Source organism: Kitasatospora sp. NPDC043950 (genome assembly GCF_056435345.1).
This window is the reverse complement of sequence record NZ_JBWKER010000047.1, coordinates 27384-72378: the sequence shown is the minus strand read 5'-3', so window position 1 is coordinate 72378 and position 44995 is coordinate 27384. Positions and strand designations below refer to the sequence as shown.

The 44995-nt window shown below is 72.8% G+C and carries 40 protein-coding genes, 1 pseudogene and 1 riboswitch; of the genes and pseudogenes, 21 read left to right on the top strand and 20 right to left on the bottom strand.

Annotated elements, in window-relative coordinates; translation table 11 throughout:
• Positions 1-116: 116 nt before the first annotated feature.
• From hisN to AC07BF_RS28005, 5 genes are all read right to left on the bottom strand, one after another.
• Positions 117-914 (bottom strand): histidinol-phosphatase, encoded by a 798-nt coding sequence (gene hisN / locus AC07BF_RS28025; RefSeq protein WP_363586982.1) that lies wholly within the window; start codon positions 912-914, stop codon positions 117-119.
• A 102-nt stretch (positions 915-1016) separates the two neighbouring features.
• Entirely contained in the window at positions 1017-1340 is a 324-nt protein-coding gene (locus tag AC07BF_RS28020) for a DMT family transporter (protein ID WP_063347889.1), read from the bottom strand.
• A 130-nt stretch (positions 1341-1470) separates the two neighbouring features.
• Positions 1471-2526, bottom strand: coding sequence for a ribosome small subunit-dependent GTPase A (gene rsgA / locus AC07BF_RS28015; protein ID WP_400988590.1), 1056 nt, complete (start codon positions 2524-2526; stop codon positions 1471-1473).
• A 15-nt stretch (positions 2527-2541) separates the two neighbouring features.
• Positions 2542-3873, bottom strand: coding sequence for a 3-phosphoshikimate 1-carboxyvinyltransferase (gene aroA, locus AC07BF_RS28010; protein ID WP_063347887.1), 1332 nt, complete (start codon positions 3871-3873; stop codon positions 2542-2544).
• A 198-nt stretch (positions 3874-4071) separates the two neighbouring features.
• Complete coding sequence (locus AC07BF_RS28005; protein ID WP_350879695.1) at positions 4072-4803, bottom strand: M50 family metallopeptidase; 732 nt, start codon at positions 4801-4803, stop codon at positions 4072-4074.
• 138 nt (positions 4804-4941) lie between these two features.
• Between AC07BF_RS28005 and AC07BF_RS28000 the strand changes: the two genes are divergently transcribed.
• The 15 genes from AC07BF_RS28000 to AC07BF_RS27930 all read left to right on the top strand — a co-directional run bounded on the left by AC07BF_RS28000 (position 4942) and on the right by AC07BF_RS27930 (position 22526).
• Positions 4942-5694, top strand: coding sequence for an SOS response-associated peptidase (locus AC07BF_RS28000; protein WP_363586980.1), 753 nt, complete (start codon positions 4942-4944; stop codon positions 5692-5694).
• A gap of 103 nt (positions 5695-5797) precedes the next feature.
• A complete protein-coding gene (locus AC07BF_RS27995; protein ID WP_400988587.1) occupies positions 5798-6433 on the top strand; it encodes an alpha/beta hydrolase family protein in 636 nt (211 codons plus the stop codon).
• A gap of 310 nt (positions 6434-6743) precedes the next feature.
• On the top strand, positions 6744-7487 hold the full coding sequence (locus tag AC07BF_RS27990; protein ID WP_063351149.1) for a sigma-70 family RNA polymerase sigma factor: 744 nt from the start codon (positions 6744-6746) through the stop codon (positions 7485-7487).
• Positions 7484-7891: a mycothiol system anti-sigma-R factor gene (rsrA, locus tag AC07BF_RS27985; protein ID WP_363586978.1), complete on the top strand. Its 408-nt coding sequence runs from the start codon at positions 7484-7486 to the stop codon at positions 7889-7891. The genes AC07BF_RS27990 and rsrA overlap by 4 nt, the downstream gene beginning before the upstream one ends.
• A 337-nt stretch (positions 7892-8228) precedes the next feature.
• Positions 8229-9677: an HD-GYP domain-containing protein gene (locus tag AC07BF_RS27980; RefSeq protein WP_363586977.1), complete on the top strand. Its 1449-nt coding sequence runs from the start codon at positions 8229-8231 to the stop codon at positions 9675-9677.
• 23 nt (positions 9678-9700) lie between these two features.
• A complete protein-coding gene (locus AC07BF_RS27975; RefSeq protein ID WP_400806452.1) occupies positions 9701-11032 on the top strand; it encodes an HD-GYP domain-containing protein in 1332 nt (443 codons plus the stop codon).
• Between the two features lie 313 nt (positions 11033-11345).
• Positions 11346-12338, top strand: a complete 993-nt coding sequence (locus AC07BF_RS27970) for a tetratricopeptide repeat protein (protein WP_363586975.1) — start codon at positions 11346-11348, stop codon at positions 12336-12338.
• Positions 12339-12421: 83 nt separating this feature from the next.
• On the top strand, positions 12422-13066 hold the full coding sequence (def, locus tag AC07BF_RS27965; RefSeq protein ID WP_363586974.1) for a peptide deformylase: 645 nt from the start codon (positions 12422-12424) through the stop codon (positions 13064-13066).
• 182 nt (positions 13067-13248) lie between these two features.
• Positions 13249-14463: an alpha-amylase family glycosyl hydrolase gene (locus tag AC07BF_RS27960; protein WP_478334077.1), complete on the top strand. Its 1215-nt coding sequence runs from the start codon at positions 13249-13251 to the stop codon at positions 14461-14463.
• Positions 14460-16004, top strand: a complete 1545-nt coding sequence (locus AC07BF_RS27955; protein WP_478334076.1) for an ABC transporter permease subunit — start codon at positions 14460-14462, stop codon at positions 16002-16004. The genes AC07BF_RS27960 and AC07BF_RS27955 overlap by 4 nt, the downstream gene beginning before the upstream one ends.
• Positions 16001-16903, top strand: a complete 903-nt coding sequence (locus AC07BF_RS27950; protein WP_478334075.1) for a sugar ABC transporter permease — start codon at positions 16001-16003, stop codon at positions 16901-16903. Before AC07BF_RS27955 ends, AC07BF_RS27950 begins: the two co-directional genes overlap by 4 nt.
• 206 nt (positions 16904-17109) lie before the next feature.
• The gene (gene cseB / locus AC07BF_RS27945; protein WP_478334074.1) at positions 17110-17826 is read left to right on the top strand and encodes a two-component system response regulator CseB; all 717 of its coding nucleotides are present in this window, start codon (positions 17110-17112) and stop codon (positions 17824-17826) included.
• Between the two features lie 5 nt (positions 17827-17831).
• Positions 17832-19070 carry a sensor histidine kinase gene (locus tag AC07BF_RS27940; protein ID WP_478334073.1) on the top strand — a complete coding sequence of 413 codons (1239 nt, stop codon included), beginning with the start codon at positions 17832-17834 and terminating at the stop codon, positions 19068-19070.
• Between the two features lie 132 nt (positions 19071-19202).
• Positions 19203-19958, top strand: a complete 756-nt coding sequence (locus tag AC07BF_RS27935; protein WP_478334078.1) for an ABC transporter ATP-binding protein — start codon at positions 19203-19205, stop codon at positions 19956-19958.
• 30 nt (positions 19959-19988) lie between these two features.
• The gene (locus AC07BF_RS27930; RefSeq protein WP_478334072.1) at positions 19989-22526 is read left to right on the top strand and encodes an ABC transporter permease; all 2538 of its coding nucleotides are present in this window, start codon (positions 19989-19991) and stop codon (positions 22524-22526) included.
• A gap of 876 nt (positions 22527-23402) precedes the next feature.
• Here the strand turns inward: AC07BF_RS27930 and AC07BF_RS27925 are convergent.
• The 10 genes and pseudogenes from AC07BF_RS27925 to AC07BF_RS27880 all read right to left on the bottom strand — a co-directional run bounded on the left by AC07BF_RS27925 (position 23403) and on the right by AC07BF_RS27880 (position 30276).
• Positions 23403-23822, bottom strand: coding sequence for a hypothetical protein (locus AC07BF_RS27925; protein ID WP_478334071.1), 420 nt, complete (start codon positions 23820-23822; stop codon positions 23403-23405).
• Between the two features lie 76 nt (positions 23823-23898).
• Positions 23899-24135, bottom strand: a complete 237-nt coding sequence (locus tag AC07BF_RS27920; RefSeq protein ID WP_400806436.1) for a DUF397 domain-containing protein — start codon at positions 24133-24135, stop codon at positions 23899-23901.
• 84 nt (positions 24136-24219) lie between these two features.
• Positions 24220-24456: a hypothetical protein gene (locus AC07BF_RS27915; RefSeq protein WP_400806433.1), complete on the bottom strand. Its 237-nt coding sequence runs from the start codon at positions 24454-24456 to the stop codon at positions 24220-24222.
• Between the two features lie 61 nt (positions 24457-24517).
• Entirely contained in the window at positions 24518-25351 is an 834-nt protein-coding gene (locus tag AC07BF_RS27910; RefSeq protein WP_363628661.1) for a helix-turn-helix domain-containing protein, read from the bottom strand.
• A complete protein-coding gene (locus AC07BF_RS27905; protein WP_478334070.1) occupies positions 25348-25869 on the bottom strand; it encodes a DUF6879 family protein in 522 nt (173 codons plus the stop codon). The genes AC07BF_RS27910 and AC07BF_RS27905 overlap by 4 nt, the downstream gene beginning before the upstream one ends.
• Positions 25853-26056: a hypothetical protein gene (locus AC07BF_RS27900; RefSeq protein ID WP_363628665.1), complete on the bottom strand. Its 204-nt coding sequence runs from the start codon at positions 26054-26056 to the stop codon at positions 25853-25855. The genes AC07BF_RS27905 and AC07BF_RS27900 overlap by 17 nt, the downstream gene beginning before the upstream one ends.
• Positions 26057-26202: 146 nt before the next feature.
• Positions 26203-26499, bottom strand: a complete 297-nt coding sequence (locus AC07BF_RS27895) for a hypothetical protein (protein WP_478334079.1) — start codon at positions 26497-26499, stop codon at positions 26203-26205.
• A gap of 61 nt (positions 26500-26560) precedes the next feature.
• Positions 26561-26752, bottom strand: a pseudogene (locus AC07BF_RS27890) (ATP-binding protein); the annotation flags it as partial.
• A gap of 78 nt (positions 26753-26830) precedes the next feature.
• Positions 26831-27826: a ribonucleotide-diphosphate reductase subunit beta gene (locus AC07BF_RS27885; RefSeq protein WP_079136257.1), complete on the bottom strand. Its 996-nt coding sequence runs from the start codon at positions 27824-27826 to the stop codon at positions 26831-26833.
• A gap of 20 nt (positions 27827-27846) precedes the next feature.
• Complete coding sequence (locus AC07BF_RS27880; protein WP_363586989.1) at positions 27847-30276, bottom strand: ribonucleoside-diphosphate reductase subunit alpha; 2430 nt, start codon at positions 30274-30276, stop codon at positions 27847-27849.
• Between the two features lie 192 nt (positions 30277-30468).
• Positions 30469-30594, bottom strand: a riboswitch (cobalamin riboswitch).
• Positions 30595-31054: 460 nt separating this feature from the next.
• Between AC07BF_RS27880 and AC07BF_RS27875 the strand changes: the two genes are divergently transcribed.
• The 5 genes from AC07BF_RS27875 (at position 31055) to AC07BF_RS27855 (ending at position 37547) form a co-directional block, all read left to right on the top strand.
• Complete coding sequence (locus AC07BF_RS27875) at positions 31055-32092, top strand: hypothetical protein (protein ID WP_363586961.1); 1038 nt, start codon at positions 31055-31057, stop codon at positions 32090-32092.
• Between the two features lie 140 nt (positions 32093-32232).
• Complete coding sequence (locus tag AC07BF_RS27870) at positions 32233-33687, top strand: glycoside hydrolase family 26 protein (RefSeq protein ID WP_478319224.1); 1455 nt, start codon at positions 32233-32235, stop codon at positions 33685-33687.
• A gap of 183 nt (positions 33688-33870) precedes the next feature.
• Positions 33871-34800, top strand: a complete 930-nt coding sequence (locus tag AC07BF_RS27865) for a hypothetical protein (RefSeq protein ID WP_478334069.1) — start codon at positions 33871-33873, stop codon at positions 34798-34800.
• A gap of 83 nt (positions 34801-34883) precedes the next feature.
• A complete protein-coding gene (locus AC07BF_RS27860) occupies positions 34884-36335 on the top strand; it encodes a glycosyltransferase family 2 protein (RefSeq protein WP_363586958.1) in 1452 nt (483 codons plus the stop codon).
• A gap of 15 nt (positions 36336-36350) precedes the next feature.
• Positions 36351-37547, top strand: coding sequence for a glycoside hydrolase family 113 (locus tag AC07BF_RS27855; RefSeq protein WP_363586957.1), 1197 nt, complete (start codon positions 36351-36353; stop codon positions 37545-37547).
• Positions 37548-37554: 7 nt separating this feature from the next.
• Here the strand turns inward: AC07BF_RS27855 and AC07BF_RS27850 are convergent, their stop codons facing one another.
• Both AC07BF_RS27850 and AC07BF_RS27845 read right to left on the bottom strand, forming a co-directional pair.
• On the bottom strand, positions 37555-39720 hold the full coding sequence (locus tag AC07BF_RS27850; protein WP_363628678.1) for an SGNH/GDSL hydrolase family protein: 2166 nt from the start codon (positions 39718-39720) through the stop codon (positions 37555-37557).
• Positions 39721-39855: 135 nt separating this feature from the next.
• Positions 39856-40350, bottom strand: a complete 495-nt coding sequence (locus AC07BF_RS27845; RefSeq protein WP_363586955.1) for a GNAT family N-acetyltransferase — start codon at positions 40348-40350, stop codon at positions 39856-39858.
• A gap of 397 nt (positions 40351-40747) precedes the next feature.
• Here AC07BF_RS27845 and AC07BF_RS27840 point away from each other — a divergent pair, with 397 nt between their 5' ends.
• The gene (locus tag AC07BF_RS27840; protein WP_363628680.1) at positions 40748-41707 is read left to right on the top strand and encodes a helix-turn-helix domain-containing protein; all 960 of its coding nucleotides are present in this window, start codon (positions 40748-40750) and stop codon (positions 41705-41707) included.
• 97 nt (positions 41708-41804) lie between these two features.
• On the opposite strand, the gene AC07BF_RS27835 is transcribed toward AC07BF_RS27840, so the two are convergent.
• From AC07BF_RS27835 to AC07BF_RS27825, 3 genes are all read right to left on the bottom strand, one after another.
• On the bottom strand, positions 41805-42593 hold the full coding sequence (locus AC07BF_RS27835) for a histidine phosphatase family protein (RefSeq protein WP_478334068.1): 789 nt from the start codon (positions 42591-42593) through the stop codon (positions 41805-41807).
• A gap of 155 nt (positions 42594-42748) precedes the next feature.
• Complete coding sequence (gene mctP / locus AC07BF_RS27830; RefSeq protein ID WP_363586952.1) at positions 42749-44362, bottom strand: monocarboxylate uptake permease MctP; 1614 nt, start codon at positions 44360-44362, stop codon at positions 42749-42751.
• Entirely contained in the window at positions 44359-44625 is a 267-nt protein-coding gene (locus AC07BF_RS27825) for a DUF3311 domain-containing protein (protein WP_363586951.1), read from the bottom strand. Before AC07BF_RS27825 ends, mctP begins: the two co-directional genes overlap by 4 nt.
• Positions 44626-44995: the final 370 nt, after the last annotated feature.

Here is a 44995-nt window from a genome sequence, read left to right as displayed (position 1 = left end):
GAGCTCTCTGGGGGACGGGACACCAGCGGGCTCGCCCCTTCCCCCCGAGCATCGCCCCCCCCCCCCCCCGCCCCCCCCCCCCCCCCGGCCCCGCACCATGTTCGGCCGGGGAGGACCTAGACGCTCAGGCGGCGCAGGGTCTCCTCGTGGAGGATGCCGTTGCTGGCGACGGCGTCGGCGCCGCCGGGGCCGGACACGCCGTCCAGACCGGTGAAGCGGCCGCCGGCCTCCTCGACGATGACGCAGTTGGCGGCCATGTCCCAGAGCGACAGCTCGGGCTCGGCGGCGATGTCGACCGCGCCCTCGGCCACCATCATGTAGGACCAGAAGTCGCCGTAGGCGCGGGTGCGCCAGCAGGCGCGGGTGAGGTCCAGGAAGGGGTCGAGGCGGCCGCGCTCCTCCCAGCCGGAGAGCGAGGAGTAGGAGAAGGAGGCGTCCTCGATCCGGGAGACCCCGGAGACGTGGATCCGGGAGGCCTTGGTGAGGCTGCGGCCGGCGTAGGCGCCGAGGTCCTTGGCCGCCCACCAGCGGCGCTGCAGCGCGGGGGCGGAGACGATGCCGACCACCGGGCGCTCGACGCCGTCCGGGCCGTCCTCCAGCAGCGCGATCAGGGTGGCCCAGACCGGGACGCCGCGGATGTAGTTCTTGGTGCCGTCGATCGGGTCGATCACCCAGCGGCGCGGGCCGGAGCCCTGGAGGCCGAACTCCTCGCCGAGCACTGCGTCGCGCGGGCGGGCGCGCTGCAGCACGCTGCGGACGAGTTCCTCGGCGGCCTTGTCGGCGTCGCTCACGGGGGTGAGGTCGGGCTTGGTCTCGACCTTCAGGTCGAGGGCGCGGAAGCGCTCCAGGGTGACCGAGTCGGCCGAGTCGGCGAGGACGTGGGCGAGTCGGAGATCGTCGTGGTAATCGGCCATGTCCGAAACCCTAGCGATCCCGCCCGGATCGGGACAGCCGGGCTCGCGGACCGGGACGGGCCCGCCGGAGGCGATTGGGCTCGCGGACCGGGACGGGCCTGCTCAGTGCGCTGAACCGCTGAGCTGGAGGCCGATCACGCCGGCGATCACCAGGGAGATGGACACCAGCTTCAGCACCGAGGTGGTCTCGTCCAGGAAGACCATGCCGTAGATGGCGGTGCCGGCCGCGCCGATGCCGGTCCACACCGCGTAGGCGGGGCCGACCGGCAGGCTCTTCAGGGACAGTGTGAGCAGGCCGAAGCTGCCCAGGGCGAACACGCAGAAGCTGATGGTGGGCCAGAGCTTGGTGAAGCCCTCGCTGAGCTTGAGGTTGATCGCGAAGCCGGTCTCCAGCAGGCCGGCCAGGACCACCAAGGCCCATGCCATCGCGTGCCCTCCCTGTCGATCGACGGGTCGGACCGCGCTGTGGCCCGACCTTCCTATGATCGCCAGGCCGGCGCAGTCCGACACCTCGAACGGTCGGGAAACCCATGGGACGGTAAAACCGCCGCCCGGGTCAGTCGCCCTCGCGGGCCTCCTTGCTGGCCAGCAGGCGGCGCAGCGAGTAGAGCCGGGTGCCCTCGGCGTGGCCGCCGGCGACCCAGGCGTCCAGCGCGCAGTCCGGCTCGTCGTGGCTGCAGGCGCGCGGGCAGTCGACGGTGCCGGGCTCCAGGTCGGGGAAGGCGTGGATGACCCGGGACGGGTCGATGTGCGAGAGGCCGAAGGAGCGGAAGCCCGGGGTGTCGATCACCCAGCCCGGGTCCAGCGCCTTCTTGGAGCCCGGCTTGGCGCCCGGCGGCGGGGGCAGCCGCAGCGCCAGGGCGGACACGGTGGTGTGCCGGCCGCGCCCGGTGACCGCGTTGACCCGGCCGGTCTGCCGCTGGTGGTCCGGGACGAGGGCGTTGACCAGGGTGGTCTTGCCGACGCCGGAGTGGCCGATGAACACCGTGGAGAGGCCGCGCAGGTGCGCGCGGACGGCCTCGGCGCCGGCCGTCTCCAGTTCGTCCCGACGGGTGACCACGTAGTCGATGCCGAGCGGCGCGTACGACTCCAGCAGCGGCCCGGCCGGGGCGAGGTCGGCCTTGGTGAGCACCAGCAGCGGCTCCATGCCCGCGTCGTACGCGGCCACCAGGCAGCGGTCGATCAGCCGGGGCCGGGGCTCCGGGTCGGCCAGCGCCGTGACGATGGCCAGCTGCTGGGCGTTGGCGACGACGATCCGCTCGTACGGGTCGTCGTCGTCCGCGGTGCGCCGCAGCACCGAGCTGCGCTCCTCGACCCGGACGATCCGGGCGAGCGTGTCGGTGTCCCCGGAGAGGTCGCCGACGATGTTGACCACGTCGCCCACGACGACGCCCTTGCGGCCCAGCTCGCGGGCCTTCATGGCGACGATCTCGCGTTCCTGCTTGGTGCCCGGGTCGATCAGGCAGGTCAGCCGGCCGCGGTCGATGGTCAGCACCATCGCCTCGGCGGCGTCCTCGTGTTTGGGCCGGATCCGGGTCCGCGGCCGGGAGCCCCGGCGGGCGGGGCGGTTGCGGATGTCGTCCTCGTCGGCGTCCTTGCCGTAGCGGCGCATGTGCTCAGTCTCCGCTCAGGCGTCCGCCACCGCTTCGCCGAGCAGTTCCGCCCACATCTTCGGGAAGTCCGGCAGGGTCTTGGCGGTGGTGGCCACGTTCTCCACCTCGACGCCGGGCACGGCCAGGCCGACCACGGCGGCGGCGGTGGCCAGGCGGTGGTCCTCGTAGGTGTGGAAGACGCCGCCGTGCAGCGGGCGCGGGCGGATCCGCAGGCCGTCCTCGGTCTCGGTGACGTCGCCGCCGAGGTCGTTGATCTCCTTGGCGAGCGCGGCGAGCCGGTCGGTCTCGTGCAGCCGCAGGTGGGCGATGCCGTACAGGTGGGACTCGGAGTCGGCCAGTGCGGCGACGGCGGCGATCACCGGGGTGAGCTCGCCGACGTCGTGCAGGTCCGCCTCGATGCCGTGGATCCGGCCGGTGCCGGTGAACTGCAGGCCCTCGTCGGTGAACTCGCAGGCGCCGCCCATCCGGGTGTAGATCTCGCGCAGCTGGTCGCCGGGCTGGCTGGTGTGCTTGGGCCAGTCGCGCACGGTGACCCGGCCGCCGGTGACCAGGGCGGCGGCGAAGAACGGCGCGGCGTTGGAGAGGTCCGGCTCGACCACCAGGTCGCGGCCGATCAGGGCGCCGGGGGTGACCCGCCAGACGTCCTTCTCGCCGCCGTCCTCGGGGGCGTCGACCTGGACGCCGGCCAGGCGCAGCATCTCGACGGTCATCCGGATGTGCGGCAGCGACGGCACCGGGCCGCCGACGTGCCGGACCTCGACGCCCTGGTTGTAGCGGGCGCCGGAGAGCAGCAGGGCGGAGACGAACTGGGACGAGGAGGAGGCGTCGAGCTCGACCGGGCCGCCGTCGAGCGCGCCGGTGCCGTGCACGGTCAGCGGGAAGGCGCCGCGGCCGCCGTCGTCGATCCGGGCGCCGAGCGCGCGCAGGGCGTTGATCACGCCGTGCTGGGGGCGCTCGTAGCTGCGCGGGTCGCCGTCGAAGTGCACCGGGCCGTCGGCGAGGACGGCGAGCGGGGGCAGGAAGCGCATCACGGTGCCGGCGTTGCCGACGTCGATCGAGGCGGGGCCGCGCAGCGCGGGGGTCGGGATGACCCGCCAGGCCTCGCCGCCACCGGTGCCGCCGGAGTCGTTGTTGACCTTCTCCTCGATGCCGACGCCGAGGGCGCGCAGGCCGTCGGCCATCAGCTGGGAGTCGCGGCTGCGCAGCGGCCGGCGCACCCAGCCGGGCTCGTCGGCGAGCGCCGCCAGCACCAGGGCTCGGTTGGTGACCGACTTGGAGCCGGGGATGGTGACGGTGGCGTCAACGGGGGTGGTCGCGACGGGGGCGGGCCACAGGGTCTCGGTCATGGGGCCAAGTTTAGGGGCCGTACCGGAACGGCCCCTGCGCCAACCGCATGGCGGGACGGGGGAGGCCCGGTGCAGGGGTTGTGGCAGCCGGCCCGTGCCGCGGGGGCGGCCCGGTGCGGGGCCCGGAGCAGCCGGCCCGTGCCGCGGGGGCGGCCCGGTGCGGGGCCCGGAGCAGCCGGCCCGTGCCGCGGGCGAGGTTCAGTACAGGGGCTGGAGCAGCCAGCTCGCGCTCAGGGCGAGGCAGGCGAGGGCGGTGAGCAGGAAGACGGTGATCCAGGCGAGGCCGGGGATGTGGGTGAGGCGGGCCAGTTGGTCGGCGTCGGAGTCGCGGGCCCAGCCGATGCGGCGCTGGTGCTGGAGTTCGAGGACCGGGCGGACGGCGCCGAACAGCAGGAACCAGCAGCCGAGGTAGGCGAAGCCGGCCTGGACCTCGGCGCTGCCGAACCAGGAGACCAGGAAGAAGGCGCCGCCGGCGACCAGCACGGTGAACAGGCCGAAGGCGTTGCGGATGCGCACCAGGAGGGCGAGCAGCAGGACGACGGCCAGCCAGAGCAGCAGGGTGATCCGGCCGGTGGAGAGCAGTGCGGCGCAGCCGAGGCCGAGCAGGGCGGGGGCGGTGTAGCCGGCGGCGGCGGTGAGGATCATGCCGGGGCCGGTGGGGCGGCCGTAGGAGAGGGTGAGGCCGGAGGTGTCGGAGTGCAGCCGGATGCCGGCGAGCCGGCGGCCGGTGACGAGGGCGATCAGGCCGTGGCCGCCTTCGTGGGCGATGGTCACGGCGTTGCGGGTGACGTGCCAGAGCGGGCGGGCGAGGACGGCGAGCAGGGCGGCGCCGGCGGTGGCCAGCACCAGCCAGCCGGGCGGCGCGGGCTGGGTGCCGGTGACCTGGTTCCACAGTTCGCCGAGGTTCTGGTCGGTGGGTTGTGCGCTCATCGTCTCGTCTCCGCCTCCGTCCGCTGCGTTGGGCCGTTCGGGGCAGCCTCCCATGCGGGGACGGGCGGGCGGGAGCGGACGGTTCTCCTGGCGGGATGAAGAAGTGGTGAGCGGGGCCGGCATGGCAAGCTGGCCCGCATGTGCGGTCGCTTCGCAGCCAGTGGCAAGCCCGAGGACATCGTCGAGCTGTTCGGCGTCGAGCAGTGGGATCCGGCGGAGACGCTGGCCCCCAACTGGAACGTCGCCCCGACCACCAGCGCCTTCGTGGTGCTGGAGCGGGTGCCGAAGGGCCGGGCGCGGCCGGTGCGCCAGCTGAGGGTGCTGCGCTGGGGTCTGGTGCCGCAGTGGTCGCGGTCGGCCGAGACGGCGGTGAAGATGATCAACGCCCGTTCGGACACGGTGCACGAGAAGCCCTCGTACCGGCAGGCGTTCGCCTCGCGTCGGTGCATCCTGCCGGTGGACGGCTACTACGAGTGGCAGACGGTGCCGGGCGAGCGCGGCAAGGCGCGCAAGAAGCCGTTCTTCGTCTCCCGGGCGGACGGCACCCCGCTGGCGCTGGCCGGGCTGTACGAGTTCTGGCGCGACCGGACGGTGCCGGCCGACCATCCGGCGGCCTGGCTGGTGACCTTCACCATCGTCACCACCGACGCCGAGGAGTCGCTGGCGCCGATCCACGAGCGGATGCCGCTGTTCCTCGACCCGGCCTCCTACGACGAGTGGCTGGACCCGGGGCTGGACGACCCGGACGAGCTGCGCCGGCTGCTGATACCGCCGCCGCCCGGTGCGCTGCTGGCCACCCCGGTCTCGCCGGCGGTCGGCAGCATCCGCAACAACGGGCCGGAGCTCAAGGAGCCGTGGGCCGAGGCGGAGTACGAGACCACCCTGTTCTGACGTCTGACGTCTGACGTCTGACGTCTTCTGACGTCCGATGTTTGAAGTTCGACGATCGAGTCCTGACAGCTGAGGGAGCCTGAGCCGGTTGGAGCGACCGACGATGACCACCGAACTCGTCCCCACCGAGGTGGGGGACGCCCGGATCAGCTACCACCGGGCCGGTGCGCCGAAGGCGCTGCTGGCGCTCGGTCACGGCGCGGGCGGCGGGATCGAGGCCCGGGACCTGGTGGCGCTGGCCGTGGCGCTGCCGGCGCGCGGGATCACCGTGGCGCTGGTGGAGCAGCCCTGGCGGGTGGCGGGCAAGCGGCTCGCCCCGGCGCCGCGCACGCTGGACCGCGGCTGGACCCCGGTCGCCGGGCGGCTGGCCGGTCAGGGGCTGCCGCTGGTGGTCGGCGGGCGCAGCGCCGGGGCGCGGGTGGCCTGCCGGACCGGGGCGGCGAGCGGGGCGGTGGGGGTGGTGGCGCTGGCGTTCCCGCTGCACCCGCCGGGCCGGCCGGAGAAGAGCCGGGCGCAGGAACTGTTGGAGTCGGGGACGGCGACGCTGGTGGTGCAGGGTACAGCGGATCCGTTCGGCGGGCCGCAGGAGTTCCCGGAGCTGCCGCCCGGGCATGAGCTGGTGGCGGTGCCGTACGGCGGGCACGGTTTCGACGTGCCCAAGCGGGCGCCGGTGGGGCAGGACGAGGTGCTGGAGGCGATCTGCCGGGCGGTCGGGGACTGGGTGCTGCGGGTCGTCTGAGGCGGCGGGGGCGGTGGGGGCGGCCGTGAGCGGGGGGTTTCCACTCGATCACCCGTACGAGCGATTTCGGGGCGGGCGCGGGAATGCGGGCGGGGCCGGGGTGGTTGGCACTCTCGTCAGCACGATTCCCGGTTGAGAGGCAGGGCAGATGGGTTCGATCGCGTGCCCCGAGCGGTCAGAGCAGCGCGAGGCCGCCGCGGCGTTCGGCCCCGCCTGGTCCGACTGGATTGTCGCGGGCGAGAAGCCCGTCAGCCCGATATCCTCCATTTCGGGGCGGCCCGCCGTGGGTCGTGCCCGCCATGCCGAGGAGGTGGGTCCGGTCGTCGGGACCGAGCACGAGGCCGAGCCGGGCCGGGGCCCGGAGGAGGGCCAGCCCACGGGCGAGGCGCTCACCGGTGAGGAGCTGGCCGAGGCGATCGGTGAGGACACCTTCCGGGTGTCGGCACAGGAGAGCGAGGAGGCCCGGCGGGAGCGCTTCGAGCGCGACGCCCTGGGCTACCTGGATCCGATGTACTCGGCGGCGCTGCGCATGACGCGCAACCCCGCGGACGCGGAGGACCTGCTCCAGGAGGCGTTCGCCAAGGCGTACGCGTCCTTCCACCAGTTCCGCGAGGGCACGAACCTCAAGGCCTGGCTGTACCGCATCCTCACCAACACGTTCATCAACTCGTACCGCAAGAAGCAGCGCGAGCCCCAGCGCACGGCGGCGGAGGAGATCGAGGACTGGCAGCTGGCCCGCGCCGAGTCGCACATGTCGACCGGTCTGCGCTCGGCCGAGACCCAGGCGCTCGACCACCTCCCCGACAGCGATGTGAAGGACGCGCTCCAGGCCATTCCGGAGGAATTCCGGATCGCCGTGTACCTCGCGGACGTAGAAGGCTTTGCGTACAAGGAGATCGCGGACATCATGGGTACTCCCATCGGTACGGTGATGTCCCGGCTGCACCGCGGCCGCCGTCAGCTGCGCGGCATGCTGGAGGATTACGCCCGTGAGCGCGGGCTCGTCCCGGCCGGCAGCGGGGCAGGGCAGGAAGCGAAGGGCTCGGGCTCATGAGCTGCGGCGATCCGCACGACACGGAGTGTGGCGAGGTCCTCGACCACCTCTACGAATTCCTCGACAACGAGATGGCCGAGGGCGACTGCGCCAAGCTGCGGGTGCACTTCGAGGAGTGCTCGCCCTGCCTGAAGCAGTACGGGCTGGAGCAGGCGATCAAGGCGCTGATCAAGCGCTCCTGCGGCTGCGACGACACCCCGGCTGACCTGCGCAGCAAGGTGCTGGCCAGGATCGACTCGATCCGGGCGGGGCAGCGTTCGGGCGAGCAGGTGGTGGTCGCCGTCGACACCACGGTCGAGTTGCACGTCGAGGCGGACCGGCCGGCGCCGGGCGCCGGCGAGGCCCCGGAGGAGTCGACGGTCCGGCCCGGTGCCACCGTCGAGGCGGGCGCCCCGGCGGAGTAGCCGCCCGGCCGTTCAACGGCCGGGCGGAGCAAGCGGACAGGCCTGCCGGCGAGGGCGGGCCGAGCGGTCCGGACACGGAGTCAGACGGCCCCGGGAGCGTGCGCTCCCGGGGCCGCTCCCTTTGTGCTTGCATGCGCCCCTCACTCGTTCGAGTGAGTTGGCGGTGCGCCAGCAGCGTCGTCGCGCCATCATGCGTCCTTACGCCCGGGTGGCGGCCTATCCTCCTGACGGACGCTCACCGCCGGTCCGCCCGGCGAGCTGAGGCAACGCGGGCCCGGACGTCGGGGAGGTCGAGATCGCTATCGACGGCGAAGACGCGGCCCTGCCGGAGGGGGCGATGCGCTACCTGGTGGCCGTCCCGGTGGCGGCGCTGTGCTGCCTGCTGCCGCTGCTGCCGACCGGCGTGCCGCCCGGGGTCCCGCGCTGGCTCGGCGCCCCGGTGGACTGGCCCAAGGTCGGGCTGCTGGCCTTCCTGCACGGCTGCTGGGAGTCACTGGCCCAGGGCCTGCCGACACCCTGCCTGCGACTGGTCCGCCGACTGCTGCGCCGCCCGCCGCCGCCCGAGCGGGCGCTCTCCCGCCCCGGGGTCAACGCCTTCTTCCCGGTGCTGTTCGCCGGCGTGCTGATGCTGCCGCCGGCCGCCGCAGCGCTGGTCGCGGTGCCCACCGCGGTGCTCGGCGGCCCGGCCGGGCACGGCTGCCGGACCCGCCAGCTGTGGAACGGCTCCCAGCTCGCGCTGTGCGCCTTCGCCTCCGCGGCCGCCTTCCACCTGCTGCACGGGCCGCAACTGCTGCTCGGCTCCCGCTTCCCGGCCGCGTTGCTGCCCGGCTTCGCCGCCGTCGTCACGTTCTGCCTGGTCAACGGGGTGCTGGTGGGCGCGATGCTGATGCTCGCGGAGGACCGCCGGCCCGTCGTGCTGCTGCGCGGGGCGGTCGCGGTGTGCGGGCTGCCGGTGCTGGTGCACGCGGCCGGCGGCCTGATGGTGGCCGTGCTCTGGCAGGGCCCGTACGGGGCGTTCGCGGCGCTGCTGGCGCTGCTGCCGCTGTCGATCTCGGCCTGGGTGTTCGCTCAGGGGCAGCGCGAGCGGGACGCCCACCAGGCCACCGTGCAGTCGCTGGTGCAGGCCGTGGAGATCAAGGACTCGTACACCCGCGGGCACAGCGAACGGGTCGGCCGGGCCTCGGTGCTGATCGCCGGTCAGCTCGGCATGGAGGCCGAGCGGCTGCGCACCCTGCGCTTCGCGGGGATCCTGCACGACGTCGGCAAGCTGGGCGTGGCCACCGAGTTGCTGCGCAGAAACGGTCCCCTCAGCGAGGCGGAGCGGCGGGCCGTCGAGGTCCACCCCGTGTACGGGTACGAGCTGGTGCGCGGGATCGCCTTCCTCGGCGAGGCGCACGCCGGGATCCTGCACCACCACGAGCGGATGGACGGCCGGGGTTACCCGAGCGGGCTGGTCGGCGAGCAGATCCCCGAGTTCGCCCGGATCATCTCGGTCGCCGACGCCTTCGACTCGATGACCTCCACCCGCTCCTACCGGCGCGGCCGCCCGGTCGCCGAGGCCGTGGCGGAGCTGGAGCGCTGCTCGGGCAGCCAGTTCGACCCGGTGATGGTCCGGGCGCTGATCGACGCGCTGGCCGGGCACGACTGGCAGCCGGTGCTGCCGCCGCCCGGGGACGGCATCCGGGCCGTCCCCGACATTCCGCTCGGAGTGCCCGAGCCGGCCCGGGCGGCGCCGGGCCGGGTGCCCGCGCAGGGCGGGAGCGTCCCCACGGCCGGGCAGCCGTGACCGCGGCCGGCCGGGAGGCCCGCGTGGTGCACGCGGCGGCGGCCGCGCTGCTGGTGTTCGCGGTGGGCGCGGTCGCGCTGCGCGGGGTGGCCGGGGCGCGGGTCGCGCTGGCGTTCACGGCGCTGATCGCGCTCGGCGAGTGCGTCCGGATCACTCTTCCGGGCGACCGCGAGCAGGCGCCGATCGGCGCGGCCGGCGCGCTGGCGTACTCCCTGCTCGGGCCGCTGCGCGGGGTGCCCACCGCGCCCGGGATGCTCCAGGTCGTCGCGGTGACCGGCGTCGGCCTGCTGCTGTCCTGGCTGCCCGGCCTCGCGTTGCCCCGGCTCAGGGCGTGCCGCCCGGGCCGGGGCCGACCGGGCCTGATCCAGCGGGCTCGCCCCGGCCGCCCGCACCGGCGCCCGCCCTGGGCCGACCCGGCTCGGCGGGACAGCGCCGCCCGTCGGCTGCTCGGGGTCGGCTTCGCCGCCGCCGTCTTCCAGCCGCTCTACAACGGCGGACTGGTCGACCGCTTCTCGCCCGAGGGCCCGGCGTACGGGGCGTTCCTGACCGCCGTCGCCGCGCTGGCCGCGCTCTGCGACGCGACCCTGGCGGCGCTGCTGCGCCGGTCGGCGGCGGGTCTGGAGGGCGGGCTGCGGTTCCCGGCGGCGCTGGAGGACGAACTGCGCTCGCTGTTCGGGATCGGCTCGGCGATCGTCGCCACCGGGATGCTGGTCAGCCTGGCGGCCGGCGAGGTCGGGCTGTGGGCGCTGCCGCTGTTCTGCACCCCGCTGCTGCTCGCCCAGGTGTCCTTCCGGCGGGCCGCGGCCGTGCGGGCCACCACCGGGCAGACCATCGCCAGCCTGGCCCGGGCCACCGAGGTGGCCGGCTACACCCCGCACGGGCACGCCCGCCGGGTCGCGGACACGGCGTGCGCGCTGGGGCGCGAGCTGGGGCTGGGCACCCGGGAACTCGCCCTGCTGGAGTACGCGGCGCTGATGCACGACGTGGGCCAGCTGTCGCTGGTCGAGCCGGTGCCGGACGGCGCGACCGCGCTGCTGCCCTGCGCCGAGCAGCAGCGGATCGCCCGGCTGGGCAGCGAGGTGATCCGCCGCACCGGGGTGCCCCGGCAGGTCGCCGAGCAGGTCGCCCGGCTGGCCGATCCGGTGCTCGGCACGGCCGGCGGGGACGGCGCGGTGCCGCTGGCGGCCCGGATCATCCGGGTGGCCAACGCCCACGACGACCTGCTGACGGCGGCCCGCGGCCGCGGGGTCGGCGAGGCGGTGGGCCGGCTGGAGGCGCTGGAGGTGCTGCGGCTGGGGCGCGGCCGGGTGTACGACGCCCGGGTGGTGGACGCACTGGCCCGGGTGGGCGGCTAGGCCCTGTCCGGTGGATCAGGCCCGGGCTCGGGCGGGCTCGGGCGCGGGCCTGAGTTCGGCGGCTGACCCGGGCTCCGGCGGAGCGCCGCGGACCGGCGGGCCTCCGTCGGGGTTGAGGCGGGGCGGCCAGGCGGGCAGGCTGGGTAGGGGCGGCCCCAACCTCGGCGGTGGGGAGCGCGGGCGGGGGCGGGCGTGGTTGGATGCGGTCGTAGCGTGGAACACCGACCCGGGGCACCGTGCCCCGGACCCCCGCGGAAGTGGATCCGGACGCGGCGGTACGGGACTTGAGCGGACGACGACGGCAGGGACGAACGTGAGGATCTTCCACCGGGCACGGCACCGGCCGTCCGCCACCTGGCGGCAGACGACCGACCGGGCCTTCACGCTGATCGGCGACGGCCGCTACGAGGACGCCGGCGCGCTGCTGGTGATGGCCGCCGACCTGGAGCCCTGGCTGTCCGACTCCTGGTTCAACCTCGCCCTGCTGCACAAGTTCCGCCGGGACTGGGAGCAGGCCCGCTCGGCCGGGCTGCGGGCCGTCGCCCTGCTGGACCGCGAGCACGGCGCCCCCGACTGGTGGAACCTCGGCATCACCGCGACCGCCTTGCAGGACTGGCCGCTGGCCCGCCGCGCCTGGCAGGCGTACGGGCTGAAGCTGCCCGGCGGCCCGGGCGGGCAGCAGGACGGCCCGGTCAGCCTGGACCTCGGCACCACCCCGGTGCGGCTCTCCCCGGACGGCGAGTCCGAGGTGGTGTGGGGCCGCCGGCTGGACCCGGCCCGGATCGAGGTGCTGTCCATCCCGCTGCCGTCCTCCGGCCGCCGCTGGGGCGAGGTGGTGCTGCACGACGGCGCCCCGCACGGTGAGCGGGTCACGGACGGGGTCGCCTACCCGGTGTTCGACGAGATCGAGCTGTGGGCGCCGTCCCCGGTGCCGACCTACGTGGTGCTGCTCCAGGCCGCCACGGCGGGGGACCGGGACGCGCTGGAGCGGGTGGTCGCGGACGCCGGCTACGCGGCGGAGGACTGGACGTCCTCGGTGCGGCTGCTCTGCCGGGCCTGTTCGGAGAGCCGGATGGCCGCGGACGACGGGAACACCGCCCACCACGACCCGCACGACGACGGCGACGCCGCGCACCCCGGACACCTCAGCCACCTCAGCCAGGGCGGGGAGGCCGGAATGTCCTGGCTGGTGGAGCGCGAGTGCGGGATCGCCGCGCCCGCCCTGCTGGTCCGCTCGCTGCTGGACCGCTGGGCCGCGTCCTCGCCCGGCACGCGGGCGTACCGCGATCTGGAAGAAGTCTGTTGAGCGCGCCGCTTACCCTTGAGCGGTGTACCCGGCGAGAGCCGAATACCTGGACCATTCTCGGAAGCGGAAGCGGATAAGCAGCGATGGCGGAGCAGCAGGACCACCAGCACGACCACGACCATGACCAGGAGTCGGCGGCCGACGAGGCCCCGCTGAAGGTGGTCGGCGAGCAGCCGGACCTCTCCAAGGGCACCGCGCGCCCGATCACCGTGGTGGGCAACCCGGTCCTGCACCGCGAGGTCAAGGACGTCACCGCGTTCGACGGTGAGCTGTCCGCGTTGATCGACGACATGTTCCAGTCGATGTACGCGGCCGAGGGCGTGGGCCTGGCGGCCAATCAGATCGGCGTGGACCTGAAGGTCTTCGTCTACGACTGCCCGGACGACGAGGGCGTGCGCCACGTCGGCCACGTGATCAACCCGAAGCTGGAGGAGTACCCGGCGGACCGCCGGCGGGTGCTGGACGACAGCAACGAGGGCTGCCTGTCGGTGCCGGGCGCGTACGCCGAGCTGCCCCGCCCGGAGTACGCGGCGGTGACCGGCGTGGACAAGGACGGCCGGCCGATCCGAGTCGAGGGCACCGGCTTCTTCGCCCGCTGCCTGCAGCACGAGACCGACCACCTGTTCGGCACCCTCTACATCGACAAGCTGTCGAAGCGGGACCGCAAGGACGCGCTGAAGCAGATGGCCGAGGGCACCCCGCGGTACGCGACCGTGGCGAACGACTGACGAACCGCCGAGGGCCGGGGCGCGACGGGCGTCCCGGCCCTCGGCGTTCCCGCACGTGACGCTCCCGCTCCTGACGCTGCCGGTCGCGCTCTGCCGGTCGCGTCCCGTCAGCCGGGTGCCCGGCCGGTGGACTCGCGGGCGACCAGCTCCGGCGTGAACAGGTAGTCCCGGGCCTGCCCGCCGTGTCCCTCCAGCTGGCGCCACAGGGTCGCTCCAACCACCGCTACGACGCCGTCTCCTTCGACCGCGTCGACCCCGCGCTCGGCGGCGACGAGGCGCTCATCGCGCTCACCGCCGAGGCCCACCGGCGCGGCATCAAGGTCATCGGCGACATCACGCTCAACCACTCCGGCAGCGACCACGACTGGTTCCGCGCCGCGCAGCAGGACCCGCACAGCCCCGAGGCCGGCTTCTACTTCTTCGGCGAAGGCGGCCCGGACGACTACGCCACCTTCCTCGGCGTGCGCACCCTGCCGACCTTCGACCACCGCTCGCCCGAACTGCGCCGCCGCCTCTACGAGGGCCCCGACTCGGTGATCGCCAAGTACCTCAAGGCGCCGTTCCACCTGGACGGCTGGCGGGTCGACGTGGCGCAGATGGCCGGCCGGCGCGGCGAGGTGGAGCTCAACCAGCGGGTCGCCACCACCACCGCGGCCACCGTCCGGGCCGCCAACCCCGACGCCGTCCTGCTCGCCGAGCACCAGCACGACGCCTCGCTCACCCTCAAGGGCGACGGCTGGCAGGGCACCATGAGCTACGCGGGCTTCACCCGCCCGGTGTGGTCCTGGCTCGCCGAGCGGCACGACCAGAAGGACTTCTGGGCGGTGCCCGGGCCGATCCCCGACTACGGCGGCGCCCAGGTGCGGGCCGTGATGACGGCGTTCGGCGCCGCCCTGCCCTGGCGCAGCCGGGTGCACAACCTCACCCTGCTGGACTCGCACGACACCGCCAGGTTCCGCAGCTTCGCCGGCCCCGAGCGCCAACTGCTGGGCGCGGCCCTGCTGTTCACCCTGCCCGGCACCCCGATGGTGTTCTCCGGCGACGAGGTCGGCGTCGAGGGCGAGGGCCTGGAGGAGGGCCGCAAGCCGTTCCCCTGGGACGAATCCGCCTGGGACCAGCACACCTACCGCACCTACCGCGAGCTGATCCGGCTGCGCCGGAGCCACAGCGCGCTCAGCGGCGGCGGGCTGCGCTGGCTGCTCGCCGAGCGCGACGTCCTGCTGTTCGAGCGCGAGGACGAGCGGGAGCGGATCCTGGTGCAGATCAGCCGGGCCGACCACCCGCCGGTGGCCGGCGAGTGGCACGCCACCCACCTGCTCGGCGGGCCCCAGCTCGTCCCCGGCCGCGACCTGCCCGCCGAGGGCCCGGCCGTGCACGTCTGGTCGGTGGCCCGATGAGCGCCGTGCGCACCACGGGGACTGCCGGGGCCGGCACCCGCCGCGGCCGGATCGAGCGCATCCCCGGCTTCCGCTCCGAACTGCTCGGCAACGAGCGCGAGTTGCTCGTCCACCTGCGGCCCGGCTACGACGACGACCCGGGCGCCGACTACCCCGTGCTCTACCTCCAGGACGGCCAGCAGGTCTTCGACCGGGGGCAGCGGCCCACCTGGGCGCTGGACCGGACGCTGGAGCAGCTGTACGCCGAGGGCCTGATCCCCGAGCTGATCGCGGTCGGCGTGCCCAACGCCGTCCTCTCGCCGTTCCTCACCCACGTCGACCCGGCCGACCTCGGCGAGAAGGTGGTCCACGAGCGCTACCGGCGACGCGGCCCGCGCCGGCTCTGGCTGGACATCGGCGGCCGGGCGGGCCTGATCATGGCCAGGCCCGCCCGCGAGCTGGCCGTCCAACTGCTCGACGAGGCCGGCTACACCTCCGGCGCGGACCTCCTCTACTACGAGGACCCGGCCGCGCCGCACCACGAGGACGCCTGGCGACCCCGCTCCCGGCACGCGCTGCTGCACCTCTTCGGCGCCCCCTCGCCGGTCGTCTCGCTCAGCGCCGCCGAGCGGCTGCGGCTCGCCCCCGGCGAGACCTGGAGCGCCGTCAACCCGGTCGCCGTCCGGGCCGACGGCGTGCGGTACACCGCCCTGGAGGCCGAATACCGGGTGGAGCGGCCCGAGGTCGCGGCCGTCTCGCCGCACGGGCTGCTGCGCCCGCTGGCCACCGGGCGCACCGCGCTGACCGTCGGCTTCGCCAACTTCACCGCCGTGCTCACCAGCCCCGCCATCCGCGGGCCCTTCCTCGGCGTCCTCGCCTGGACCTTCGGCTTCGCCCTGCTCTCCACCGGCGCGTCCTTCGCCCTCGGCCTGGCGCTCACCCTGCACCACCCGCGGCTGCGCGGGCAGCGGGTCTACCGCTCGCTGATGCTGCTGCCGTACGCGATGCCCGCGTTCATCGGCATCCTGATCTGGCAGAGCATGTACTACCGGGACTTCGGGCTGCTCAACCAACTGCTGCACGCCAGGGTCGACTGGCTGGGCGACGCCTGGAACGCCCGGTTCGCGGTGGTGCTCACCAGCCTCTGGCTCGGGTTCCCCAACATGCTGCTGATCTGTACGGGCGTGCTGCAGGCGATGCCCGCCGAACTCGACGAGGCCGCCCGGATCGACGGCGCCGGGCCGTGGACGGCGTTCCGGGCGGTCACCTGCCCGCTGCTGCTGGTCGCCGCCGCGCCGGTGCTGATCTCGTCCTTCGCCTTCAACTTCAACAACTTCAACGCGATCCAACTGCTCACCGGCGGCGGGCCGTTCGACGGCGCGGGCGGCACGGCCGGATCCACCGACATCCTGATCAGCTACACCTACCGGCTGGCCTTCGGCGGGCAGGGCGCGCAGTACGGCTTCGCCGCCGCGCTGTCCATCGTCATCTTCCTGCTGGTCGGGCTGATCACGCTGGTGGGCTTCCGCCGCACCCGCGCCCTGGAGGAGTTGAACGCATGACCGCCACCCCTGCCCCTGCCCCCGCCCCTGCCCCCGCCGTCTCCACTGCCGCCCGCTGGCTGCGCCGCTTCGGCTGGCGGCACCTGATCGCCGTGCTCGCCGTCTGCTTCGCGCTGTTCCCGCTGCTGTTCGTGCTGTCCGCGGCGCTGAACCCGCTGGGCACGCTCCAGTCGTCCACGCTGCTGCCCCGGCACGCCTCGCTCGCCAACTTCACCGCGCTGTTCACCAGCGGGCAGTACCCCTTCGCCCGGTGGCTGGGGAACACGGCGCTGGTCTGCGGCACCTTCGCGGTGCTGAACGTGCTGCTCGGCGTGCTGGCCGCGTACGCCTTCTCGCGGTTCCGCTTCCGGGGCCGGCGGATCGGGCTGATGGCGGTCTTCCTGGTGCAGATGTTCCCGCAGTTCCTCACGGTGATCTCGCTCTACCTGATGTTCGCCAAGATCGGGGACGTCCTGCCGGCGATCGGCCTGGACACCCCGTGGGGCCTGGTGCTGGTCTACCTCGGCGGCGCGATGGGAGTGAACACCTGGCTGATGAAGGGCTACCTGGACACCATCCCGCGCGAGATCGACGAGGCCGCCAAGGTGGACGGCGCCGGGCACGCGCAGATCTTCTTCCGGCTGATCCTGCCGCTCGCCACGCCGATGCTGGTGGTCATCTCGATCCTGTCGCTGACCGCCGCGCTCAACGACGTGATCCTGGCGAACATCTTCCTGACCTCGAACGACTCCAAGACCGTCGCGGTCGGCCTCTACGGGATCATCTCCGGCCAACAGGACCAGAACTACGGGCTGTTCGCGGCCGGGGCGTTGGTGACCTCGCTGCCGGTGATCGTCGTCTACCAGTTCCTCCAGCGCTACCTGGCCCAGGGCCTGACCGCCGGGTCGGTCAAGGGGTGACCGGTGGCGGGTGCGGCGGGGGGTTCGTCGGCGGGTTCGTCGGCGGGTTTGTATCCGCCGGGTATCAGGGAGCGCGCGGCCTGACGTCGATGCGGGCGAGGAGGCCGATGCGTCCGGTATCTGCCGTATCGTGCCCTTGTCCGCCGCCGACCGCCGACCGCCCACCGCCCACCGCCCGCAGCCGTCCGAGCAGGAGCCGTCCGCCCGTGTCCTCGCCCGCGCCGCCCTCGCACCCCGTCCGCGTGCTGCTGGTCGAGGACGACGAGCTGATGCGCCGCTCCTTCACCGTCGCGTTGGAACGCTACGGCTACGGGATGTCCGCCGCGGCGGACGGCCTCACGGCGCTGGAACTGTTCCGGGACGAGCAGTTCGACCTGCTGATCCTGGACGTGATGCTGCCCGGCCTGGACGGGATCGGCCTGTGCCGCAAGGTCCGGGAGACCAGCCTGGTGCCCGTCCTGATGATGTCCGCGCGCGGCGACGGCCTCGACGTCGTCGCCGGCCTGGAGGCCGGGGCGGACGACTACGTGGTCAAGCCCGTGGACACGTACGTGCTGGTGGCGCGCATCCGCTCGCTGCTGCGGCGGGCGACGTACGCGCCACCCGCCCCGGCGCCCTCGCCCGGAGCCGCCGACGGGGACGTCCTGGTGTTCGGGGACCTCACCGTCGACACCGCCGGAATGGAGGTGTCCGTCGGCGGGGCGCCGGTGGCGCTGACCCCGACCGAGCTGAAGCTGCTGCTGGAGTTCGCCGCCCACCCCGGCGTCGTGCTGGAGCGGCACACCCTGCTGCGCAACGTCTGGGAGTACGGCTGGGACGGCGACAGCCGGGTCGTGGACCTGTGCGTGCAGCGGCTGCGCCGCAAGCTCGGCCGGGAGCGGATCGAGACGGTCCGCGGCTTCGGCTACAAGCTCAGGCGCTGAGAGCGGTGCACACGATTCCCCGGCCGGCCCGCGCCCCCCTGCGCTGGAAGATCGCCGCGCTGGCCGCCGCCACCGCCTGCCTCGTCGCGGCGGCGGTCGGAGTGCTGGTGCACCTGTGGACGGCGCACGACATCCGCAGCCGGGCCGAGGCGCAGGCCTTCAACGCCGTCTACTCGGCCATGGACGTCTACCGGCGCACCGGATCGCTGGCGGACGGCGCCGAACTCGACCCCGTCGACCTGCCCGCCGCCCTGCGCCACCCGGTCGACGGCGAACGGCACACGGCCTACGACGGGCACGCCGAAGGGAACTCGGGCCCGAGCTACTGGGCCGCCCAGCGCACCGGCGGGCCCGGCAGCCCCGTCCTCGCCATCCGGGTCAACCTGGGACCGCAGCTCTCCGACCTGCCCCGGCTGGACGTGGCGATGGCGGTGGCCTCGCTGGTCGCGCTCGCGGCGGCCACACCGGCCGCGGTCTACGGGGCCGGGCTGCTCGCCCGCCGGCTGCGGCGGGTCGCCGAGACGGCCGGCCGGATCTCCGCCGGGGACCTCGACGCCCGGACCGGGCCCACCAAGGGCGGCGACGAAGTCGCCGACATCGCGGCGACGGTGGACCTGATGGCCGACAGCCTCGGCCGACGACTGCGCTCCGAACGGCAGTTCACCGCGGACGTGGCGCACGAGCTGCGCACGCCGGTCGGCGGACTGCTGGCCGCCGTCGACCTGCTGCCGGCGGGCGAGACCGAGGACCTGATCCGGGCGCGGGTGCGGGACCTGCGCGCTCTGGTCGAGGACCTGCTGGAGATCTCGCGGCTGGACGCCGGGGCGGAGGAGGTGGCGCGGGCCCGGGTGCCGCTCGCGGCCGTCGTCCGGGAGGCCGTGCTGCGCACCGGGTACGAGGCCGAGATCGCCGTGGCGGCGGAGCTGACGGTGGAGACCGATCCGCGGCGGCTGGAGCGGATCGTCGGCAACCTCGTCGTCAACGCGCACCGGCACGGGGCCGCCCCCGTCCTGGTCACCGTCCAGGACCGTACGGTCGTCGTGCGCGACCACGGCCCCGGCTTCCCGCCGGACCTGCTGCGCCACGGCCCGCGGCGCTTCCACACCGGCGCCGCCGAGCGCGGCACGGGCCACGGACTGGGGCTGACCATCGCGTTGGGGCAGGCCCGGCTGCTCGGCGCGGAGCTGCGCCTCGACAACGCGGAGGACGGCGGCGCGGTGGCGACTCTGCGGCTGCCGGGCTGACCGCCTCGGTTGCTACCGGACTGCTGCCGAGCGGAGCGGTCGTCGATACACGGCGGCGCAGGGGCCTGATACGTGCTCCGGACACCCTTCGAAGTGCACCGACTCGCACCTCGGACAGGAGCCCCTCCCGTGATCGCCAACCCCCTTGCCCTGCACGCGACCCCCGGGGTCGCGGCCGCCGTCGCCGACCTGACGAAGACCTACGGCGGCGGCGACACCCGGGTGACCGCCCTGGACCGGGTCAGCGTGGCCTTCCGGGAGGGCGAGTTCACCGCGATCATGGGCCCGTCCGGTTGCGGCAAGTCCACCCTGATGCACTGCGCGGCCGGGCTCGACACCCCCACGTCGGGGTCGGTGCGGATCGGCACGACGGAGCTGGGCGGCCTGGGCGACCGGCAGCTCACCCGGCTGCGGCGGGACCGGGTCGGCTTCATCTTCCAGGCGTTCAACCTGCTGCCCACCCTGACCGCGCTGGAGAACATCACGCTCCCGCTGTCGTTGGCCGGGCGGACGCCGGACCGGCAGTGGCTGGACCGCGTGGTGTCGATGGTCGGGCTCTCCCGGCGCCTCGACCACCGGCCGGCCGAGCTGTCCGGCGGGCAGCAGCAGCGCGTCGCGGTCGCCCGGGCGCTGGTCGCGCGGCCCTCGATCGTGTTCGGCGACGAGCCGACCGGCAACCTCGACTCGCAGTCCGGGGCCGAGGTGCTCGGCTTCCTGCGGGACTCCGTCAGGGAGCTGGGGCAGACGGTGGTCATGGTGACCCACGACCCGGTGGCCGCCGGGTACGCGGACCGGGTGGTGTTCCTGGCCGACGGGCGGCTGGTCGACGAGATGGCGCACCCGACGCCGGACCGGGTGCTGGACATCATGAAGTCCTTCGCGGGCTGACCCGCACCCCCCGACTCTCGAAAGCTGATCATGCTGACCACAGCCCTGCGCAACGTCCTGGCGCACAAGGCCCGGCTGCTCATGACCGTCCTCGCGGTCTGCCTCGGCGTCGCCTTCGCCTCCGGCACCCTCGTCTTCGCGGACTCGACCGCCGCCGCCCACCGGGCGGCCGCGTCCCGCACCTTCGCCGACATCGCGGTCAGCGTCACCGCGAAGGAGTCCCCTGCCGCCCCCGACCAGCCGAACGTGTTGACGGACGAGTTGGCGCGCCGGATCGCGGACGTGCCCGGCGTCGCGGCGGTACGGTCGTCGGTCGACGGGAGCGCCACGTTGAACGCGGCCGACGGCAGGCCGCTGCGGGTCAAGCGGGGGACGAACCTCGCGGACGCCTACGTCCCGGGGCGCGACGGCGAGGACGCCCGCTACCCCGTGGTCGAGGGGCGTGCCCCGGCCGGTGCCGACGAGATCGCCGTCGACCGGGGCACCGCGGCGGCGGGCCGGTACCGGGTGGGCGACCCGGTCACGCTCGCCACGGACGGCCCGGCCCTCACCGCGCGGCTGGTCGGCATCGTGACCACCACGGACACCCGGGTCACGGCCGGCGGTACGCTCACCCTGTTCGACCGGGCCACCGCGCAGCGGCTGTTCGCAACTCCCGGGCACTACACCAGCCTTGAGGTCTCCGCCGGGCCGGGCGCCGGCCAGTACGAGCTGGCGGAGCGGATCGCCGCCGTCCTGCCGCCCGGCCGGGCCGAAGTCACCACCGGACAGGCGCAGGCGAACCAACAAGCCATCTACGTCGGCACGTTGACCCGGGGCTACCAGAAGCTGCCGATGGTCTTCGCCGGGGTGTCGCTGTTCATCGGCTCGTTCCTCGTGGTCAACACCTTCACCATGCTCGTCGCCCGGCGCACCCGGGAGATCGCCCTGCTGCGGGCGGTCGGCGCGACCCGGCGCCAGGTGGTGCGCTCGCTGCTGGCCGAGGCGGTGCTGGTCGGGGTCGTCGCGTCGGTGGTGGGGTTCGTCCTCGGGCTCGGCATCGCGGCCGTGCTGCCCGGGCTGTTGAGTGGCGAGGGCGGTCGGCTGCCGGAGGGGCCCTTGGTCATCGGGCCCCGGCCGGTGGCGGCAGCCCTGTTCGTCGGGGTCGGCGTGACGGTGTCGGCCGCCTGGCTGCCCGCGCGCAGGGCGGCGCGGATCGCGCCGATCGAGGCGCTGCGGGCGGCGGCCGCGCAGCCGGGCGGGCGCTCGCGGCTGCGTCCGATCGTGGGGGTGGGGCTGCTCGTCCTCGGCGTCGGCTGGCTGGTCGCGCTCGCGGGTGCGGCGAAGGACGCCTCCGAGGCGAATCTGCGGAGTGCGATGGCGGGTTGCGGGCTCCTGGTCGTCGCCCTGATCGTGCTGGCACCGACGCTCGCCGTCCCGGTGATCCGGCTGACGGGCCGCCTCACCCGGCGGTTCGGCGTCGTCGGCCTGCTGGCCCGGCAGAACGCGCTGCGCGACCCCCGGCGCACGGCGGCGACCGCCGCCACGCTGCTGATCAGCACGGCGCTGGTCAGCGGGCTCGCCACCATCGGCAGCTCCACCGGACAGGCCCTCGACCGGCAGGCGGCGGACGGCCTCGCCGCCGACTACGTGATCAGCACCGGCGACACCATGACCGGCATCGACCCGGCGGCCGTGCAGCGGGTGGCCGGTCTTGCGGGGGTGCGCGGCGCGAGCGCGGTCGCGGACTCCACGGTGGTCATCGGCGGCAAGGTCCGTGAGATCTCCGGCATCGACCCCGTCTCTGTTGAACAGGCCGTGAAGCTCGACTTCGTGAGCGGTTCCGTGCAGGACCTCGGGCCCGGCCGGATCGCCGTCTCCAGCAGCGTCGCCCGGGAGACCGGGGTGAGCACGGGAGGCCAGGTCAACGTGCGGATGGGCCGGAGCGAGGAGTTCACGCGGTACACCGTCGCGGGCGTCTACCAGGACAACCCCACCGCCCACGACGCGGTCGGCGCCCGGGGCGAGGTGCAGCAGCACGGCTTCAAGCCCGGCTCCGTCCAGCGGATCCTCGTCCGGGGCGACGGCTTGTCCGGGCGCGACCTGCGGACCGCTGTCGGCAACAACCCGCTGCTGAAGGTGCAGGACCGGGCCGAGCTGGTGCGGGAGGCGGCGGGGACGATGGGCGACCTGCTGACGCTGATGTACGGGCTCCTCGGCATCGGCGTCGTGATCGCCGCGCTCGGCATCGTCAACACCCTGGCCATGTCCGTCACCGAACGGACGCGTGAGATCGGCGCCCTGCGCGCCATCGGCATGGATCGCGCGGGCATCCGTCGGATGATCCGCCTGGAGGCCGTGACGGTCGCGGCGTTCGGCACCCTGCTCGGCCTGGCCGGCGGCCTGTTCGGCGCCTGGGCCGTCGGCGCGCTGGCGGGCGGCGCGGTCAAGCAGTACGCGCTGGTGCTGCCCTGGGGCACGATCGCGCTCGTCTGCCTGGCGTCCCTCACGATCGGCGCCCTCGCCGCCGCCGTCCCCGCCCGCCGGGCCGCCGCCCTCAGCCCGCTGGTGGCGGTCGCGGAGGTGTGACCCGTCGATCCCCTTGTCCCCGCCCGGCACGAACGCCGGGCGGGGACTGTCAGCGTCGCGGCCGGGACAGGGCGATCGGGTCGTCCGGGTCCTCGATGTGGTCGCTCACTGGGCCCCGAGACGGCGAAGGAACGTTGAGGCCTGGGTCCGCGGGATCGGCTGCTGGTCGTCGTGGTGGCCGTGCAGGGACGCTGTGCTCACCATTCCTCCGGAAGTCTCGTGCAGGCGGGACCGGTCAGTGTCTTCCCCCGCAGGCCTGGCCGGTACCGGAGCCGTCACGAGAGTCCTGAGCGGCGCGTCCTGTCCCGGCGAAGATTGACCGGCTTGTCCGTCTCGGCAAAGGTTGACCAGGCGTTGCTATGGCCCTGCAACCTACACAGCCCTCACAAGAGAGCCCAATGCCTGAACTTCCCGCCACACGCCGCATCACCCTCCACCTACCCGCCGACCTCGTCGACTGGCTCCACGAGTTCGCCGAGATCTCTCACCGATCCGTTGACGAGGTGGTCCGGCCACTGGTCGAGGCGGAGAAAGCCCGCTTCGATGCAAACTGGGATCGGACGTCACCAGGGCCTGGTTAGAGTCGAGGAGCGCCACGACCAGCAGCTCAACACCCACACGCGACCGGTTGGCAGCAACTCCTTCGTCGTGTGCGGGTCGGGCACCATGTACCAGACGATGGAAGGCCGTTGGGGCTGCGCCTCTTGTGGCTCCACCTGGGCCTGAGACAGCGAGAAGGGCCAAGGAGCATGCCGATCTGTGCGGAGTGCCGCACCGCTGAGGCGGTCATCGAGGACCTGGACGTCGGGTGACTGGCCTGGCCGGCGATCGCACATCAGGCACGACGAAGCGCCCCTGCCCGGCGGGAGCACTTCGTCAGCCTGAGACCGACGGCCGAGCGACGTGTCGGATCGGGCACGGGATGTCCGGCCAGATCCGGTTGGGGCACGCGATCACGTAGTGGCCCGACCAGCGGCTGTCGGACACCCAGCGGGACCAGACGACGTCCGAGGCGCCCTCCAACTGCTCAACCGCGCGGAGTCGCCGTGCCTCGAAGGGAAGTTGGGGGTCGCCGCCAGGAGTGTGTTCCTCGTACCGTTCCGCAAGCCAGTTGGCTGCGCCTGCCGCCGTCTCCCAGGTGCCCCGCACCTGGGCGGCCGGGCGCAGGAGCCACCAGCCGGTCATCATCGGCGGGAGTTCCGAGAGGCCGAACCGTGCGGCCTCGATCGGGCGACGCTCCGGCTCCTTCGCCAACAGCCGGCCGTCACCGGTCCACTCGTAGCCGTGGAAGTGCAACTGTGCTTCTCCTCGGAGACGTTGAAGCCCCGGCCGCCCGCACGGGACTGCGGGCGGCCGGGGCTGTCAGGGGACTTCAGACGGACAGGCCGAACCGCGCCGGGTCGATTCCGGCCTCGGTCAACTCCTCGGCGGTGAACAGCAACGGTTCGCGGTCGGGACGCTTGCTGTCGCCGAGGGCGAAGACGCCGTGCTCGACCAGGCCGAGGGTCACGCACGACTCGCCCTCGTCGCCCCCGCCCTGGTTGCCGCCGCACGCACGGTTGAACTCGACCTGGGAGAGGTCGAGTTCGTACAGGTTGCGCTCAGTCATCGCCTGCACCTTCCGGTATCGCTTCGGGGCAGCACGGAACGGCCCCGCCCCGCCCAGGACTTGGGCGGGAGAATGAGGGGGAGTTCAGCCCCACAGGCTGATGCGGGTGGTGAGCTGGTCGGCCGGCACCTGGCGCGGTTTGGCGTCCGGCTCGAACAGCGGCCGGACCAGCGCCCGGCCGTCCTGGGCGCCCACGATTTCGACCAGACACCCGGTCGTCAGGTCCTTCCGGACCGGATTGTTGTCGATCCGCTCCATGAGCTCCGCGTGCGTACGGCGGCGTGTGGCGCCGGTCGGCTGTGCGAAACCGTCAGTGGGCATGGAGCGCTCCTGTGGCTCTCGAATCATTTCGGCGAGCCACCAAATTACCGGGGCGTTGGGATTATTCCCGCACACTTTCCTGATCCCGCAAGAACTCGTCCCGGACGGTCCCAGCCAGATCTCGCATGGCGTCTCCAGCAAGAGCTTTCAGTTCGAATCGGCCAAACCGCTCCAGGTATAGCTCCACATCTTTCGGCTCGCTGGTGGTGATCTCCGCATGAGGGATCTCCACGATCACCATCCGGTTGTCGTAGATGGCGAATGATGAGGATGGTGCTTCCGTCATGTGAGCTGAGAGCGGTACTACGCCGATCCAGACGTTCGGGAGGCGAGAAAGAGCGATAAGTCGGTCCAGCTGGACGGCCATTTCGGGTGGGGAGATAAGTCGCCAGCGCAGTACCGATTCGGTGATCAGGTAGCGAAATGACTTGGCGGACTCGAAAAGTACGGCTTGGCGCTGGATTCGGGCACCGATGGTCCGGGAAAGCACTTCCTCGGTCAGGCCCTTTGTGCTGAGGATTGCCCGGACGTACTCCGGCGTTTGGCACAGGCCAGGGATGCAGGACGGCTGGAAGATCCGTTGAACGACCGTTTCGGCTTCTACGGCGCGGATGGCGTCCTGGTGCAAGTGGAAGCCGCTGCGGCGGTACAGGCGCCATGCTGTAGCCTCTGTGGCTTCTCTCCGGGCCGTCTCGACCAGTCCGGCTCGGACTTCATCGGATACCCCGATCGCCGTGAGGATGCGGTCAACATCCATGGCCGTCGGAGCGATCTTCCCCGTCTCGATACGGCTCAGCTTGGACGCGGACATGGCAGCGCTGCGGGCTACTGCTTTGGCCTCTTTCCCGCTGGCCTTTCGCAGCTCCCGCAGCGTGCTACCGATACTGCCTTTCACCTGCTTCCGTACCGCTCCCACCAGTCCGTGAACGGTTCGGCGTGACTCAGCGCCGCATCTCGCCAGTGAATCCACTTCTTCACGTTGGGCTCATCCTCTGCACCGAGGAAACCGCCCTCGTTGTCGTAGGTCATCGAAACGGTCGTGGACTCGTCGAACAACCAGAAGTCGGGAACGCCTTCGATGGGGTTTGGCTTCTCCGTGATGTCGAGGATGAAGAACTCTTCACCAGCGGTGGTGTTCGTCCGGTAGCCCCAGCCCAGTTCGAATTGGAGATACGGGGTGAGCGGCCGGGTCAGGATGTGAACGCGGTACATCCTGCGGCCGGCAGTGGTGTTCCGCCGGACCTGCGTCAGCCAGGCGGCGTTGTAGTCGGCGGGCTGAGGCTCCCCGGCCAAGAAGGCCTGATAGGCGTCGACGCTGCCGGACTTGCTGTAGTCGTCCAGCGTCTCCAGCCGGAACGCTTCCCGCTGGAAGCCGTCGAAGAGTGCGCCGAAGGTGTCAGGAGAGATGGTCACGGGCAACCCTCACCAGGAGGTCGATCGGGATACGTACGGCTGTTTCGGTGTCCGGCAACTGCATCGTGGCCAGGGCTTCCGGGTCGTCCACCCGGAAGCCCTGGACGACCAGTTCCCCGGTGTCGGTGGAGTAGATCGTCGGGCAGGGCCCGTTGTCGCAGGAGCTGTCCAGTTCGGTCAGCTTCATGGCTGTTCCTCCCCTTGGCGTCTCGTTCGATGTTCCCGACTCCCGGGGTGCAGGGTCAAGGACTCGATCTTTCGAGAACGGGAAATCGGTCGGGTGGGTTGTGGCCGCCCCCGATCGGTGCGAACGCCGGTCGGGGGCGAGGGAGTTCAGGGTTGGTGGGTGGTGATGGGGTGGGCGGTCCAGTCGGTCATCTCGCCGATGTAGAGGGTGGTGCTCCAACTGCTGCCCCGGGTGAGGCGGCGGGCGACGCCGTTGCCGCCGCCGGGGCCGATGCAGAGGCGGATGAAATCCCGGTGGGCCGCGCGGATCGGGAGCGTTCGGACGTGTTCCCAGAGGACGGGGAGCGCGTGGTCGAGGCTGGGGCACGGGGCGGGGAACATGATGCCCGTGATCTCGGGACGTACGGCGGTCATGCGGCGGTCGCGGCGGCGGAGACGTGGCACCAGATGAGCTTGCCGATGCCGCCGGCGCGGGGCAGCAGCCCCACTGGGTGGCGAACTCCTGGACGAGGAGCAGGCCTCGGCCGGTCTCGGAGGAGGTGGAAGCGGGGCGGAATGCGGGCTTCTCGCTGTCGGCGTCGTACACCTCGATGCGGAGGGTGTCGTCCGGGGCGAGGTGGTAGCGGACGAAGATCAGCCGGTCGCGCGGGGCTCGGGCGTGCTGGATGGCGTTGGTGACGAGTTCGCTGACCAGCAACCCGCCGATGGGGGAAACTCCAGAGGTGCCCCGCGCGGCGGTGAGCCGGGCGGGGCACCTCTGGTGTGTCTGAGCGGTTTAGAAGTCGTCGTCGAAGGCGACGGAGCCCTCGACGGCGACCTGGTACGCGGAGACGCGGCGCTCGAAGAAGTTGGTCAGCTCCTGGACGTTCTGGAGTTCCATGAACCCGAACGGGTTCGTCGACCCGTAGCGGATCGGCAGGCCGAGGCGGGCGAGGCGCTGGTCGGCCACGGCCTCCAGGTACTGGCGCATGGAGTCGGTGTTCATGCCGGCGAGGCCGTCGCCGCACAGGTCCTGGGCGAACTGGAGCTCGGCCTCGACGGCCTCCTCCAGCATCTCCGTGACCTGCTTGGCCATCTCGTCGTCGAAGAGGTCGGGCTCCTCCTCGCGGACGGTGTCGACGACCGACATCGCGAAGTCCATGTGCATGGACTCGTCGCGGAACACCCAGTTGGTGCCGGTGGCCAGGCCGTGCAGCAGACCGCGGGACCGGAACCAGTACACGTACGCGAACGCGCCGTAGAAGAACAGGCCCTCGACGCACGCCGCGAAGCAGATCAGGTTCAGGAGGAACGCGCGGCGGTCCTCCTTGGTCTGGAGCGAGTCGATGTGGTCGACGGCGTTCATGTACTTGAAGCAGAACTGCGCCTTCTGGCGGATGGAGGGGATGTTCTCCACCGCGGCGAAGGCCGCGTTGCGGTCCTCGGGGTCGGGCAGGTAGGTGTCGAGCAGCGTCAGGTAGAACTGGACGTGCACGGCCTCCTCGAACAGCTGGCGCGACAGGTACAGCCGCGCCTCCGGGGAGTTGATGTGCTTGTAGAGGCTCAGCACCACGTTGTTGGAGACGATCGAGTCCCCGGTGGCGAAGAAGGCGACCAGGCGGCCGATGAGGTGGCGCTCGCCCTCGCTGAGCTTGGCCAGGTCGGCGACGTCGGAGTGCAGGTCCACCTCCTCGACGGTCCAGGTGTTCTTGATCGCGTCCCGGTACCGGTCGTAGAACGACGGGTAGCGCATCGGGCGCAGGGTCAGCTCGAAGCCGGGGTCGAGCAGCATCTTCTCGCGGTCGGGGGTGCTCACTGGCAGGCCTCGCAGGACTCGGGGTTCTCCAGGGAGCAGGCCAGCGCGGCCTCCTCCTCCGGGGTGAGGGTCGGGGTGTTCACGGGCACGGGCGCGGACGAGGACGCGGGCGCGGGCGCGGCGGCGCGGGCGGTACCGGAGGCGGCCTGGGCGATCCGGGTCGCCGGGCGCGAGCGCAGGTAGTAGGTGGTCTTGAGACCGACCTTCCACGCGTAGGCGTACATCGAGCTGAGCTTGCCGATGGTCGGCGCCGCCATGAACAGGTTCAGCGACTGGCTCTGGTCGAGGTACGGCATGCGGGCCGCGGCCAGGTCGATCAGCGCGCGCTGGGGCAGCTCCCAGGCGGTGCGGTACAGCGAGCGGACCTCGGCGGGCAGCCAGCCCAGCTCCTGGACGGAGCCGTTGGCCTCGCGCAGGGCGTCGCGGGTCTGCTGGTCCCAGACGCCGAGCTCCTTGAGCTCGCGCACCAGGTACGGGTTGACCTGGAGGAACTCGCCGGACAGCGTCTCGCGCTTGAACAGGTTGGAGACCTGCGGCTCGATGCACTCGTAGACGCCGGCGATGGACGCGATGGTCGCGGTCGGCGCGATGGCCAGCAGCAGCGAGTTGCGCAGGCCGGTCTCGGCGATGCGGGCGCGCAGCGCGGTCCAGCGGTCGGCCCACTGCGGGGCGGCCGTCGGGAAGTGGTCGATGTGCAGCTCGCCGCGGGCGGCGCGGGTCTCGCCGTAGGCCTCGTGGCGGCCCAGCTGCTCGGCCAGGTCGGCGGAGCGCTCGTACGCGGTGAGCATGATGCGCTCGGCGATGAGGGTGGACAGTCGCGCGGCCTCGGCGGAGTCGAAGTCGATCCGCAGCTTGAAGAAGACGTCCTGGAGGCCCATCACGCCGAGGCCGACCGGGCGCCAGCGGGAGTTGGAGGTGCCGGCCTCGGTGGTCGGGTAGAAGTTGATGTCCACCACGCGGTCGAGGAACGTCACGGCGGTGCGGACGGTGGCGTCGAGGCGCTCCCAGTCCATGGCGCCGAGCAGGTCGTCGACGGAGGCCCCCGGGGCGACGTGGGCGCCGAGGTTGACCGAGCCGAGGTTGCAGACGGCGGTCTCGGAGTCGTCCGTGACCTCCAGGATCTCGGTGCACAGGTTCGAGGAGTGCACCGTGCGGCCGGGCAGCGCGGTCTGGTTGGCGGCGCGGTTGGAGGCGTCCTTGAAGGTCATCCAGCCGTTGCCGGTCTGCGCCAGGGTGCGCATCATCCGGGCGTACAGGGTCTGCGCGGGGATGGTGCGCACGGCCTTGCCGGCCAGCTCGGCCTTGCGGTAGGCCTCGTCGAAGTCGGAGCCCCACAGGTCGACGAGCTCGGGCACGTCGGCGGGGGAGAACAGCGACCAGTCCTCGTTGGCGTTGACCCGGCGCATGAACTCGTCCGGGATCCAGTGCGCCAGGTTGAGGTTGTGGGTGCGCCGCGCCTCCTCGCCGGTGTTGTCGCGGAGCTCCAGGAACTCCTCGATGTCGGCGTGCCAGGTCTCCAGGTAGACGCAGGCCGCGCCCTTGCGGCGGCCGCCCTGGTTGACGGCGGCGACCGAGGAGTCGAGGGTGCGCAGGAACGGGACGATGCCGTTGGACTTGCCGTTGGTGCCGCGGATCAGGCTGCCGCGCGAGCGGATGCGCGAGTAGGACAGGCCGATGCCGCCGGCGTGCTTGGACAGCCGGGCGATCTGCGCGTAGCGGTTGTAGATCGAGTCCAGGTTGTCCAGCGGGGAGTCGAGCAGGTAGCAGCTCGACATCTGCGGGTGCCGGGTGCCGGAGTTGAACAGGGTCGGCGAGGAGGTCAGGTACTCCAGCCGGCTCATCAGGCCGTACAGCTCGGCGACCTCGCGCACCGACTGCTCGCTGTCGCCGACCGCCAGGCCGCAGGCGACGCGGAGCAGGAAGTGCTGCGGGGTCTCGATGACCTTGCGGGTGATCGGGTGGCGCAGCAGGTAGCGGGACTGCACGGTGCGCAGGCCGAAGTACTCGAAGCGGTCGTCGCCGTGCGCGTCGATCAGCGCGTCCAGGGCGGCGGCGTGCTTGGTGACGAAGGCGGCGGTGGTGTCGCCGATCAGGCCCTCGGCGTGGCCGACGGCGATCGAGGCGGCGAAGGAGCGCGAGCCCTGGCTGTTCGCCTCGTCGACGATCTCCAGGGCGAGCAGCCGGGCGGCCAGCTTCGAGTACTGGGGGTCCTCGGCGATCATCGACGCGGCGGCGTCCACGGCCAGCCCGCGCAGCTCGGCGAAGTCCGAGCCGGCGTGGCGGCCGCGCAGCGCGGCGGCGGCGACATGGCCGGGGTCCACCTGGGGGAGATCGACGCTGCGGTCGGTGAGCAGCCGAAGGAGCGCGCCGCCGGGGTCGGAGACCGTCGGGTCGGTGGGGGCGGGGCCGGTGCCCTGGGCGGGCAGGGTGGCTGAGGCAGCGGTGGTCAAGGCGCTCTCTCCTGGCGGCGATCGGCGGCGGTGATCGGGGGGTACCGGGCCGTTCGGGGCAGGGGAGCACGGCACGTACGCAGGAAGCGTCGCGCGACAGTGGCGTCCCCGGCCCGCCCGCGAGGCCCGGAAGGTAGTTCTCGTGCTGGCGCGGCCTCTGCGGGAGGGCCCGTGCGCACACCGTCGGCAGGTACTCGGACTCGCGGGGCGGCTACTGGTAGCCGCCCGCTCACCGCTGCGGGGCAGTCCCGGATTCGCACCGGGTTCCCCTGCATCGACAGCAGGATTGAGCATACATCTAGTGGTGTCTCTCTGATGCGACCCCACATGTAGTACGGCGCGGTGTGTCGGAGCGATAACCGGTGGTGCCGGGAGGGGGCGGGTCGTGGCCTTGGGGCGCCTCGGATCCGGGCTTCCGGCGCCCTGATTCCGGGCTCCCGGCGCCCTGATTCCGGGCCCCGGCGTCCTGGTTTCGATACGGAACGGTCACCGGGCGGACCGGTTGCCGCGGGCATGCCCTACGATCTGGGCGCATGAGCGAGCGAAGCGCCGAGGGGCGCGTTTCGCGAAGCGATCATCGAGCGAAGCGAGGGGGCGCGTGAGCGACGGAACTGGCGCACCCGGGCAGGGTCCGCAGGGAACGCCTCCCCCCGGGCCGGGGGACGCGCACGGTCAGCAGCCGCCGGTGGTGCCCGGTCCGGTGTTGCCGCCGAGCGGGGGCTTCGGGCCGCCGCCGGCCTCGTACGGGCCTCCGGTGCCGCCCGCGCAGCCGGTGGCGCAGCCCGGTCCGCCGGGGCAGCCTCCGCTGCCGCAGCCGGGACCGCCAGGGCAGCAGCTGCCGCCGCAGTGGCAGCCGAACCCCCAGGCGCACCCCCAGCCGCATCCCCAGGCACACCCCCAGCCGCATCCGCAGTCGTACCCGCAGCCCCAGGCGCCGCAGCGCGCCGAGCCGAACTGGGAGGCGCTGGCCGACCGCAACGCGGCGGACGGCAAGCGCCGCCGCCGACTGCGGGCCCTCGGCGTGGCGGTCGCGGTCGTCCTGGTCGGCGGCCTGATCGCGGGCGGGGCGGTGCTGCTGACGAAGGGCGGCGGCGACAAGCCGGTCGCCGGGCCGATCGCCTCGGCCTCCAACCGGCCGTCCTCCGCCGCATCGGGTGCCGCCCGGAGTGCCGCGCCGAGTGCCGCCGCAACCCCGGGCGGGAACCCGTCCGGCACCCCGGGCGGAGCGCCGGACGACCCGTCGAAGCCGATCTGGGAGGCCGCCACCGACCCGGCGCCGCAGGACGCGGGGGCACTGTTCTCCGCGCTCCAGGTGACGGTCAACGGTGCCACCTGGAACCGGACCTTCGTCTCGCTGGACTCGCCCTGCTGGGACGGGAACTCGACGACCGGCGGGCTCGGCAAGGTCCTCGGTGACCAGGGCTGCCAGAAGGTGCTCCGGGCGACCTACGTCTCCGGCGACAGCGCGGTGACCGTCGGCGTCGCGGTCTTCGACCACAAGATCCAGGCCGAGACTTCGATGAAGAGCTACACCGGCCACCTCAAGGGCGCCGTCGCGCCGGGCGCGCCGGCCTTCTGCGCCACTCCGGGCTGCACCAACACGCACAACACCCTGGGCCGGTACGCCTACTTCACGGTCGAGGGCTCGGCGAAGGGCGGCGACACCGCCGACGCCACCGCCACCGCGGCGGCCGTCGGCTTCGGCGAGCACGTGAAGGGCCAGCTGCTCCAGCGCGCCAAGGCCGCGTCCGCGGCCGCGCCGGGTGCGCCGGGGGCCGCCGCGGCCGGCTGATCCGCCGTGGCACCCCGGCCCCGGCGGGTTCGCTCGCCGGTGCCGGGGGAGTGTGGCAGGCTCTCGGGGCAGTCATTCGCACGAGTGTTCCGGTTGTGTCCGCCTGGGCCGGTGCCGGCGAGCAACCGGAGGAGCGGTCCGTGGCCCTGCCCAGAGCCCTGCGCGGCAGGCCCGCCGTCCTGGCCGCGGCCGGGGTCGTGGTCGCCGCGGGCGCCGTGGCGCTGTTGCAGCGTGACGGCCGGGCCGACGGCGAACGGCCCGCCCGCGTCCCGGTGACGGTCGGCCTCCCCGGCCGCACCCTGCCGCCGGAGGTCGGCCGGGACCTGCTCGCCCGGGATCCGCAGGCCTCGCCGAACGCCCGGGCCGTCCAGCAGCTGCTCGCCGACCTGGAGGGCCGGGCCCGCACCGGGCAGAGCGGCGGGACGGTGATCGGCCAGCACGTCGAGGCGCACAACGAGCGCAACAACCCCGAGTACGGCGACTACCGCGGCACCAAGCAGGTCGGCTACTACTACAAGAAGGCCGCCGACCTCACCGGCAAGCTGCCCGGCTTCGTCGAGACCGACCTCGGCCCCGGCTACGGCCAGACCGGCTGGGGCGTCGGCGACCCGCGCTCCTACTCGGCCGGCCGGTGGCCCACCTGCCGGGCCGGCTGGCAGTACACCGACGACGCCGTCGACCTGCTCTCCGCCGTCTGGTCCGGTCACCCGCGCGCCGACGACGGCAGCTACGGCACGGCCGGCGTCCAGCACAACTGCGACGGCACCACCACCGAACTGCCCGACAACGGCGGGGGGCCGGCCGGGATCGTCGGCATGTCCTTCCACCAGCCCTACCCGGGTTCGGACGTCAAGTCCTTCGAGCAGGTGCTCTGTTCGAACTCTCCGGCCGCCAAGGACAAGGGCTGGTTCGGCCGGGTCGTCGACAGCGCGCACGACACCCCCGAGTACCGCGCGCTGATGACCGACCTGTCCTACCTGGCCGACCACCTGGAGTACCTGGCCGCCCACGACGTGCCGGTGCTGCTGCGCCCGTACCACGAGATGAACGTGCAGGACTGTTCCCGCAGGTTCTGGTGGTCGGGCCAGAAGCCGGCCGACTACCAGGCGCTGTGGCGGATCACCTACCGCTACCTGGTGGAGACCAGGGGCCTGCACAACCTGCTGTTCGTCTGGACGCCGGTGTCCTGGGACGGAGCCCCCGGCGCGGACCCGTGGGACTACTACCCGGGCTCGCAGTACGTCGACGTGGTCGGGGTGGACGACTACAGCGGCAGCCCCGCGCACCCGATCGGCACCGGCGAGGTGTGGACCAAGCGGTACTACGACGGGCTCGCCGGCTACGGCAAGCCGCGGATCCTGGCCGAGTCCTTCGCCGTCCCGGTCAACTCCCGCCAGCCGGAAACGCTGCGGCGCACGCCCTGGACGATCTGGACGGTCTGGGGGCAGTCGCTCACCTCGGACAACCTGACGCCGGAACAGCCGCGCAACGCCAGCGCGGACGTCAACGCCACCTACCACAGCCCGCTGGCGCTCACCGGCGGCGCCGGGCCGTTCGGCGCGAACGTCGACTGGGGCGGCCTGCACGTTCGTTGAGCCGGTCCGCAGGGTCGTCGAGCCGCCCCCGCGCGTCCGCCGAGCCGGTCGCCGTGAGGTGCGCTACACCACCGAATTCCGTTGAACGGCCGGAATACCGTGTCCGTTGTGCCGTGTGGCATCCTGTGGCGGCGAAGCCGAGGGGCTGACGCCGGGACGGGCCCGGCGGGGCGGGGGTGCGGGATGGGACAGGCGCGTGCGATGCGCGCGGCCGGCGGCATCGCCGTCGGCTGGGGCGTGGTGCTGCTGGCTTGGGCGGCGTACAACTGCTTCGGCCAGGTCGGGTTCGCGACCTACGTCAAAGGCATCTTCTACTACGGCGGCACCTCGGTGGACGCCGAGACCGGCAGCCTCAACTACGGCCTGATCTACCTGCTTTCGGGAATCCTGCTGCTGCGCGGGCGCAGCTGGGCGCTCGGGGTGGCGGCCGGCGTCGCACTGGTCGAGGGGTACAACCGGGTGCGCAGCCTGACCGGCGCGCTCCTGGACAAGCCGCAGCGGGAGTGGTTCACCAGCACCATCGAGGGCGGGCTCAAGCTCGCGACCTTCGCGCTCGGCGTGGCCGTCACCGCGGCGCTGATCCTGCTGCTGGCCCGGCTGAAGTGGCGGGAGCCGCGGGCGCCGGAGGCCGCCGCGGCGTCGGGCGGCCAGGTGCACTGGTCGCTGCTGCAGACGATCCCGGCCGAGCCGGCCCCGGGCCCGCAGCCGTACCAGCAGCCGCCGTTCCAGCACCAGCACCAGCACCAGTCCGCCTGGCCGCAGCCGCAGCCGCAGCCGCAGCCGCAGGCCGCCTGGCCACCGCAGCCGCCCTTCCAACAGCAGCCGCAGCCCGCGTGGCCGCAGCAGCCCCCGGCCTCGCAGCCGCAGTCGCAGCCCGCTGCCTGGCCGCAGTCGGCGCCGGCCCAGCCGGCCCAGCCTTCGCAGCCGTCACAGCCGGTGCCGTACGCGCAGCAGCCCGCCCAGCCGGCCCCGCACCCGTCGACGCTCGCCCAGCAGCCGTGGCCCGCCGCGCCGCCGGTGACGCCCGGTCCGGTCGCCCCCGGTCCGGTCGTCTCCCCGGCCGACCGCCCGCCGGCCGACCGCCCGCCGGCCGACCGCCCGCCGCAGGCCTGAACCTCCGCAGCCCCGGACCGCTCGCGAACGACCCGGCTCCCGCACGGGATCGGCCCGACACCAGACGAGGAGCGACTTTCGCCATGCCATCGACATCCCCCGCACGGACGGTGCTCACCACGTCCCGCGAGGCCGCCCGGCTCGCCGAGCGACAGATGTCGTGGAAGCCCCGGGTCCTCCCGTTCTACTTCTCCTTCACGGTCATCTTCGCCTTCTCGGTCTGGGCCTACGTGCCCAACCCCACCCCGCTCGGCTGGACGATCACCATCCTGTGGGGGATGCCGGTGTTCGGCGTCCTGATCGGCTTCCAGGGCGTGCTGATGGTCCGCCGCCGGCTGCGCCAGGTGAGCCGGATGACGCCGGCCGTGCCGGTCGAGGACGACTTCCTGATCGTGCTGGTGCCGACCATCGGCCGCCACGACACCTATCCGGCGCTGGAGCGCTCGGTGCTCTCGTACGTCGAGCACCTGCCGGCCTACTTCCCGTGGATGCGGGTGGACGTCCTCACCGAGGAGGGCTGCGCGGCCGCCGAGAAGATCGACGGTCTGGCCGCCCGCAACCCGCTGATCCGGGTGGTGACCGTGCCGAAGGCCTACGAGACGGCCAACGGCACCAAGTTCAAGGCCCGCGCCAACCACTACTCGCACGAGCTGCGGATCGAGGAGGGCGAGGCCGAGGACGACGTCTGGGTGCTGCACATGGACGACGACACCGGCGTCGGCCCGGACACCGCCGCCGCCGTCGCGCAGTTCGTCAACCGGCAGCGCCGGGCCGGGGACGACGCCAAGCACATGGCGCAGGGCATCCTGACGTACCCGCGGGAGAACGCCGTCTCCACCTTCACCTGGCTCGCCGACGCGATCCGCCCGGCCGACGACATCGCCCGCTTCCGCGCGATGACCGGCACCGGCACCCCGATCGCCGGCGTGCACGGCGAACTGCTCCTGATGCGCTCCTCGGTGGAGGCCACCATCGGCTGGGACTTCGGCCCGAAGACCATCGTCGAGGACGCCCAGATGGCGCTGAACTTCTGCCAGCGCTACCCGGGCCGCAGCGACTGGTTCAACGGGCGCTGCTACGGCGCCTCGCCGGCCGGGGTCAAGGACTTCCTCAAGCAGCGCGAGCGCTGGGCCTGGGGCCTGGTCGCGCTCTGCTTCAACAGGACGATCCCGCTGCGGTACCGGCTGTTCATCGGGATGGGCATGGTCAGTTGGGTGCTCGGCCCGCTCCAGCACGTCGGCCTGGTGCTGCTGGTCGCCTGGTTCACCGGCACCTGGAACACCTCCCCGGTCACCCAGTCCGTGGTGCTGGTCTGGTCGATCAACTTCGCCTACGTCATCTGGACGTACTGGGAGGGCCTGCGCCTGAACGTCGTCGCCTCGGCGAACCACCGGCGCAAGTGGTGGGAGCCGATCGTCGTGGTGGCGGCCATCCCGCTGTTCTCCTTCCTGGAGGGCTGGGGCGGCCTGCGCGGGCTGGTCAAGTTCCTCAAGGGCGAGGAGAACAAGTTCGTCGTCATCGCCAAGCCGGCCTGATCGGAGGTCACCGCTGTGAAGCGCCCCGCCATCTTCATCCTGCCGACCGTGGTGGTCGCCATCACCGTCGCCGTCCCGGTGGTCTGGGGGGACCACCCGCTCAAGTTCGTCCACCAGCGCCCGACCGCCGTGCACTGGGCCGGCTCCGCGACCGAGCAGGGACGGGTCTGGGGCTTCGGCAAGGACGCGCCGCCGGTCGAGGACACCGGCCCCAGGGTGGCCCGCCCGTGGGCCGAGGGCAGCCCCGAGTGGGGTGTGCAGGTGTACTGGCTGGACGATCCGGCGGACCCGGACAACTTCGTCCAGGGCAAGGTCGACCGCATCGTCAAGTACGTCGTCGGGCTGAACGCCAACTCCCTGTCGGTGACCTTCCCGTACTACACGACGGGCACCAGGTCGAACGCCGTCGCCGCCCGGCCGACCACCCCCACCCCGGAGCGGCTGGCCCTGCTGCTGGACGCCGCCCACCGGGCGGGCCTGCGCACCACCATCCGTCCGATCATGGACGAGGACGTCTTCGACTACCTCAACACCCTCAAGTGGCGCGGCAACATCGCACCGACCGACCGGGACGCCTGGTTCGCCAGCTACGCCGCCTTCCTGACGCCCTACCTGAAGACCGCCCAGGAGCACTCCGCGGCCGAGGTCACCATCGGCACCGAGTTCAACTCGCTGGAGGGCGACCCGCGGTGGCCCGGTCTCATCGACCAGGCGCGGAAGACCTTCCACGGCGAGCTGGTGTACGACGCGAACTTCGACAACTGGTCCAAGGGCCCGATAGCGGTACCGGCGGACGGCACGGGCGTGGACGCCTATCCGCCGGCCAAGTCGGCCGGTGACGACGCCCCGGTCGCCGACCTGAGGGCCAGCTGGAACGCCTGGCTCGACAAGCGCGGCAGCGGTCCGCAGCCGACCACCAAGCTCACCGAGGTGGGCATCCCGGCGCAGAAGGGCGCCTACAAGACGCCCGGCGAGTACTACAAGAAGACCGAGCTGAACGAGACCGTCCAGGCGACCTGGTTCACCGCGGTCTGCCAGGTGGCGCAGGAGCGCAAGCTGCGCGGGCTGTACTTCTGGTCGCTGTACTTCGGCATCGACCCGAACCTGCCGACCAACCAGGACACCCCGCGGATGGACTACGCCGGGCGCCCGGCCTCCGAGCAGGCGATCCGCGACTGCTTCGCGCAGACCTACGAACTGCCGCCGTCCTAGGCTCCGGTCAGGGCGCGGTCCGGCCGGGCTTGGCCGAACTCGGCCGGCCCGTGGGCTTGGTGGTGGTCGGCGTCGTGGCCGTCGGAGTCGGCGTGGGTGTGGGCGTCGGTGTCGAGGTCGGCGTCGGGGCGGCCGTGGGCGGCCCCGTCGGCGGTCCGGTCAGTCCGTCCGCGATCTGCTGCTCCAGCCACGGCGTCACGAACCGCATGCCGGCCGGAGTGAGGTGCACCCCGTCGTTGGCGGGGGTGACCCAGTGGCCGTCGCGGTCCTTCCACGCGCAGGTCTCGTACGGGCAGAAGAAGGTGTTGAGGTCGACCAGCCGGACGGCGCCGGCGGTGGCCTTCACGTAGGCGGCGACCTGCTGGTCGTAACAGGTGCCCCAGCCCTTGTCGATGGCGCCGTTCTCGACCCGTTCGTTCATCAGCAGCACCCGGGCACCGGGCGCGCGGCGACGGACCTGGTCCACGGCCTGGGTGAGCTGGGTGGTGTAGCGGCTCCGGTAGTCCTCCTCGCAGGGGCTGAGCCAGCTGCCGTCGAGGTACTGCTCGGCGGCGTCCCAGCCGAGGTGGATCACGACGGCCTGCGGGGCGGCGCCGGTGAGTTGCCGGTCCCACGCGGCGGCCCGGTCGCGGCACTCCCGGCTGGTGTCGAACTCCTCGCCGGAGGTGGTGCGCACCTTGTCCGGGTCGAACACGCCGCAGCCGCTGATCCCGCCGTCGACCACCCGGTAGCGGTCGCCGTGCCGGTAGAGGCCGGTGGCGAGGTCCTGGGCGAAGGAGTCGCCGAGGACGAGGACCGCGGGCTTGCCGCTCGGCCCGGACCGCATGTCGTACTGGACCCAGGCGGGCAGGTACCAGGCGCCGGTGGTGGCCACCGCCGTGGCGACGGCCAGCAGCGGGACGGCCGGGAAGGCCCGCCAGCGCAGCACCCGCAGCTTCTCGGTGCCGGTGTGCATCAGCCAGGCCAGCACCCAGGAGAGCGGTGCGCCGATGGCGAGCAGCAGTTGCGGCGAGATGTCGTCGACGTAGTGCTGGAGCAGCCAGTACACCGGCAGGTGGAGCAGGTAGAGGCTGTAGGAGATGGTGCCGGTGAGCCGCAGCGGGGGCAGTGACAGCAGCCGGACCAGCGGGCCCCGGTCGTGGCAGAGCGAGGCGGCCAGGACGGCGGCCAGCGCCGCGACCGCGGCCAGCCCGCCCTGGTAGAGCAGCGGCTCGTGGTAGCCGCTGACGGACAGGCTGGCCCAGACCAGGCCGCCGAGGGCCGCGGTCCCGAGCAGGGCGGGCGCCAGGGTGCCGGCCGCTCCGGAGCGGTCGAGCAGGCGCCGCCGGGAGCGGGTGGCGCCGTCGCCGCCGGGGGCCGCCGCGCGGACCTGGCGGCGCAGCCGCAGGTGGACGGCGAAGGCGGCGGTGGCGCCGGCCGCGAAGCCGACCGCGCGGGTCTCGGTGCCGAGGTAGAGGCGGTCGCTGTTGTCGCCGTTCCACATCAGCGGGGCGACGAGCGCGGCGACGACGAACAGCCCGGCGGTGACGACGCCGGTCGCGCGCAGCGAGCGGCGGCAGAGACCGAAGACCGCGAGCAGCAGCAGCGGCCAGAGCGCGTAGAACTGCTCGGTGATGCTGAGCGACCACATGGCCGCGAGCGGGTCGATGGAGGCGAAGTGCTGCCAGTAGGCGTCGCCGCGGGCCAGTTGGGCCCAGTTGGCGACCTGGCCGAGCGCGGCGAGCGCCTGCGGGCGGAGGTCCCTGACGTCCCGTAGCGGGCTGACCAGTGCGGACAGCGCGACGACGAGGAGGACGGTGGCGAGCAGTCCGGGCAGCAGCCGCTTGGCCCGGCGGCGGTAGAAGACGCCGAGCCGGATGCCGTCGGTGCGGTCCAGTTCGCGGATCAGCACCAGGGTCACCAGGAAGCCGGAGAGGACGAAGAAGACGTCCACGCCGAACAGGCCGTTCTGGAACCAGTTGGTGTGGTAGAGCAGGACGGAGGCGATGGCGAGGCCGCGCAGCCCGTCGACCGCCGGGAAGCGGACGGAGGGCGGCAGCGGCCCGCGCGGCCGGGGCGCCGGTGCGGGGATCGCGTAGCGGCTGGTGGCCGGGGGCTCGATGCCCCGGGACGTGCGCATGTCCTGGAGCGTGGGGCCGCTCGCGGGCGTGCCGAGGCCGGGCCCGTCGTCCATGTGGTGCGTCCCCCCGGGATCGGTCGGCTGCCGCGACGTGGCATCAGACGTGATCTGTGGTTTATATCAAAAGACGTCCGTTGATCGTCTGTCGGTCACCGGGGAGGAGGAGGGCCGACGGCGCCCCGGCCGGGCTCAGAACGCCAGGCTGTAGACCATCAGGTCCATGCCCGGGTACGGGGACCAGTCGCGCTCGGGGGTGCGGCGGAAGCCGGTCCGCTCGTAGACGCGGTGGGCGGCGGTCATCTGCGGGCGGGTGGAGAACGCCATGCCGTCCAGGGCGAGTTCGCGGCTGCGGGCGATGGTGGCGCGGACCAGGGCCTCGCCGACGCCCCGGCCGCGGGCGGCCGCGGCGGTGGCGAGCATCCGGATCTCGCCCTCGCGCGGGCCGGCGATGTCGGCCCACTCGGTGCCGCCGACGGCGTAGGTCACGCAGCCGAGGACCCGTCCTTCGGCCTGGTCGACCGCGACCAGGAGCTCGGCCTCCCGGGCCCGGCGGGCGGCGTCGCGCAGGAGCTCGACGTAGCTGCTCTCGGGCGAGGTGTGGCCGTCGCCGACGAAGGCCTCGACGGTGATGCGGCCGGCGTCGTCGAGGTCCTCCGGAAGGGCCTGGCGGATGAGGATGTCCATCCCGTCAGTGTGCCGGAACCGTCCGGGGTGGTGATCTCCGGGGTGGCCCGGACCGGGAGGGTGGCCGGGTCGGCGGAGGGGCGCAGCGAGGCGGCGGGCATGGTGCCGTACAGCCGGTCCAGGCGTTCCGGGCCGGCCGGGTAGCCGCCCGGGCGGTGCCAGTTGTCGCGGCCGGTGGCGGCGCCGCGGGCGACCTCCCGGCCGATCAGGGTGCCGAGCAGGCCGAAACCGCCGACGGCCCCGACCAGGGCGATTGCGCTTGCGAGAGTGCCGCTGTCCATGGCTCCACTCTGGTCGGGCGGGGCGGCGGCCACGAGTGGCAGGAATGACTGATCTCATCGAAAAACTGCCATCCGGCCCTTCCGTCGCCGGTGCCGGCCGGGGCATCCTGGGCGGCATGCTGAAGAACGTGGTCGCGGTGGTGCTGGAGGAGATCCACCCCTTCGAGCTCGGTGTCGCCTGCGAGGTCTTCGGCCTCGACCGCACGGCCGACGGCCTGCCCGGGTACGACTTCGCGATCGCCGGCGCCCGCCCCGGGCCGCACACGACGCACGCCGGGTTCGCGGTGGACGTCCCGCACGGCCCCGAGCGGCTGGCCGGGGCCGACCTGGTGGTGGTCACCGCGACGGCGATCCGCCCGGAGTACCCGGAGCCGCTGCTGGCGGCGCTGCGCTCGGTGGTGGCGGACGGCGGCAGGGTGCTGTCCATCTGTAGCGGCGCCTTCGTGCTCGGCGCCGCCGGGCTGCTGGACGACCGCCGCTCCACCACCCACTGGCGGCACAGCGAGGACCTGGCCCGGCGCTTCCCGCGGACCGCCGTCGAGCCGGACGTGCTGTACGTGGACGACGACCCGGTGATCACCTCGGCCGGGACGGCCGCCGGCATCGACGCCTGCCTGCACCTGGTGCGCAAGGTGCAGGGCGCCGAGGTGGCCCGGGGGATCGCCCGCCGGATGGTGGTGGCGCCGCACCGGGAGGGCGGGCAGGCCCAGTTCGTGAGCCGCCCGCTGCCCGGCGGCGACGGCGACTCGCTGGCGCCGCTGCTCGACTGGATGCGCCACCACCTGGACCGGGACTGCACCGTCGAGCAGTTGGCCGCCAGGGTCCACATGTCCCCGCGCACCTTCGCCCGCCGCTTCCAGCAGGAGACCGGCACCACGCCGCACCGCTGGCTGACCGGGCAGCGGGTGCTGCTCGCCCAGCGGCTGCTGGAGTCCACCGCCGAACCGGTGGACGCGATCGCCGCCCGCTGCGGCTTCGGCAACGCGGCCGCGCTGCGGCACCACTTCGGGCGCCGGCTGGGGACCACGCCGCTGGCCTACCGGCGCTGCTTCGCCTGCCCGGACGACGAGACGTGACCGGGCGACGAGGTGTGACCGGGCGACGGGGAGTGACCGGACGACGGGGAGTGCCCGGGCGACGAGGCGCGACCGGACGAGGGCGCGTGACGGCTCGTCAATTCTCCAGGGCGAGGTGGTCGACGGTGTTCCAGCGCTCCGGGTGCAGCCGCCCGTCCTGGGCGCGCCACAGGCTGGTGGAACAGTTGCGCACCGGCGCGAGCGCGGTGAGCCGTTCCTCGGTGAGCCGCTCCAGCACGTAGCGCAGCATCAGCACCGTGCAGTCGTGCGCGACCAGCAGGACGGGCCGCCCGGCCTCCTCCTCGCAGACGTCCCGCAGCAGGCTGCGCACCCGCAGCGCGACGTCGGCCCAGGACTCGCCGCCGGGCGGCCGGTAGTACAGCTCGCCCATCTTGCGCCGCCGGGCGGACTCCTCCGGGTGCTTGGCCTCGATCGCGGCCCGCGTCAGCATCTCCAGGACGCCCAGCTCGCGGTCGCGCAGCCGCTCGTCGTGGCGCACGGCGAGAGTGACCGGGACGGCGCCGAGCCCGGCGGCCTGGGCGAGCGCGATCCGGGCGGTCTCGGTGGTGCGCACGTACGGCGAGCACCAGACGCTGCGCGGGCGGTCGGTGCTGGGCAGGGCGGCCCACCAGCGGCCGAGCGCCTGGGCCTGCTGCTGGCCGTGCAGCGACAGCGGGATGTCGGCGTCCCGGCAGCTGATCGGGACGCTGAGCGCGCCGGCGGCCTCGGCCAGCTGGAACTCGACGTTGGCGGTGGACTCGCCGTGCCGGGTGGCGATCAGCAGGGACGGCAGCCGGGTGGCCGACGCCGGGCGGTGGGTGGTGAGGTGGTGCGGGCTCTGGGTGGACTGGTGCTGGCCGTTGAGGGTGGTGCCGAGTTCTGCCATGGCCGCGTGCTCCCCGTGGGTCGATCAGTTGCCGGCCGGTCGCCGGTCCGGTCTGGTGGTGCCCTGCGAAGGCGGCTGTTCATACATATGATCGCGCCGCCTTCTCCAGTGTTCACGGAGAGGGCGGCGCGATCACAGGGCGCGTGCGGCGCGAATCAGTGCGCCGCTACGGGCTCCGGCGCGTTCTCCGGCTCCTCGTCGCCGGCCTCGGCGCTGTAGTCGGCGGGCCTGGTCTCGTCCGGGCCCTCGGGTGCCTTGACGGCGCGCAGCACCAGGGTGAGCGCCACCGCGACGATCAGGTTGAGCGCGAAGGCGGTCAGGCCGATGTAGCCGATCTCGCCGATGCCGGGGATCGCGGCCGCGTTGCCGCCGAAGTGCTTGGTGGCGGGGCTCGCGATGCCGTAGGCCTTCCAGGTGCCGTAGGCCATGCCGGCCGCCCAGCCGGCGAACAGCGCCCAGTGGTGGAACCAGCGGGTGAACAGGCCGCCGACGATCGCCACGAAGGTCTGGAGGATCCACAGGCCGCCGAGCAGCTGGAGGTTGATCGCGGCCTGCTTGTCCATGCCGAGCACGAAGACCAGCGCGCCGACCTTCACCAGCAGCGAGACCAGCTTGGCGATCCGGGTCTCGTCCGCCGGGGTGGCGGCGGGCTTCAGCCACTCCTTGTAGACGTTGCGGGTGAACAGGTTGGCCGCCGCGATCGACATGATGGCGGCCGGCACCAGCGCGCCGATCCCGATCGCCGCGAAGGCCACGCCGGTGAACCAGTCCGGGAACATGTCGGCGAACAGCTGCGGTACGGACAGCTGGGCGTTGAACTTCTTGTCGCCCTTGCCGACGCCCGCCGCGATGGCCATGAAGCCGAGCAGCGCCAGCAGGCCCAGCATCAGCGAGTACGCGGGCATGATCGCCATGTTGCGGCGCACCGTGCCGCGGGACTTGGAGGCCAGCACACCGGTCACCGAGTGCGGGTACATGAACAGCGCCATCGCCGAGCCCAGCGCCAGCGTCGCGTACGTCCACTGCTTGTCGCCCGGGAGGGTCAGCGAGCCGGCGGACTTGGGGGCGCTGAACTTGTGCGCGGCCGCGTCGAAGATGTGCCCGTAGCCGCCGAGCCGGATCGGGATGTAGATCACCGCGACGATGATCACGATGTAGATCAGGGCGTCCTTGACGAAGGCGATCAGCGCCGGGGCGCGCAGCCCGGAGGAGTAGGTGTACGCGGCCAGCACGCCGAAGGCGAGGAACAGCGGCAGGTCCTTGACGAACCAGTTGGCGTTCTCGCCGCCGCCGACGCCCAGCACGTCCAGGACCGCCTGGATGCCGACGAGTTGGAGCGCGATGTACGGCATGGTGGCCAGGATCCCGGTCAGCGCGACGACCAGGGAGAGCGGCCGCGAGCCGTACCGGCCGCGGACGAAGTCGGCCGGGGTGACGTACCCGTGCACCCGGGAGACCGACCAGAGCCGGGGCAGGAAGAGGAAGACCAGCGGATAGGCGACGATCGTGTACGGCACCGCGAAGAAGCCCGCCGCGCCGGTCGCGTAGACCGCCGCCGGGACGGCGACGAAGGTGTACGCGGTGTAGAGGTCGCCGCCGAGCAGGAACCAGGTGACCCAGGTCCCGAAGCTGCGGCCGCCCAGGCCCCACTCGTCCAGGTGCGCCGCGTCGTCCGCGCGCCGCCAGCGGGCGGCGAGGAAGCCCATCACGGTGACCAGGACGAAGAACAGCACGAAGACCGTGAGGGCCGGCACGTTGACGTGGCTCATCGCGCGCCACCCGCCTTCCGCGCCGCCTTGCGGGCCTTCTCGTCCCGGTTGATCAGCAGGTACGCGGCCACGGTGAACACCGCCGACACCGGCACCCAGAGCAGCTGGTACCAGTAGAAGAACGGCACCCCGCCGACGCCCGGGTCGGTCTTGTCGTACGAGGACACCCACAGCGTCGCGACGATCGGCACGAGCAGGGCGAGCCCGGCCAGCACCCGTTCGGGGGTCACTGCGGGCACCCGCTCCCCGGGTGGCTCGGGCATGACAGGTTCGACGGTATCGGGATCAGACGGCATCTTCGGCTCCGCTCCGGAGGGTTCTCCCCGTCGGCGCCGCAGCCCGCGGGGCACCGCACGCCCCCGCGAACCCGCCGAGCAGCACCATCGGTGATCGACAGTCAGTACGGCTGCGCAATCTAGGGCATGGGGTGATCCATGTCACCGGGGTCGGCGCAACTTCCCGCCATCCGGACGGCATCCGGTCGTATTCGACCGGTACTGCCCCTTCCGTGACGCGAACGGGCACCGGGGGGGGGGGGGGGGGGGGGGGGGGGGGGGGGGGGGGGGGGGGGGGGGGGGGGAGACGGAAGGGTTGTGCTAGACCCCCTCCCTCCCAAACCAATTCCTCCCAGCA

What these genes read in the sequence shown, in the direction of transcription:
- hisN (WP_363586982.1), bottom strand. Translation starts at nt 914, where the DNA reads ATGGCCGATTACCACGACGATCTCCGACTCGCCCACGTCCTCGCCGAC.
- AC07BF_RS28020 (WP_063347889.1), bottom strand. Translation starts at nt 1,340, where the DNA reads ATGGCATGGGCCTTGGTGGTCCTGGCCGGCCTGCTGGAGACCGGCTTC.
- rsgA (WP_400988590.1), bottom strand. Translation starts at nt 2,526, where the DNA reads ATGCGCCGCTACGGCAAGGACGCCGACGAGGACGACATCCGCAACCGC.
- aroA (WP_063347887.1), bottom strand. Translation starts at nt 3,873, where the DNA reads ATGACCGAGACCCTGTGGCCCGCCCCCGTCGCGACCACCCCCGTTGAC.
- AC07BF_RS28005 (WP_350879695.1), bottom strand. Translation starts at nt 4,803, where the DNA reads ATGAGCGCACAACCCACCGACCAGAACCTCGGCGAACTGTGGAACCAG.
- AC07BF_RS28000 (WP_363586980.1), top strand. Translation starts at nt 4,942, where the DNA reads ATGTGCGGTCGCTTCGCAGCCAGTGGCAAGCCCGAGGACATCGTCGAG.
- AC07BF_RS27995 (WP_400988587.1), top strand. Translation starts at nt 5,798, where the DNA reads ATGACCACCGAACTCGTCCCCACCGAGGTGGGGGACGCCCGGATCAGC.
- rsrA (WP_363586978.1), top strand. Translation starts at nt 7,484, where the DNA reads ATGAGCTGCGGCGATCCGCACGACACGGAGTGTGGCGAGGTCCTCGAC.
- AC07BF_RS27980 (WP_363586977.1), top strand. Translation starts at nt 8,229, where the DNA reads ATGCGCTACCTGGTGGCCGTCCCGGTGGCGGCGCTGTGCTGCCTGCTG.
- def (WP_363586974.1), top strand. Translation starts at nt 12,422, where the DNA reads ATGGCGGAGCAGCAGGACCACCAGCACGACCACGACCATGACCAGGAG.
- AC07BF_RS27955 (WP_478334076.1), top strand. Translation starts at nt 14,460, where the DNA reads ATGAGCGCCGTGCGCACCACGGGGACTGCCGGGGCCGGCACCCGCCGC.
- AC07BF_RS27950 (WP_478334075.1), top strand. Translation starts at nt 16,001, where the DNA reads ATGACCGCCACCCCTGCCCCTGCCCCCGCCCCTGCCCCCGCCGTCTCC.
- AC07BF_RS27930 (WP_478334072.1), top strand. Translation starts at nt 19,989, where the DNA reads ATGCTGACCACAGCCCTGCGCAACGTCCTGGCGCACAAGGCCCGGCTG.
- AC07BF_RS27920 (WP_400806436.1), bottom strand. Translation starts at nt 24,135, where the DNA reads ATGACTGAGCGCAACCTGTACGAACTCGACCTCTCCCAGGTCGAGTTC.
- AC07BF_RS27915 (WP_400806433.1), bottom strand. Translation starts at nt 24,456, where the DNA reads ATGCCCACTGACGGTTTCGCACAGCCGACCGGCGCCACACGCCGCCGT.
- AC07BF_RS27900 (WP_363628665.1), bottom strand. Translation starts at nt 26,056, where the DNA reads ATGAAGCTGACCGAACTGGACAGCTCCTGCGACAACGGGCCCTGCCCG.
- AC07BF_RS27885 (WP_079136257.1), bottom strand. Translation starts at nt 27,826, where the DNA reads ATGCTGCTCGACCCCGGCTTCGAGCTGACCCTGCGCCCGATGCGCTAC.
- AC07BF_RS27865 (WP_478334069.1), top strand. Translation starts at nt 33,871, where the DNA reads ATGGGACAGGCGCGTGCGATGCGCGCGGCCGGCGGCATCGCCGTCGGC.
- AC07BF_RS27860 (WP_363586958.1), top strand. Translation starts at nt 34,884, where the DNA reads ATGCCATCGACATCCCCCGCACGGACGGTGCTCACCACGTCCCGCGAG.
- AC07BF_RS27850 (WP_363628678.1), bottom strand. Translation starts at nt 39,720, where the DNA reads ATGGACGACGGGCCCGGCCTCGGCACGCCCGCGAGCGGCCCCACGCTC.
- AC07BF_RS27845 (WP_363586955.1), bottom strand. Translation starts at nt 40,350, where the DNA reads ATGGACATCCTCATCCGCCAGGCCCTTCCGGAGGACCTCGACGACGCC.
- AC07BF_RS27840 (WP_363628680.1), top strand. Translation starts at nt 40,748, where the DNA reads ATGCTGAAGAACGTGGTCGCGGTGGTGCTGGAGGAGATCCACCCCTTC.
- AC07BF_RS27835 (WP_478334068.1), bottom strand. Translation starts at nt 42,593, where the DNA reads ATGGCAGAACTCGGCACCACCCTCAACGGCCAGCACCAGTCCACCCAG.
- mctP (WP_363586952.1), bottom strand. Translation starts at nt 44,362, where the DNA reads ATGAGCCACGTCAACGTGCCGGCCCTCACGGTCTTCGTGCTGTTCTTC.
- AC07BF_RS27825 (WP_363586951.1), bottom strand. Translation starts at nt 44,625, where the DNA reads ATGCCCGAGCCACCCGGGGAGCGGGTGCCCGCAGTGACCCCCGAACGG.